Annotated in this window: 35 protein-coding genes and 1 tRNA gene; 22 read left to right on the top strand and 14 right to left on the bottom strand. The window is 68.9% G+C overall.

All coding sequences use genetic code 11. The features are described from left to right. The first annotated feature begins 26 nt into the window (after positions 1 to 26). The 3 genes from E1269_RS26270 to E1269_RS26260 all read left to right on the top strand — a co-directional run bounded on the left by E1269_RS26270 (position 27) and on the right by E1269_RS26260 (position 3,135). A complete protein-coding gene (locus tag E1269_RS26270; protein ID WP_131900171.1) occupies positions 27 to 1,283 on the top strand; it encodes an extracellular solute-binding protein in 1,257 nt (418 codons plus the stop codon). Between the two features lie 86 nt (positions 1,284 to 1,369). Continuing rightward, on the top strand, positions 1,370 to 2,242 hold the full coding sequence (locus E1269_RS26265) for a carbohydrate ABC transporter permease (RefSeq protein ID WP_420810674.1): 873 nt from the start codon (positions 1,370 to 1,372) through the stop codon (positions 2,240 to 2,242). A gap of 80 nt (positions 2,243 to 2,322) precedes the next feature. Then, entirely contained in the window at positions 2,323 to 3,135 is an 813-nt protein-coding gene (locus E1269_RS26260) for a carbohydrate ABC transporter permease (RefSeq protein ID WP_203434091.1), read from the top strand. A 491-nt stretch (positions 3,136 to 3,626) separates the two neighbouring features. Here E1269_RS26260 and E1269_RS26255 read toward each other — a convergent pair whose 3' ends face one another. The 4 genes from E1269_RS26255 to E1269_RS26240 all read right to left on the bottom strand — a co-directional run bounded on the left by E1269_RS26255 (position 3,627) and on the right by E1269_RS26240 (position 11,392). Beyond that, entirely contained in the window at positions 3,627 to 4,520 is an 894-nt protein-coding gene (locus E1269_RS26255; protein ID WP_131900165.1) for a sugar phosphate isomerase/epimerase family protein, read from the bottom strand. Beyond that, a complete protein-coding gene (locus tag E1269_RS26250) occupies positions 4,517 to 6,733 on the bottom strand; it encodes a sulfatase-like hydrolase/transferase (protein WP_203434090.1) in 2,217 nt (738 codons plus the stop codon). The genes E1269_RS26255 and E1269_RS26250 overlap by 4 nt, the downstream gene beginning before the upstream one ends. Further along, a complete protein-coding gene (locus E1269_RS26245; RefSeq protein ID WP_131900161.1) occupies positions 6,730 to 8,178 on the bottom strand; it encodes an arylsulfatase in 1,449 nt (482 codons plus the stop codon). Before E1269_RS26245 ends, E1269_RS26250 begins: the two co-directional genes overlap by 4 nt. Positions 8,179 to 8,284: 106 nt before the next feature. Further along, positions 8,285 to 11,392 carry a ThuA domain-containing protein gene (locus tag E1269_RS26240; RefSeq protein ID WP_131900159.1) on the bottom strand — a complete coding sequence of 1,036 codons (3,108 nt, stop codon included), beginning with the start codon at positions 11,390 to 11,392 and terminating at the stop codon, positions 8,285 to 8,287. 438 nt (positions 11,393 to 11,830) lie between these two features. Between E1269_RS26240 and E1269_RS26235 the strand changes: the two genes are divergently transcribed. The 13 genes from E1269_RS26235 to E1269_RS26175 all read left to right on the top strand — a co-directional run bounded on the left by E1269_RS26235 (position 11,831) and on the right by E1269_RS26175 (position 26,652). Further along, on the top strand, positions 11,831 to 13,129 hold the full coding sequence (locus E1269_RS26235) for an ROK family transcriptional regulator (protein WP_131900157.1): 1,299 nt from the start codon (positions 11,831 to 11,833) through the stop codon (positions 13,127 to 13,129). Next, on the top strand, positions 13,122 to 14,099 hold the full coding sequence (locus E1269_RS26230; RefSeq protein ID WP_131900155.1) for a glycoside hydrolase family protein: 978 nt from the start codon (positions 13,122 to 13,124) through the stop codon (positions 14,097 to 14,099). Before E1269_RS26235 ends, E1269_RS26230 begins: the two co-directional genes overlap by 8 nt. Beyond that, on the top strand, positions 14,096 to 14,953 hold the full coding sequence (locus tag E1269_RS26225; RefSeq protein WP_131900153.1) for an ABC transporter permease: 858 nt from the start codon (positions 14,096 to 14,098) through the stop codon (positions 14,951 to 14,953). The genes E1269_RS26230 and E1269_RS26225 overlap by 4 nt, the downstream gene beginning before the upstream one ends. Further along, positions 14,943 to 15,773 (top strand): ABC transporter permease, encoded by an 831-nt coding sequence (locus E1269_RS26220; RefSeq protein WP_131900151.1) that lies wholly within the window; start codon positions 14,943 to 14,945, stop codon positions 15,771 to 15,773. Before E1269_RS26225 ends, E1269_RS26220 begins: the two co-directional genes overlap by 11 nt. 6 nt (positions 15,774 to 15,779) lie before the next feature. Beyond that, positions 15,780 to 16,634, top strand: a complete 855-nt coding sequence (locus E1269_RS26215; protein ID WP_131900149.1) for an ABC transporter ATP-binding protein — start codon at positions 15,780 to 15,782, stop codon at positions 16,632 to 16,634. 16 nt (positions 16,635 to 16,650) lie between these two features. Further along, on the top strand, positions 16,651 to 17,694 hold the full coding sequence (locus E1269_RS26210) for an ABC transporter substrate-binding protein (RefSeq protein ID WP_131900148.1): 1,044 nt from the start codon (positions 16,651 to 16,653) through the stop codon (positions 17,692 to 17,694). A gap of 5 nt (positions 17,695 to 17,699) precedes the next feature. Continuing rightward, positions 17,700 to 18,566, top strand: a complete 867-nt coding sequence (locus tag E1269_RS26205) for a sugar phosphate isomerase/epimerase family protein (RefSeq protein ID WP_131900146.1) — start codon at positions 17,700 to 17,702, stop codon at positions 18,564 to 18,566. A 2-nt stretch (positions 18,567 to 18,568) separates the two neighbouring features. After that, a complete protein-coding gene (locus tag E1269_RS26200; protein ID WP_162606634.1) occupies positions 18,569 to 19,600 on the top strand; it encodes a Gfo/Idh/MocA family protein in 1,032 nt (343 codons plus the stop codon). 241 nt (positions 19,601 to 19,841) lie between these two features. Next, positions 19,842 to 21,380: a sulfatase-like hydrolase/transferase gene (locus tag E1269_RS26195; protein ID WP_131900142.1), complete on the top strand. Its 1,539-nt coding sequence runs from the start codon at positions 19,842 to 19,844 to the stop codon at positions 21,378 to 21,380. Positions 21,381 to 21,457: 77 nt separating this feature from the next. Continuing rightward, positions 21,458 to 23,305, top strand: a complete 1,848-nt coding sequence (locus E1269_RS26190; RefSeq protein WP_131900140.1) for a glycoside hydrolase family 2 protein — start codon at positions 21,458 to 21,460, stop codon at positions 23,303 to 23,305. A 160-nt stretch (positions 23,306 to 23,465) separates the two neighbouring features. Beyond that, a complete protein-coding gene (locus E1269_RS26185) occupies positions 23,466 to 24,404 on the top strand; it encodes a carbohydrate ABC transporter permease (protein ID WP_131900138.1) in 939 nt (312 codons plus the stop codon). A gap of 11 nt (positions 24,405 to 24,415) precedes the next feature. After that, positions 24,416 to 25,267: a carbohydrate ABC transporter permease gene (locus tag E1269_RS26180; RefSeq protein ID WP_131900136.1), complete on the top strand. Its 852-nt coding sequence runs from the start codon at positions 24,416 to 24,418 to the stop codon at positions 25,265 to 25,267. A 110-nt stretch (positions 25,268 to 25,377) separates the two neighbouring features. After that, entirely contained in the window at positions 25,378 to 26,652 is a 1,275-nt protein-coding gene (locus tag E1269_RS26175) for an ABC transporter substrate-binding protein (RefSeq protein ID WP_162606633.1), read from the top strand. 33 nt (positions 26,653 to 26,685) lie between these two features. Here the strand turns inward: E1269_RS26175 and E1269_RS26170 are convergent, their stop codons facing one another. From E1269_RS26170 to E1269_RS26160, 3 genes are all read right to left on the bottom strand, one after another. Next, on the bottom strand, positions 26,686 to 28,173 hold the full coding sequence (locus E1269_RS26170; RefSeq protein ID WP_131900132.1) for an alpha-L-arabinofuranosidase C-terminal domain-containing protein: 1,488 nt from the start codon (positions 28,171 to 28,173) through the stop codon (positions 26,686 to 26,688). 47 nt (positions 28,174 to 28,220) lie between these two features. Next, entirely contained in the window at positions 28,221 to 30,254 is a 2,034-nt protein-coding gene (locus E1269_RS26165; protein ID WP_131900130.1) for a hypothetical protein, read from the bottom strand. 139 nt (positions 30,255 to 30,393) lie between these two features. Then, a complete protein-coding gene (locus tag E1269_RS26160) occupies positions 30,394 to 31,413 on the bottom strand; it encodes a LacI family DNA-binding transcriptional regulator (RefSeq protein WP_131900173.1) in 1,020 nt (339 codons plus the stop codon). A gap of 175 nt (positions 31,414 to 31,588) precedes the next feature. On the opposite strand from E1269_RS26160, the gene E1269_RS26155 reads away from it, so the two are divergent. After that, positions 31,589 to 32,989, top strand: a complete 1,401-nt coding sequence (locus E1269_RS26155) for a sulfatase family protein (protein WP_131900128.1) — start codon at positions 31,589 to 31,591, stop codon at positions 32,987 to 32,989. A 327-nt stretch (positions 32,990 to 33,316) separates the two neighbouring features. Here the strand turns inward: E1269_RS26155 and E1269_RS26150 are convergent. Beyond that, positions 33,317 to 33,390, bottom strand: a tRNA-Leu gene (locus E1269_RS26150). Positions 33,391 to 33,455: 65 nt separating this feature from the next. Here E1269_RS26150 and E1269_RS26145 point away from each other — a divergent pair. From E1269_RS26145 to E1269_RS26135, 3 genes are all read left to right on the top strand, one after another. Continuing rightward, positions 33,456 to 34,067: an ANTAR domain-containing response regulator gene (locus tag E1269_RS26145; protein WP_239001035.1), complete on the top strand. Its 612-nt coding sequence runs from the start codon at positions 33,456 to 33,458 to the stop codon at positions 34,065 to 34,067. Position 34,068: 1 nt separating this feature from the next. Next, positions 34,069 to 35,235: an ABC transporter substrate-binding protein gene (locus E1269_RS26140; protein ID WP_131900126.1), complete on the top strand. Its 1,167-nt coding sequence runs from the start codon at positions 34,069 to 34,071 to the stop codon at positions 35,233 to 35,235. 156 nt (positions 35,236 to 35,391) lie between these two features. After that, the gene (locus E1269_RS26135) at positions 35,392 to 36,660 is read left to right on the top strand and encodes an ABC transporter substrate-binding protein (protein WP_131900124.1); all 1,269 of its coding nucleotides are present in this window, start codon (positions 35,392 to 35,394) and stop codon (positions 36,658 to 36,660) included. Positions 36,661 to 36,938: 278 nt separating this feature from the next. Here E1269_RS26135 and E1269_RS26130 read toward each other — a convergent pair whose 3' ends face one another. The 6 genes from E1269_RS26130 to E1269_RS26105 all read right to left on the bottom strand — a co-directional run bounded on the left by E1269_RS26130 (position 36,939) and on the right by E1269_RS26105 (position 42,482). After that, positions 36,939 to 37,715, bottom strand: a complete 777-nt coding sequence (locus tag E1269_RS26130) for an ABC transporter ATP-binding protein (protein WP_131900122.1) — start codon at positions 37,713 to 37,715, stop codon at positions 36,939 to 36,941. Further along, positions 37,712 to 38,818 (bottom strand): ABC transporter ATP-binding protein, encoded by a 1,107-nt coding sequence (locus E1269_RS26125; protein WP_131900120.1) that lies wholly within the window; start codon positions 38,816 to 38,818, stop codon positions 37,712 to 37,714. Before E1269_RS26125 ends, E1269_RS26130 begins: the two co-directional genes overlap by 4 nt. Further along, positions 38,808 to 39,797, bottom strand: a complete 990-nt coding sequence (locus tag E1269_RS26120; RefSeq protein WP_131900118.1) for a branched-chain amino acid ABC transporter permease — start codon at positions 39,795 to 39,797, stop codon at positions 38,808 to 38,810. Before E1269_RS26120 ends, E1269_RS26125 begins: the two co-directional genes overlap by 11 nt. A gap of 19 nt (positions 39,798 to 39,816) precedes the next feature. Beyond that, on the bottom strand, positions 39,817 to 41,238 hold the full coding sequence (locus E1269_RS26115; RefSeq protein WP_203434089.1) for a branched-chain amino acid ABC transporter permease: 1,422 nt from the start codon (positions 41,236 to 41,238) through the stop codon (positions 39,817 to 39,819). A gap of 130 nt (positions 41,239 to 41,368) precedes the next feature. Then, positions 41,369 to 42,118 (bottom strand): DUF554 domain-containing protein, encoded by a 750-nt coding sequence (locus E1269_RS26110; RefSeq protein WP_131900114.1) that lies wholly within the window; start codon positions 42,116 to 42,118, stop codon positions 41,369 to 41,371. A gap of 7 nt (positions 42,119 to 42,125) precedes the next feature. Continuing rightward, positions 42,126 to 42,482: a hotdog fold thioesterase gene (locus E1269_RS26105; RefSeq protein ID WP_420810673.1), complete on the bottom strand. Its 357-nt coding sequence runs from the start codon at positions 42,480 to 42,482 to the stop codon at positions 42,126 to 42,128. Positions 42,483 to 42,655: 173 nt separating this feature from the next. Between E1269_RS26105 and polA the strand changes: the two genes are divergently transcribed. Next, positions 42,656 to 45,343, top strand: a complete 2,688-nt coding sequence (gene polA, locus E1269_RS26100; RefSeq protein ID WP_131900110.1) for a DNA polymerase I — start codon at positions 42,656 to 42,658, stop codon at positions 45,341 to 45,343. Between the two features lie 236 nt (positions 45,344 to 45,579). After that, positions 45,580 to 46,563 (top strand): lytic transglycosylase domain-containing protein, encoded by a 984-nt coding sequence (locus E1269_RS26095; RefSeq protein WP_203434088.1) that lies wholly within the window; start codon positions 45,580 to 45,582, stop codon positions 46,561 to 46,563. Positions 46,564 to 46,565 lie beyond the last annotated feature (2 nt).

Genomic DNA, 46,565 nt, shown 5'->3' with positions numbered 1-46,565 from the left:
AGAGGTGTATAAGAGACAGCCTTCTGATGATGGGCTGGGGATCGGACGTCGAAAAGCAAGGGGTCCAGGCGGCCGTCGAGTCTTTCAACGAGGGCCGTGACGCCACCGTCACCTACCAGTTCGTGCCGAACGACGGCTACGACACGAAGATGAACACGCTGGTCGCAGCCAACAACCTGCCGGACCTGAGCTATCAGGCGGAGGGTACGGCGATGCGGCTCGGGGCTCAGGGCAAGGTGGCCAATGTCTTGGACTACGTGGACACGTACTCACAGCTCGCCGATCTACTTCCCACGGTCGTGCATCAGTGGGACGAGGGCAGTGGCCTGACGCAGCTCGCGGTCGAGATGATGCTGCTCTGGTACAACGTCGATGCCATCGACGACGCTGGTGTTCCGCGGCCGCCAGCCACCGCTGCCGATGCCTGGAGCTGGGACGAGTTCGTCCAGTACGCGGACCGCCTCACCGTCGACGCCAACGGCCGGCATCCGTCCGAGTCGGGGTTCGACACCAGGGCAGTCGAGCAGTGGGGCACCCTGGCACCCACCGGCTGGCCCGGATTCTTCCCGTTGCTGAAGTCCAACGGCGCCGACATCGTCGATGAGAATGGCACCGGCTACGTCCTCGACAGTCCGGAGGCCGTGGAGGTCATCACGAGGATTCACGATCTCATCTATGTGCATCGAGTCGCGCCCACACCAGCACAGTTCGAGACGATCGCTTCGACCTTCACCGCAGGCCTGCTCGAGAACCGCCGGGTGGCGATGGTGCTGGACGGTCAGTGGAACCTGCTCGATCTCGGTCAGATGGACTTCGCATACAGCTTGGGCGTGCTGCCGAAATTCGGCGAACCCAAGACCGTGAATCTGTGCAATGCCGTGATCGTGGCAGCCGACAGCGAGGACGTCGACTCGACGATGGAGTTGCTGATTCACCTCGGCGACCCAGCCAGGAATGATCTCTACGCCAAAGGGCTTTGGATGCCGTTGCAGAGCACGTACTACACCGACCCCGAGGCGATAGCGTCGTGGACGGACAATCCCGTGCATCCGCCCGAGTACAAGACCGCGGCACTGGACTACCTGGTCGAGAACGGCGAGCCGGAGCCGGCTTACCGGATCAAGAACTGGGATCGCATCGGTAACCTTTTCACCGCCGACCTCGACGGACTCTTCGCCTCCAGTGACGGTGGTGGCGACCGGGTGAGGCAGGTGCTGGAGGGCATCCGGCCGAAGGTGGAACCGCTGCTCGAAGGCGTGTACCCCGACACGCTCGAGTCGTGAGCATGAGCGTCACGACACAGCCGTCGACGGCTCTCGGCCACGGCCCGGCCGGCCCTGACCGCCGTCTGCGGAGTGGTCAGGCGCGGATGGAGCAGCGCTGGGGCCTCGGTATGGCGCTGCCGGCGATCACGGGTTTTGTCCTGTTCATCGTCGGCCCGATGATCGCTTCGTTCGTGATCGGGCTGACGGACTGGACGATCGGGGAGTCGCCCACCTTCGTCGGCATCGACAACTTCACGACCATGCTGGGGGACGACCCGCTGTTCTGGCAGTCGGTCGGATCGACGCTCTACTACGCGATCCTCGCCGTGCCGTTGACGCTCGTGGTCGGATTCGGCGTGGCGCTGCTGCTGAACCAGACAGTGCGCGCCCGCGGCTTCTTCCGCACCCTGTTCTACCTGCCGGTCCTGGTGCCCAGTGTCGCCTCGGCGATTCTGTGGACGTGGATCTACAACCCTGATCTCGGGCTCCTGAACTCACTGCTCGAGAGCGCAAACCTCCCGACGTCCCAGTGGATCTACGGGACGGCCACTGTCATCCCGTCCCTTGCGATCATGAGCGCCTGGGGATTCGGGAACATGGCGGTGATCTTCCTCGCCGGCCTGCAGGGAGTGCCGCACCATCTCTACGAGGCCGTGGAGTGCGACGGTGGCGGCGCCTGGCACAAGCTGCGCTACGTCACGCTTCCGATGATGACTCCCACGATCCTCTACAACCTCGTCATGGGCATGATCGCCGCCCTGCAGATCTTCAACGAGGCCTATCTGATGACCGAGGGCGGACCGGGCAACCGGTCGCTGTTCTGGGTGTACTACATCTACCGCACCGCCTTCGGTGAGAGCCGGCTCGGATACGCGTGCGCGCTGTCCTGGGGCCTTTTCGTCGTCGTGGCGACCATCACCGTCCTGATCTTCCGCTCGGCCCGCAAGTGGGTCTTCTACTTGGGAAGTGACTCCTGATGGTCACCGCCGGGACAAGGCTTCCTATCGATGTGCGTACGGCGGGGAAGCGGCCCGGCGTAGCCCGAATCAGTCATGGCGTGATCGTCGCCTTGCTGGTCATCGGCGGGCTGGTGTGCCTGGCGCCGTTCTTCTGGCTGCTCCGTAGCTCGTTCATGGACGAGGCGCAGATCTTCGCGACGCCGCCGATGTGGATACCGGATCCGTTCACCATCGAGAACTACGTCGACGGCCTGCGCAGCCAACCGTTCTTCGGCTACTTCCTGAACACCATGACGCTCGAACTGATCGTCGTCCCGGGCATCCTCTTCACCTGCTCCCTGGCGGCGTTCGCGTTCGGGCGCCTGCGGTGGCGCGGACGGGACGTCGTGTTCGGTGTGCTGATGAGCGGGTTGATGCTCCCATATGCGGCCACTTTGGTGCCTACGTTCATCGGATGGGAGCGACTCGGACTGATTGACACCTACGTCCCGCTCACCCTGCCTGCCTGGTTCGCTGGTGCGGGTGGCGGAATGGCGAGCGTGTTCCTGCTGCGACAGTTCTTCCGCACGATCCCGCGTGACCTCGACGAGGCCGCCTACCTCGACGGAGCCAGTCCCATGCGGGTCTACCTCCAGATCATCGTGCCGCTGAGCAAGCCGGCGCTGCTCGTCGTCGGGGTGTTCACCTTCTTCGCCGTCTGGAACGACTTCCTGAACCCGCTGGTCTATATCAGCGACGGTGCGAAGTTCACCCTCGCGCTCGGCCTCGCGGCTTTCAAGGGAACGTTCAGCTCCGAATGGGGGTACCTGATGGCTGCCTCGACAGTCGTGACGCTGCCGGTGACCGTTCTCTTCTTCGTCGCCCAGCGTCAGCTGCTCGCTGGCATCGCGCTTACCGGACTGAAGGACTGAGAGGACACGGGGCGAGGTGACCGCGTGACGACGCGTCCGTTCCAGCCCGTCAAGCTGATCCACGTCGGCCTGGCCGAGGTAGTCGCGGCTGTCGATGTCGACCCGGAGCGGTTTCGCATCGCGCGATCCGCGCTCGGACTCGGTGCCGACCGCTGCCACACGACCGTGCGGGCCGCCCTGGCGGCGCACGACAGCGACGCCGTCGTCGTGGCGGTCCCGCCGGAGTTGGCATCTGCGGATCGTTCGAGTGTCCGGATCGATGACTTCGACCGTGCCGGGGCGCTCGGTGAGGAAGCCCCGGCCGTCACGGCCACGTCTGCTCCATCGGCTGGCTCACGTTGGTGTCCATCGGGATCTTCTGAAGCTTCTCCCACTGGTCCTGCGGGTTTCGACCGGCGAATCGATGGAGGCGGCCGGTGCCGCAGGCGTCGTCGTGGGTGCGGCCGCCAGCGCGGCGATCAACGTGAGCCGTTTCATCGCAGGCCTCCTTCTCAGAAGGTGAGCTGGCGCAGGTAGGAGTAGCTGGCCGAGACGCTCGCCCACGGGTCCGGCGGGTTGTCGAGGTCGACGATGGACATCCGCACTCGCTGCCGGCTGGCGAAGTCGTAGATGGCGGCCCAGTCGATGGTGCCGGCGCCGATGGCCGCTTCCGAGCCGTCGGCCGCAACGTCCTTGAGGTGGAACGTCCCGACCCGGTACGGGTGCGCGGTCATGAAGTCGATCACGTCCACTCCGGCACGCACCGCCCACCCGATGTCGAGCTGCAGGTCGAACAGGTGCGGATCGGTCTCGGCCAGCAGCAGCTCCAACGGCACGACGCCGTCGATGGGCTGGAATTCCCGCAGGTGGTTGTGGTGACCGAACCGGATGCCCGCCTCGCGGGCGATCGCGCCGGCGGCGTTGAAGTCCCGCGCGATCTGCCGGTACCCGTCGAGGGTGTTCTGCGAGGCGGGGATCGAGTTGCAGCGCAGGTAGCGCACGCCCAGGGCGAGCGACTCCTCGACCGCGGCCTCGAAGGTGTTACGGACGATCTGCAGCGACACCATCCGCGAGACGACCTTCAGCTTGAGGCTGTCGAAAAGTTCTCGCAGCTGCGCGGGCGTGCGGCCGAACAGGGACGGGCCCAGCTCGATGTTGCGGTAGCCGAGGTCGGCAACCCTGGCCCAGGTGCCCTCAAAGTCCTGGTCCAGCAGCGTGCGGATCATGTACCACTGCTGGCCGAGGGCGGGGTTGGGCACGCGCTGACCCATCGCGGTGTCCGGCACGTCCGGGACGTCCGCGAGCACGGGCCGGGCGAGAGCAGGCACGGCGAGCGCTGGAACCGCGAGCGCGGTCGCCGTAGCGCCGGTCAGGAAGCCGCGGCGGCTCAGTCTGCGTGTGGTCATGCCGGTTCTCCTTCGACGTAGATCGGTCGGCGCACTCTGGTGCTCATGTCGTGGCCGGCGGTGCTGTAGGTGGTAACGCCGTGGATGAAGTGTTCGCCGGGCTCGGTGCCGGGCGGCGCGGTGAGGTCGAAGCCCGCCTCGACGGTGTGCCCGGCCGGCAGCGCGGCGTAGCCGGCGGGCGTAGCCGGCGTCGCCACCCAACCGTCCGGCGCCGCGAGGGACAGCTGGATGTTCACCCGCGCTTGCTCGCCGCTGTTGTGCAGGCGCACGGTCACTCGACCTGGCTCACCGGCGACCAGCCAGGTGGCGGGGAGCTGGAGCGACAGCCCGTCGGCGTAGGGCCACTCACCGGCGAGCACGGCGGCGGTGTACCCGACCGCCTGCCGGACCTGGAGGTTGGCGTCGCCGCCGGCCTGCCGTAGCGCAGGCAATGTGGCCAGCGCTAGCGAGCCGATCTCGTCCAGCGCGTTCGCCGCCTGCAGGCGGATCCGCTCGTGGTCGTGGTGCAGCAGTGCCTCGGTGAGCACGGCCAGCCCGCGCTCCCGTTCCCGCAGCCAGCACAGCGCCTGCGCGGCGACGATGCGCACCGACCAGGACGGGTCGTTCAGCCGCGACAGGAGCGTGCCGGTAGCCGCCTTTGCGCCCCCGCGCAGCATGACGCAACCCAGCGCGGCCCAATAGCGCACGCACTCGTTGTCGTGGAGGAGCCAGCGGATCAGCTGCGCGGTGCCGGCGACCCGCCGTTCGGCCGCCACCGCGGCCACGCGCATGACCTCGGCCAGCGGGTAGGCGCCCGGTGAACGGCTGGCGTCGAAGCCCTCCAGCGGGGATCCCTCTGGGATGAACCCGTTGTCGTTGACCGCCACCAGATGCGCGTCCAGCGCGGCACGCAGGTCGTTCCGGACGGTGCGGCGTGCGGGGTCGGCGGCGAGGTTGGTCACCTCGTGCGGGTCCGCCCACAGGTCGTAGAGCTCTTCGACCGGCTTATCGCGCCAGTAGGCGGACTGGACGTCGTCGCACCGCCCCTCGTGGAACAGCCGTTCCCATTCCGCCATGCCGAGCTGCTGCCAGGCGTACTCGTTGTGCTGGCCGTAGGGCACGTGTGGCAGGTAGTTGCGGGTGTAGCGGTAACGCGCGTCGCGGACGGTACGGCTCATGTCATAGCGCTCGTCCATCCGATTGCGGAAGCCGAACGTGTAGCGCTTGGGTGGCTCGCGTCCGTCGCCGGCGAATACGCGGCCGGACATGTAGTCGGGCACCGGCAGGCCGGCGAGGCTGAGCATGGTGGGTGCGAGGTCGAGCTGGTCGACGATCTCGTCGGTGACGGTGCCCGGCCCGGCCGGCGCTAGGTGGGCCCACCTGGCGGGAAACCGGACGACGAGCGGGATCCGCAACCCGCTGTCTAGGCAGGAGCGCTTGCTGCGCGGCAGGACCCCGCCGTGGTCGCCGTAGTAGACGACGATCGTGTCGCCGGCCAGGCCGTCGGCCTCCAGCTCCGCCAGCCGCTGGGCGACCTGCTGGTCCAGGCTCGTCATCAGGTCGTAGTGCAGCGACCGGTCGGCACGCAGCTGGGACGCGTCCGGGTGGTACGGGGGAAGGCGGACCTCGTCTGGCCCTGGGCCCGTGGGCAGCGGCTCCCGGGCGCCGGGGAACAGCTGGCTCTCGTGCGTGACGTTGTAGTTGAAGACAGCGAAGAACGGCGCCGCGGCGGGCCGGTTGCGCCAATGTGCCTGCCCGCTGGAGGCGTCCCAGGCGTCGGCGATGCTGATCGGCGCGTTGTAGTCGGTCTTGGCGTTGTTCGTGCAGTGGTAGCCGGCCTCCCGCAGGTAGGCGGGGAAGCCGCGCAGCCAGTTTGGGATGTGCCCCGACGCGCGCATCTGATGCGCCGGTCCGCAGGTGGTGGCCTCCAGGCCGGTGACGATGCCGAACCTGGTGGGTGCACAGACCGGGGCGGTCGCGAAGGCGTTCTCGTAGCGGATGCCCTCGGCGGCCAGCCGGTCCAGCGTGGGCGTGGCGGACTGCGGGTCACCGTACGCGCCCAGGTACGGTGAGTTGTCCTCGCTGACCAGCCAGAGGAAGTTCGGACGGTCGACCTGCGCGGCGCCGGCCGACGACGGGTCGTGCAACCCCAGCGCCAGCGCCCCCGTGCCGGCCGCACTCCGGGACAGGAACTGGCGCCGGTTCATCGCGCGCGCCCGGCGCCGTGCGCTCACGGCTCCACCCAAGCGTGGTGCATGAGCGACACCAGCGAGACCACGACCTGCGGATGCTCGACGGCGACGTCGTCCTGCTCGCCGGGGTCTCGGCCCAGGTTGTACAGCTCGACCTCCCACTCCTCGTCCGGCACCGACCGATCGGTGCCGGGAGCGAACCGGACGGCCTTCCACTGCCCGCGGCGCAGGGCCTCGCATACCTGTCGGCCCCGGCCCTGGTCGGTCGCGTTGGACAGCGGCGACTGGAACCGCTCGAGCCGGTACCAATACAGGTATGCGCGCTGCCCCGGCGCGGGGTCGGTGCCGGGCAGGAGCACCGGCCCCATCGAGTCGCCGTCCAGGTCCGACGGCACAGGTGCGCCGGCGATCTCGGCGAGCGTCGGCAGGACGTCCCAGGTGGTCCAGGCGTCGTGGATTACGGTGCCGGGCCGGCCCTTCAGCAGGCCGGGGCCCCACACGAGCATGGGCACCCGGATGCCGCCCTCGTACAGGTTGCGCTTGATGCCCCGCAGCGGGCCGGTGGCGTCGAAGAACAGCGGGTCCAGCCGTGGGTTCCCCTCCTGATGGGGACCGTTGTCGCTGGTGACGAACACCAGCGTGTCCTGGGCCAGGCTCAGCCGCTCCAGCAGGTCGACGATGCGGCCCACGTCGGCGTCCATCCTGGTGATCTGCGCGGCGTGGGCCTTCTCCGCGTCACGCCACGGCAGGTCCGCGTACTCGCCCAGGTCCGGCACGTCCTGCGGGAAGTGCGGCACGTTGGTCGACAAAACGAGCAGGAACGGCTCGTCGCGGTGCCGCTCGACGAAGTCCAGCGCCCGCGCGGCGAACAGGTCCGGCGCGAACGCGCCACGCGCCCCGTCCGCGTTCTCCGGAACGCTCACCGTGCGGTCGTTCTCCCACAGGTAGTCGGGGTAGTAGGTGTGGGCGTGGTTGTGGGTGATGTAGCCGAAGAACTCCTCGAAGCCCTTCGGCCCCGGGTGGCTGTGATGCCCCGCCTCCTCCGGGCCGAAGCCCCACTTGCCGAACAGCCCGGTGCGGTAGCCGGCCGCCCGCACGACGTTGCCGAACGTGGGCTCGTCCGGTGTCAGCATCCCGGCGCTGGCCGGCCCCTCCAGCGGGTTGGTCCGGACGCTGCACCGCCCGGTGTGCCGGCCGGTGAGCAGCGTGCACCGCGACGGGGCGCACACCGCCGCCCCCGCGTAGAACTGGCTGAACAGCATTCCCTCGGTGGCCAGCCGGTCCAGGTTCGGCGTCCGGATGAGCTCCTGGCCGTACGAGCCCAGCTCGCCGTAGCCGAGGTCGTCGGCGAGGACGAACACGATGTTCGGCGGCCGCCCGTGTGCCTGCGCCGCGGCGGGCGTGATCGATCCGGCCGTCGCGGTGGCCGCCACAGCGGCGGAGGAGGCCAGGAAGCGGCGCCGGTTCATGGTGGTCGGATCAGGCATCGGTGTCACCGGCTCTCATGAGCATCCAGCAGGTCAGGCCCCGGCACTGCCGCGCCGCGGCCGAGGCCGGGTGGGCCGACCCCGGCAGCAGCCCACCCGGCGGGCGTCAGCTTGATCGGTTGGTCGACACGCCGGGGCCGATGAAGTCGATGGCGTCGACGTTGAACGTGTTGGCCTGGTTCGCGGTGAACACGAAGTACAGAGTGTGCGTGCCGGACAGCGCGGTAACCGGGACCGGCGCGGTGCTGGCGTACGAGTTCTGTCCGCCGGTGCCCGTCACCACGGTGGTGGCCAGCAGCGGTCCGTCGGGCGAATCGGCGCGCAGCTGGATGGTGCCGCCGGCGGCGGTGGATCCCACCCGGTAGCCGATCGCGTCGATGCCGCGCAGGTTCATCCGGTCGAAGGCGATCCAGTCGCCGGTGGCGAGGTTGCCGACCCGGTACGCGCCCTCGGCGGCCTCCTGGCGCTGCTCGGCGACGCCGGACTGCGTGTCGTAGTGCTCGGCTTGCCGGTGCTTGGGCTGCAGAACCACCTCGGTGGTCGACGTCAGCGGGTCGACACCGGCTTCGCCGTGGTCGGTGTAGGACGCGGTGATGACGTAGAAGAGGTTGGCGTCGTCTCCGTGCCCTCCCGCGACGGTCGTGATGGTGCCTCGGCAGCCTTCGACCTCCTCCAGCGGGTGGGAGTGCGCGTCGTGCCCCAGTGCTGGCTGCACGGTCACCTCGGCACAGTCGACGGCGCCGTCCTCGCGGTCGGTGACCACCGCCCGGAACGTCACGTCGTCGCCGAAGTCGATGAACCCGCCGTCCTGTGGGATCGCCAGGCGCACGGTCGGCGGGGTGTTGCCCACGCTGATGGTGACGCTGGTACTGACCGAGCGGCCGGTGTCGTCGGTGACGGTCAGCCGGGCGGCGTAGGTGCCGTTGGCGGTGTAGGTGTGTGTGGGGTTCGGCTCCGTGGACGTGCCGCCGTCGCCGAAGTCCCAGGCGTAGGTGAGGGCTTGGCCTTCGTCCGGGTCGGTCGAGCCGGTGGCGTCGAACCGCACCTCCAGCGGCGCCCACCCGCTGGTCGGAGTCGCCCCGGCGACCGCGACCGGGGACCGGAACCCGGGCTTGGCGTAGTCGATGCGGTAGATGCCGTCGTCGGGGTTGTTACGGCCGAACCCGCGCCCCCACTCGGCCACGTACATCGCCCCGTCCGGGCCGAAGACCATGTCCATCGGCGCGTTGAACCGCACGTCCGGCAGGAACGGGTTGATTTTGGTTGGGGTGTCGCGACCGTCGGGCACGAACTCGCGCAGGAAGTGCCGGCTCCACTCGTAGAAGAAAGCCTTGCCGTCGTAGTAGGCGGGGAACTTCCGGCCCGACTCCAGGCCGGGATCGTAGCTGTAGACCGGGCCGGCCATCGGCCCGCCGCCGCCTCTGCCCAGCTCGGGGAACTCGGCCGAGTCGGTGTACGTGTACCACACGGCCGGCGCAATGGTGGGCGGCAGCTCGGCGAGGCCGGTGTTGTTCGGCGAATCGTTGACCGGGGCGGCACAGTCGAACGCCGGGCCGGACGCGCCAGTGGCGAAGTCGTAGTCGCGGTACGCGAAGTTGTCGCCGTGGCAGTAGGGCCAGCCGTAGTAGCCGGGCTCGCCGACCACCTGCCACTCGACGTACCCCTCCGGCCCGCGTTCGGGGTTCGGCTCGCGGGCGTCCGGCCCATAGTCGGCGACGAGCACGTCGCCGGTGTCCGGGTGCACGGTGATGCGGAACGGGTTGCGGAACCCCATCGCGAAGATCTCAGGCCGGGTGCCCGGGGTCCCCGGCGCGAACATGTTGCCGTCGGGGATGGCGTACGTGCCGTCTTCCTCGGGGTGGATGCGCAGGACCTTGCCGCGTAGGTCGTTCGTGTTCGCCGAGGTCCGCTGCGCGTCGAAGGCGATCCGCCCCGGCCGCTCGTCGATGGGGCTGTAGCCGTTGGACTCGAACGGCACGGTGTCGTCGCCGGTGGACAGGTACAGGCTGCCGTCCGGGCCGAACTCGACGGAGCCGCCGACGTGCGCGGGACGTTCGGGGTTGTCGGTGGGGATGCCGAGGAGCACGACTTCTGAGCTCAGGTCCAGCGTGTTGCCGTCGACGTGGAAGCGCGAGAGCCGCCGCTCACCGTCGGGCAGCGTCGAGTAGTACAGGTACACCCAGCCGTTGGTGGCGAAGTCCGGGTCCAGTGCGATGCCTTGCAGGCCGTTCTCGCCGCGCGTGTCGGTGTTGAGCGCCCCGGCGTCCACCGTGGCACCGGTGTCCGGCTGGTAGATCCGCACGCCGCCGGTGCGCTCGACGAAGAAGACCCGGCCGTCGTCGGCCACGTCCAGCTCCATCGGCTGGGTCACCTCGGTGGACAGCGGGACCTTCTGGAAGTTCTCCCACACCGTTCCGCCGCAGTCGGCCTCCTCGACTCCCGCCGCGGTGCGCACCCCGCCCAGGACGTGCTCGACGAAGAACGGCTCGGTGTAGGCGGCGGCGTGATGGCCCAACGCGGTGGCCCAGACCCGGCCGCCCTCGAAGTCGCGGCACCACGAGATCGGATGGTCCGCACCCATCGCGTCCGGACCCGGGTCGTAGGTGGTCTCGTCGACCGTAGCCAGCACGTGTACGTCGCCGCGCGGGTTGGCGTCGAAGTTGTACCACTCCTCGCGGAACTGCCAGCGCTCGGGCAGCCCGGCGGTGGACGGGTGTACGCGGTCGGCCACCTTCATCGTGGCCTGGAGGTTCTGCGCCGAGTGCCGGGTCATGGTGGTGCCGATCAGGTCGTCCCACCACGGGAACCACACGTCGGGCGCGCCCATGTCCAGCGCGTTGTGGATGGCGACGATGCCGCCGCCGCCGCGCACGTACCGTTGCAGGGCGGCCTGCTGCTCGGCGTTCCACAGGTCGTTGCCCGACGTCTGCAGCATGATCAGCACGTCGAACCGGGCCAGGTCGGCGTCGTTGAACAGCGCGGCGTCCTCCGAGTGCACCAGCTCGAAGCCGTGGTCGGCGGCCAGTTGCTCGAACATCGCCACCCCGGCCGGGATGGACGCATGCCGGAAACCGGCAGTCTTGGTGAACAGCAGCGCGCTGAACTCCGGCTGGAGGTTTTCTCGAGAGGTGGCCGTGGAATCGTTGGACTGCGGTACCAGGCTGATGGCGGCCAGCAGGACGGCGAGGGCGAGGGTCACGATGCGGCGTTGCATACGGGCTCCTTCGGCCGTGCGAGGTCGATGGTGCTCCTAGAGGTGGTCGACGCTGGCCGCTGCGGAGGCCATCGGGTCGCTGGAGCTGGGGTGCTGGTACGGCCCGCGCTGCGCGGAGTGAGCCATGCCGTACGGGAAGGCACGCCGCCTCGATCGTGCTCGCGGAGTCCTCGCCATCGCCTGGCCCTTCCACGACGGGACCGCATGACGCCGGCCGATCTCTCTCGGGCTCAGCTGGGCCGGCGAGTGACGATCCGTTCATTATTCAGGTTCGCAAATTATCTGGGTACATAGTGGTCGTCAAGGGCGAACCGGGACTTACCCGCCGGTAGCACCTATCAGTGCAGGTAAGATGGACCAAAAGGCGCGAGTGCGGGCAAGTTGACGGCTCTGAACGAGGCGGTTAGGTTTTTCACCGTGAGCAATGAATTAGGGGGAATGAGCGCCCGGCACGTCCGGGTGCACAACCGGGCAGCCCTGCTCAGGCTGCTGCGTGAGGTCGGGCCGCTGCCCAGGATCGAGCTCGCCGATCGTTCCGGATTGAGCGCGACCACCGTCACCAAGGCGATCGCCGAACTGATCAGCGAAGGCGTGGTGGCCGAGATCCCGCGGGTCCGGCCGGCGTTGAGCCGTGTTGGCCGGCCATCCATCGACGTCGCGCTGGTCGCCGGCGCACGTCACGTCTGCGGCGTCCAGGTCGGCGTGGGAACGGTCCAGCTGGCCATCTGCGACCTGCTCGCCAACGTCGTCGAGGACGCCACCGTCACCTTCGATCCCGCGGCGGACGTACATACGGTCCTCGGTGTCATCGAGACGGCGCTCGGCGACCTCCTCACCGGCAGCGGTGTGCCGCGCGAGTCCATCATCGGCATCGGCATCGGTGCGCCGGGTCCCGTCGACGCCGCACAGCGGCGAAACCTGCTGTCGATCAACCTGGGCTGGCGTGACGTCCCGTTCAGCGACCACATCGAGCGGGCACTCGGCATCCCGACGGTCGTCGACCACAACGTTCGGGCGATGGCGCTGGCCGAGGCGCGGTACGGCCTGGGCCGCGAGGCGGACAGCCTGGCGTTCGTGTACCTGCGCACCGGTGTCGGCGCCGGGCTCGTCCTCGGCCGCCAGCCGTACCGGGGCGGCACCCACGGCGCGACGGAGATCGGTCACCTGCGCATCGGGGCGGGCGACCGCCCGTGCTCGTGCGGCAGCACCGGGTGCCTGGAGACTGTGGCGTCCGAACCGGCGTTGGTCGAGCGGGTGCGGGCCACCGTGAACGCCCAGCCGGCGGGTCTGCTGGCGAGCGAATTGGCGGGCGGCCGCAGCCCACTGGCGGCATTGGTCGCGGCCGGCCAGGCCGGGGACCCGGCGGCCGGCGAGATCATCGAATCCACCGCCGGGCACTTGGCCACCGGCCTGGCGAACCTGATCAACCTGCTCAATCCCGAGCTGATCGTCGTCGGAGGCTTCTTCTGCGACGCCGGTGACCTGCTGCTCGAGCCGCTGCGCCGGGCGTTGCGCCGTCAAGCGTTCCCGGTGCTCCGCGACGCCATCCGGGTCGAGCTGACCACGTTCGGGCCGAAGGTCGGCGTCGTCGGGGCCGCCGCCGTCGCGCTGGACCGGGTCTTCTACCGCCCGCCGGTCGACGCCGGTGGTCAGGTGCCGGCGCCACACCGTCTGGCCGGCGCGTCGTGGCAAACGGCGCTACGTACACCAACCATGTCGAGGAGCATCGATGAGTGAGGCCGCCGGGCATCGGGTCCTCTCGCCCTTTCCGCCGTTCGGTCCCGAGCGGGGCGTCGTCGTGCGGCCGCCCGAGATCGCGGAGAGCGGCTACTGGAGCGGCTGCCCAGGGATCCTTCGGGACGGGGACCGGTTCCTGCTGACCTACCGGCAACGCCGGCCGCGGGGTACCGAGCGTGAACGCGGCTGGCGCTGCGCAATCGCCGAGAGCGACGACGGAGTCACCTTCCGCGACATCTGGGCGGTGGAGAAGGAGGAGCTGTCGACGGCGTCGATGGAACGGTGCTCACTGCTCCCGATGGGCGACGGCTACCTGCTGTACCTGAGCTACGTCGACCCCGACGACAACCGTTGGCGCATCGACGTCATGGACGCCGACACGCCAGCGGGCTTCTCGGTGTCGAAGGCCGAGCCCGTGCTGACGGCGGCCACGACCGGAACCGAGGGGGTCAAGGACCCGTACGCGTGGCGGATCGGGCCGGCCGTCTACCTGTTCGCCAGCTATGCCGAGGCCCAGACGCTCACACAGGAGCAGCGCGCCCGCGCCCACGCCACGTCCGACATCTACAACACGGGCGTGACGACCCACCCGACCGGCCTGGCCACCAGCACCGACGGCCGGGCCTTCGACTGGCACGGCCAGGTCCTCGGCGTGGGCACGGAGTGGGACCGCTACCAGGCCCGGTTGAACACGATCCTTCCGCTGGGCGGCGCCTACCTCGGCTTCTACGACGGGTCGGCCGGTGCGGACGAGAACTACGAGGAGCGCACCGGCCTCGCGCTCTCGTTCGACCTGGAGCACTGGCGCCGGCTCACCCCCCACCGCCCGTGGGTCACGACGTCGCAGGGCAGCGGGTCGGTGCGCTACCTCGACGCCGTCACCGTCGATGATGAGTGGTGGCTGTACTACGAGATGACCCGGGCCGACGGCGCGCACGAGCTGCGGATGTCGCGGGTTCCCAGGTCATGACGAAGACGGCGAGCCACCGCTCCGCTGCGCCGCCGGAGCGCGGCGGGCAGGCGCCGGACGAGCCGAGGCGGGCCGGCCGTGCTCGGCGGCGCGTCGTGGCCACCGCGTCGGTGCTGGTCCTCGCCGCGGCCTGGTACCTCGCCACCGAGGTGTTCGCGATGGTCACGCCCCTGGTGCTGCCGTCGCCGGTCGACGTCGTCACCGCGGGTGTTTCGGTCGCCACCGAGCCGTACAGCGGATCGACGCTTGCCGGGCACGTGTGGGCGAGCCTGCAGACGGTGCTCGGCGGCTGGCTGCTGGCCATCGTGATCGGCGTGCCGCTGGGCTCGGCGATGGGATCGTCGAAGATCGTCGACACGCTTGCCGGGCCGGTCTTCAACGTGCTGCGGCCGATCCCGCCGATAGCCTGGATCCCGCTGGCCATCGTCTGGTTCGGCATCGGCCAAGGTGCCCGGTTCTTCGTCGTGTTCCTGGCCGCCGCGATCCCGTGCGTGATCAATGCCCGCGAGGGCGTCCGGCAGGTCGACCCGGTGCTGCTGCGGGCCGCCCGGACGCTGGGCGCGGGCACGTTGACGACGGTGCGCCGGGTGGCGTTGCCGTCCGCCGCGCCGCTCACCTTCACCGGCATCCGGCTCTCCCTCGGCAACGCGTGGATGACCCTGGTAGGGGCCGAACTGGTGGCCGCCAGCGCCGGGCTGGGGTTCTTGCTGCTGGACGCCCGGCGGTCACTCCAGCCCGACCTGCTGTTCGCCGCGATGCTGGTCATCGGCCTGCTCGGGGCGCTTTTCGGCGCGGGCATGCGGTGGCTGGAACCGCGCCTGGTGCCGTGGGAGGCGGGGCATCGTGACCGTTGAGCTGACCCGTTCCCGCTCGGCCACGACCATCGCCCGGCCACTGCGCACCGCGGGGTCGGTGCTCGCCTCGCTGACCATCCTGGTCGTGCTGTGGTGGCTGGTGACCGACGGCATCGGGCTGGTCGGCGCCGACATGTTCGCCTCCCCGGGTTCCGTGGCCGACCGGCTGGCCGAGTTGGTCACCACCCCGTTCGCCGGCGAGACCCTGACCGGCCACGTGTCCGCGTCGCTGCAGCGCTGGGTCCTGGGCCTGGCCGCGGCGGTGTTGCTGGGCGTCCCGCTGGGCATGCTGATGGCCGAGCAGGCCGACGTCGACGCGGCGGTGACCCCGGTCTTCGAGGCGCTGCGGTTCATCCCGCCGCTGGCCTGGGTGCCGCTGGCGATCCTCTGGCTCGGGGCCTCGGTCACCGCGCAAGCCCTGGTGGTGTTCGTGGCGGCGTTCCCTCCGTGCCTGCTCAACGCCCACCGCGCGGTCCGCGGCATCGACCCGGTGTTGCGCCGCGCGGCGCGGACGCTCGGGGCCGGCCGCTGGCGCGAGGTCGTCTGGGTCGCGGTGCCGACCGGGCTGCCGACGGTGCTGGCCGGGGTGGCGATCGCGATGACGAACGGGTGGATGGCGCTCATCGGGGCCGAGCTGGTCGGTGCGAGGTCCGGCTTGGGTTTCATGATCCTCCGTGGCCAGTCCAACGCCGCGCCGGACATCATCGTGGCCGCGATGGTCGTGATCGGGATCATCGGTGCGGCCATGACCGCGCTGATGGGCCTGGCCACCCGGCGGGTCCTGCGCTGGCAGCACACCGACACACACCGGGAGACGTGATCGACGATGGCGAGAAGCCGGGCGCTCACCGACGAGACCGCCGACGCCACTGCGGCGGGCACGCCCAAGCTGGAGCTGGTGAGAATCACCAAGCGTTTCCACCGCCGCGGCGCTGTGGTCACGGCACTGGACGACGTGACGCTGGCGGTTCCTGCCGGTCAGTTCTGCACCGTCCTCGGACCGTCCGGCTGCGGGAAGAGCACCCTGCTGCATATCGCCGCCGGCCTCGAGCGCCCCACCGCCGGTGAGGCCCGCATCGACGGCCGGCCCGCCGGCGGGCCCGGCCCGCATCGGTGCATGGTCTTTCAGAGCTTCGCGCTGTTCCCGTCCATGACGGTGGTCCGCAACGTCGAATTCGGCCTGCGGGTGGCGAAGGTATCCGGAACGAAGCGGCGCGACGTCGCGATGGCCCAGCTCGAACGGGTCGGGCTGGCCGGCTTCGCCGACGCGTACCCGCACGAGCTGTCCGGCGGCATGCAGCAGCGGGTCGCGATCGCCCGAGCCCTGGTCCTCGAACCGGACCTGCTCCTGATGGACGAACCGTTCGGCGCGCTGGACGCGCAGACCCGGGTCACCATGCAAGAGGAGGTCGCCCAGCTGGTCGCCCGGTCGGGGGTGACGACGGTGTTCGTCACCCACAGCGTCGAGGAGGCCATCTACCTCGGCGACCGCATCGTGGTGATGTCCGCCCGGCCCGGGCGGGTGAAGGAGTCGATCGACGTCGCGCAGCACAGCGCCTGGCGCGACCAGCCGGCGCACGACGTGATGAACGAGCCGGAGTTCGCCCGGCTTCGCCAGCACATCTGGACCTCGGTGCGCGAGGAGATCTCCGCCGCTTCGGCCGAGCAGCGCATCAGCTGACGAAAGGACTCGCGTGATGAACACGATTTCTGCTGGCCGCCGGGCACGATTCGTGCTGGCCGGGGCGCTCGCCGTCCCGCTGGCCGCGACCGCGTGCGGCGGCGAGGACGCCGGCACCACCAGCGACGGCACCGCCGAGATCCGGCTCGCCACCGTGCCGAACCTGGTCGGGTGGTCCGTCTGGGGCGCGCAGGACCTGGGGTTCTTCGAGGAGAACGACCTCGAGGTGACCTCCTTGGAGGTCTTCGACAGCGGCCCGCCGATCGTCGAGACAGGCCTGGCGGGGGAGTGGGACGTCGCGTTCCTCGGCTCGCCGCCGGCCATCGTCGCCGGCGAGAAGTGGGACCTGAAGATCGCCGGGGTGCAGAACGAGGAGGCCGGGAACATCATCCTCTACGTACGCGAGGGTGAGGTCGACCTCGACGACCCGGCGCCGGACCTCACCGGCAAACAGGCCCTGGTGGTCGGCAGCTCGCTCGGCGAGCAGGTCTACCAGGCGTGTTTGGAGAGCCTCGGCATGCAGCCGGACGACATGGAGCTCGTCCCGCTCGAGCCGCCGCAGATCGCCAACTCCTTCACCGCCGGCGACGGCACCGTCGCGCAGGTGTGGAGCGAGCTCGTCGAGCGGATGGACGCCGAAGGGTTCGAGCGTCTCTGCACCGGAACGGACGCCGGCACCGAGGTCTACACGGTGTTCGTGGTGCATCCGGACTTCGCCGCCGAGCAGCCGGAGGCGGCAGCGCGGGCCATCGAGGCGATCTTCGACGCCAACGAACTGCTCAAGAACGATCTCGACGGCGCGATGGAGTCCCTGCTGGCCTTCTACGCCGAGAACGGTGTCGACCTGACCGAGGAGGACATCCGGGCCGAGTCCGAGCGGCACGACTGGTACAGCCTGGAAGAGTCCACGGAGCTGCTGTCCAGCGGCCATGCCGCCGACGTACTGGGCGCGACCGCCGAGTTCTTCGTGACGAAGGGCCAGTACGACGAGGTGCCGGAGTTCGACTTCCTGGCGCCGGACATCGCCGAGGCCGCGGTCGACTACCGCGGCGAGGGGTGACCCTGGTGAATCCGCTCGCGCTGCACGCGATGGTGTTCCTGCGCGGTGGCGGCCCGGCGGCCTGGGAGCGCGTGGTGTCGGCGACCGCAACTGCCGGCTTCGACCTGCTGGAGGTGCCGCTGCGCGACCCGTCCGCCGTCGACGCGCCCGGGCTGAGGACGCTGCTGGACGACGCCGGCCTGGGCGCGGTCGGCCTGCTCGCGATGCCGTTCGACGCCGACGTCTCCAGCCCGGACGAGGCCGTGGCGGCCCGCGGCGCGCGGCTGCTGGACGACGCGCTGGCGGTGGCGACATCGTTGGGCTCGCCCTACCTGGGCGGCGTGCTCTACGGCGCGGCCGGCCGGCACGACGGCCCGGCTACCACGGATGACCGGCGGCGCAGCGTGGCCGCGCTGCGCCGGTTGGCCGGCCGGGCCGCGGCCGCCGACGTCACGATCGGCCTGGAAGTGGTCAACCGGTACGAGAGCAACCTAATCAACACCGCCTCGCAAGCCCTCGACCTGATCGACGAGATCGGTGCCGACAACGTCGGCGTCCACCTCGACACGTTCCACATGAACATCGAGGAGGCCGATGTCGCAGCAGCTATCAGGGCCTGCGGCGACCGGCTGGTGTACGTGCACGCCAGCGAGAGCAACCGCGGGCACCTGGGCCGGGGAAGCGTCGACTTCGACGCCGTCTTCGGCACGCTCGCCGACGTCGGCTACGGCGGGCCGGTCGGCTTCGAGAGCTTCACGGCCGCCGCCGCGCCCGATGCGCTCCGTCGATCGATGGCCTTGTGGCGGGACGTGTGGTCCGATCCGGACGACCTGGCAGCACATGCGCGGGCGTTCATTTCCGGCGCGATCGAGCGGGCGACGGCGAGAGGATGACGATGGAACGAGTACGCATCGGCCTGCTGGGCGCCGGTTTCGTCAGCGACTTCTACTTGCGGGCGCTGCGGTACGTCCGCGACCACGAGGTGGTGGCGATCTCGTCCCGCAGCCGCGACCGTGCCGAGGCGGTGGCCCGCCGGTGGGGCATTCCGGTTGCGACCACCAGCATCGCCGACGTCGTCACCCGCGACGACGTCGACCTGGTGGTGGTCGGGCTGCCGCACCATCTCCACGTCGAGGCGGTGACGGCGGCGGCGCAGGCCGGCAAGGCGGTGCTGTGCACCAAACCGCTCGGCCGCAACGCCGACGAGGCCCGCGAGTGCCTGCAGGCCGCCGAACGGGCCGGGGTGTGGCACGGCTATGCCGAGACCGAGCTGTTCGTGCCGGCGGTCCGGCAGGCCAAGCAGCTCGTCGATGATGGCGCCGTCGGCGACGTCTACTGGGTGCGGGCCCGCGAGGCGCACAGCGCCCCGCACGCGCACGCCCGCGACAAGGAGCTGATGGGCGGCGGCCCGCTGCGCGGGCTGGGCATCCACGGTGTGGCGATCGGGCGCTGGTTCCTCGGCGGCGGCGTGCCTACCGAGGTCCTCGCCTGGGGCGACCGCCTCGCCCGCGACGACGTCGACTGCGAGGACAGCGCCATCGCGATGATCCGCTTCGCCGACCGCCGGGTCGCCCAGGTGGAGGTCGGCTGGGGCCACCTGGCCGGCCTCGACGTCCGCACCGAGATCCACGGCTCGAACGGCTACATCGCCACCGACCACACCGGCCAGACCGGGATCCGCGCCTTCGCGGGCGAGTCGGCCGGCTATGTCGTGGAGAAGGCCGGCTCCGACCGCGGCTGGGTCAACCCCGTGCCGCAGGAGGAGTGGAGCTACGGCTACCACGCGGAGCTGGACCACTTCGTCCATGCCTTCCTCGCCGGCGAGCGCCCCGTCCAGACCTTCCGCGACGGCATGATCGACAACGCCGTCGTCGACGCCGCCTACCGGTCGATGGCCAGCGGCGGCTGGGAGGCGGTCACGGTCTGAGGGCCGGGCTGGACGACCACAGGTCTCACTGACCAGTCGCGCGGTGGCCGCCTTCAGGGAATGCCACCGTCCGCGAAGCCGCGCGCCCTTGGTGACGCTATGGCCAATTGTTGGCCGCAGCGTCACCCCTTGCGGGTTCACACCACCCGGGCTCTGGACGGCGCCGACCTCGGGACCGGCGGCGCCGTGCCCCGCTGATCAAGGCGACCTACTGGGAGAACCTTGGACGGTTGCGGCGCCCATGCTGTCCCACTATGGTTCTTACAACGTTATGTATAACGATGTACGTCTGGGCTCAGGGGACTCCATGCGGCCGAATGTGCTGATCTTGATGAGCGACGAGCAGAGCTGGGGGACCCTGAGCTGCACGGGCAACGCGGCAGCGAGGACTCCCAGGCTGGACGCGCTGGCCGAGATCGGCACCATCTTCGATGGGTGCTACACCCCGTTCCCGCTGTGCTGCCCCTCTCGAACCAGCCTGTGGACCGGGTTGATGCCGCGGCACCATCACGTGCTCGGCAACTGGAGAGCCATCGCACCGGAACTTCGTTCCCGAAGCATCGCCTCGGCATTCCGCGACGCCGGCTATCACACGATGTACACCGGCAAATGGCATGTGCCCGGAACCACGCCGCAGCTGATGGGCTTCGACGACACGGCCGCCATCCCCGCCGTTCTCGACGGGCGGGATCGCGGGCGGTACATCGAGGATTACCGGAGGTATGTCACCGAGCTCGGATACGAGTTGGTGCCCGGGCACATCGAGAATCTCTCGGCGGCCGACCTGCGCGAGTTGGGGGCCCCGGACTCACCGCATCGAGGTCGCGCCGAGATCCGGCTCGAGCACTACCTGGAGACCTGGCAGACCGATCAGTTCCTCCACACCCTCGACCGCCGGCCAGCCGATCGTCCCTGGTTCGCGGTCTGTTCGTTCAACGCTCCGCATTTCCCGATGGTGGTGCCGGCACCATATGACTCCATCATCGATCGTGGCCTGGTCCGGCTACCTGACAGCTTCGCGACAGGGCCAGGCACGAGGCCGCGCGAGGTGCGCGAGTCGCCGTTCGCCACCGAGTACGCCGACCTGGATCAAGCCGGCTGGGTCGATCTCGTCGGCCACTACCTGGGCTTCTGCGCTCTGGTCGATGCGCAGGTCGGCCGGATCCTCGACCATCTCGAGCGGACCGGCACGCTGGATGACACGACCGTGGTCTTCACCTCCGACCACGGCGACATGATGGGTGCTCATCGGTTGATGGAGAAGGGGCACCTACTCCACTACGAGGAGGCACTGCGTGTTCCGCTCATAATCCGGCATCCCGATGCGGGCCAGGCGCGGATCTCGCACCTGATCTCGATGGTCGACATCGCAGCCACGCTGGCCGAACTCGCCGATGTCAGCTGGCGAGGGCCCGACGACGGCATATCCTTTGCGGAAATGATCGGCGCATCCGATGCCACGCCGACACGGGACCATGTGACCGCGGAGTCCGTGCTGTATCGGATGCGGGCCGACGCGAACGGCGAGCATCTCGACCCGCGCACCTGGCGCGCGGAGACCGACGCCATCAACCTGTCGGTACGCACTCCGACCGCGCGCTACATCTTTCGCTCCCGTGACGAGGACGAGCTCTACGACCACGTCACGGATCCCGGCGAGCAGCACAATCTGGCCGCCGATCCAGCATGTGCGGACACCCGGAGGTACCTGCGGAAGCTGATCGCTACGGAGATCGACGACGTCTTTCCCGCCATCGCCAGAACGCTCACGACCGGCTGAGACCGATTCATGATCGCTTCGCGCGTGTGCCCACGCGACTACTGGACCCGTCGGCCGGTGCGGATTGAGAGGACCACATGATCGACTCGTCTTCGTACCCTCGGCCCCGGCTCGTCCGCGATCGATGGTACGACCTCTGCGGCACGTGGCGGTTCGCCTACGACGACCGCGATCACGGCATCGGTCAGCAGTGGTTCACCGTTCCGCCCGGTGTCTTCGACCGCACCATCGAGGTGCCCTATCCGCCGGAGTCCAAGCTCTCGGGTGTCAACGACCGATCCTTTCACCCTGTCATCTGGTATCACCGTGCCTTCGACCTGCCGGAGCTCGGCGACGACGAGCGGCTGCTCCTGCACTTCGGCGCCGTCGACCACCGAGCCACGGTGTGGCTGAACGAGCACCACCTGACCGACCACGAAGGCGGCCACACGCCCTTCACCGTCGACATCAGCGACGCGCTCGACCCGCGGCGCGACCAGCAATCGCTCGTCGTCAGGGCGGAGGATCAACCCGACGATGCTGGGATTCCGCGTGGCAAGCAAACCTGGGACCCCGAGCCGTCGGGCATCTTCTACGAGCGAACCAGCGGCATCTGGCAACCGGTCTGGCTGGAGCCGGTACCGCGGGTCTCGATCGACAAGCTGGACCTGATCCCCGATATGACCGCGCGGGTCCTGCGCGTCGAGCTGTCCGTCCGGGGGACGGTCGACACAACTGGCACCCTAGACGTCACGCTCGAGTTGGGCGACCGGCTGCTGGCAGCTCAGTCGATGCGCCTGGTGGGCTCGCGGGCGCAGTTCTCGGTCAGCATCCCCGGCCTCGAGGACAACGACAAGGCTCTGCACTGGTCGCCGGAATCTCCTACCCTGATGACCGCTGACCTCTCCCTGCGAGTGGCCGATACCGTCGATCGCGTCCGCAGCTATGTCGGGTTCCGGGAGGTGGGCGTCCGCGACGGTGCCTTCCTGCTGAACGGCCGTCCCTACTACCTGCGCATGGTGCTCGCGCAGGGATACTGGCCGGAGTCCCACCTCGCAGCGCCGAGCGGCGACGCGCTCCGGCGGGAAGTCGAGCTGATCAAGGAGCTGGGCTTCAACGGCGTTCGCGTACACCAGAAGGTCGAGGATCCGCGGTTCCTCTACTGGTGCGACCGGTTCGGCCTGCTGGTCTGGGGTGAGATGGCCAACGCGCACGAGTTCTCCGCGAGAAGCGCCGACCAGGTCATCACGGAATGGGCCGACGTCGTCCGCCGCGATCGCAGCCATCCGTGCATCGTGACCTGGGTCCCGATCAACGAGAGCTGGGGCGTGCCGAGCATCGCCTCCTCCGCCAGACAGCAGCACCATGCACGTGCCCTCTACCACCTCACCAAGACCCTGGATCCAACGCGACCAGTGATCTCCAACGACGGTTGGGAGCACCCGGTGAGCGACATCTGGAGCATCCACGACTACGCCACGGCCGGCGCTGACCTCCGGCGACGATACGGTGATCCCGAGGCCCTCGCGGGGGTTCTGGCTGGAACCGGGCCGGCCGGACGGAAGGTTGTGCTGGGCGATCAGGAACGGGCGGGCCACCCCGTCGTCATCAGCGAGTTCGGTGGTCTGGCCTACCTACCTGCCATTGGCGAGAAGTGGTTCGGATACCGCGTGGTGGGTTCGGAGGACGAGTTCCGAGCCGCCTTCGAGGAACTGGTTGCCGCGCTGATCGGTAGCCCCGAGATCGCCGGCTTCTGCTACACGCAGCTGACCGACACTGCACAGGAGCGCAACGGCCTGCTCACCGAGGACCGTACTCCCAAGCTTCCGTTGCCGGTGCTGCATGAGATCATCACCCGCCCGAGCAGCGCCGTACCCAGCGAGTCCATCGACCATCAGCGCCGCCGAGCCCTGTTGGCAGCGCTGGGCACACCGGACGCGCCATGATGCCCACCCTGGCCGCCGGACGCCGGATCTCGGCTCGGGACCAGGGCGCCGCGACCAGACTTTACAACGATGTGTATTACGATGTACGGTGCCGAGATGGCTCGCAGGAATGCGCCTCATCGTTGTGGCGCGTGAGGCTGGGTCGATCGAAGGCCGCACCATGACGGCCGCCGCGCAGGAGCGGACGCAGGACACCACTGGCCGAGTCGGCGTGAAACGTCGCCGGTACCGGGACAACGTGTGGGGCTACGTGCTCCTTCTGCCCTGGCTACTCGGCTTCGTCCTGCTCACGGTCGGACCCATGCTGGCGTCGCTGGTGTTGTCCTTCACCGACTTCGACCTGCTGTCGGCGCCGAACTGGGTCGGCCTCGAGAACTACGTGCGGATGCTGACCGACGACGACAGGTTCACCAAGTCGCTGCAGGTCACCACGACCTACGTTCTGCTCGGCGTTCCGCTGGAGCTCGCCTTCGCGCTCCTCGTCGCCATCGTGCTCAACCGTGGACTGCGGGGCCTGGACTTCTACCGGTCGGCGTTCTACTTGCCGTCCCTACTCGGCGGCAGTGTGGCCATAGCAGTGCTGTGGCGCCAGGTCTTCGGGCGCGACGGCCTGGTCAACGATGTTCTCTCGGTGTTCGGCATCGAGGGACCGAGCTGGATCTCGGACCCGAGCTACTCGCTGTTCACCCTGGTCGTCCTGAACGTCTGGCAGTTCGGGGCACCGATGGTGATCTTCCTGGCCGGCTTGAGAGGCATCCCGGACGAGCTCTACGAGGCGGCCGCGGTCGACGGGGCCGGAGTCCTCCGCCGCTTCTGGAGCATCACGATTCCGCTGCTCACGCCCATCATCTTCTTCAACCTCGTGCTACGACTCATCAACTCGTTCCAGGCATTCACCCCCGCCTTCATCATCAGCGGAGGCACCGGCGGACCAACCGATTCGACGCTCTTCTACACCCTGTACCTGTACCAGGAAGGCTTCGCGTACTTCCGCATGGGGTATGCCTCCGCGCTCGCATGGATCCTGCTGCTGATCATCGCGGCGGTCACCGCGGTCAACTTCGCGCTGAGCAAGTACTGGGTCAACTACGACCGCTAGGGAGGGAGACGATGACATCGAACACGGCTCAGCGCCGTCGACCGCGTCGCATCCTCGCGCACGGGGCGCTCGTCGTCGGCACGGTCGTCATGAGCTATCCCCTGCTGTGGTTGCTCGCGAGCTCTTTCAAGGAAGACTCGAAGATCTTCAGTTCCACCGGGCTCATCCCGAACCCGGTGGACCTGGCCAACTACGCCGAGGGTTGGACCGGCGCCGGCAAGAGTTTCACGACGTTCTTCACGAACTCGCTCGTCATCGGGATCGTGGCCGTGATCGGTAACGTCATTTTCTGCTCCATCACCGCATACGCATTTGCGCGCCTCGATTTTCGCTTCCGGCGATTCTGGTTCGCGATGATGCTCGGCACGATCATGTTGCCGCACCATGTCACGCTGATCCCGCAATACTCCATGTTCGACTACCTCGGCTGGGTCAACACCTTCCTGCCGCTCTTGGTCCCGAAGGTCATGGCGGTCGATGCGTTCTTCGTCTTCCTGCTCGTACAGTTCATCAGGACGATCCCGCACGAACTCGACGACGCTGCCCGCATCGATGGGTGTGGACCGGTGCGGATATTCCGCCACATCATCTTTCCGCTGCTCACGCCGGCATTGGCCACGACGGCGATATTCACGTTCATCTGGACCTATAACGACTTCTTCAGCCAGCTGATCTACCTCAACGACGTCGACCTGTTCACAGTCCCGCTCGGCCTGCGAATGTTCTTGGACGCGACTGGCGAGTCCGCGTGGGGACCGATGCTCGCAATGAGCGCCGTAGCACTGATTCCGTTGTTCATCGTATTTCTGGTATTTCAACGGCGAATCGTCCAGGGAATCGCCACGACTGGATTACGGGGCTGACAGATGCCGGCCACAGCTGCAGCAAGTCCACTAGAGGCACACGGAGGTGCCACATGAATACGTCGAACCCCATGAGACCAGCCATCTCGCGCCGTACGTTCCTCGGTGCGGTGGCGGCGACGGGCGTCGGCAGCCTGGCCGCGGGCTGCGGAGCGGGAGATGACAACGCGGGCGATTCCAGCAGCGCCGGCGGAGAACTCTCGATCATGTTCTGGGGGGAGGGGAACCAGAACGAGCTCCAGCTCGAGCTGATCGAGCTGTACGAGCAGCAGGCCGACGGCGTCACGTTCTCGGCGGAGTACTCGGGACTCGAAGGCTACTACGACAAGTTGGCCACCAGAGTGGCCGGCGGGAATCCAGCTGACATCTTCGGTATCCACGACGTCTCGCTGGCCGAGTATGCGGCCAGAGGAGCGGTGAGAAACATCGAGGAGTTCCGCGCCGAGCCGCTCGGACTGGACAGTGTCGCGAATGAAAGCGTGGTGGAAGGCTGCCTGATCGGCGGCGAGCTCCACTTCGTCCCACTCGGAGTCTCCACGGAGCCAGGTTTCATCTACGACAAGACCGTCCTGGAGCAGGCTGGCCTCGCCCTTCCGAGCGACGAGTGGACGTTGGCGGAGTACCGTGAACTCGCCCAGGCCGTCGCCCAGAGCGGGGTGCGCACCGCAGGCACGGCCGATCTCGGCGGGGTTCCCCCCGCGCTGGGTGCATGGCTACGCACCCACGAGCTTTCGCTGTTGTCGTCCGGTGGGCTCGGGTTCGACGTCGACGATCTTGCTGAGTGGTTCAACTTCTGGGATGAGCTGCGGCGCGAGGGCTCCGCAGTTCCGATCGAGGTTACGGCTGCGGCGGTGGGGTTCCAGAACGACCCTGTCGTCACCGCGGACGCGGCGCTGACCACGACGGCCAAGGACAAGGGCTGGCTCGCGCTCGACGGCCTGACGGACGACGAGCTCGTCTTGGTGCCGTTCCCGAGGGCGGCCGCAGACGCGCCGGCGGCGACCCAGATCGTGCCAGGGGCCTGGTTCGCAGTGTCCGCCGAGTCCGAGAAGGTCGACGCCGCCATCGACTTCCTCTCGTACCACATCTCGAACATGGACGCGTTGCGGACGATCGGGATCGGTAGGCATGGCGTCCCACTCTTCGAGGAGGCGCGCGAAGAGCTGTATCCGGAGGCCAAGCCGGCTCATCAGAAGATCTACGATCTCCTCGCCACCGTCGAAGCCTCGCAGACCGGTGCCGTCGATGTCGTCTACCCGGTAGGAGCGAATGAGCTGTTCCAGCAGCTCAAGCCCTTGAACGAGCAGATCGGCTTCGGCCAGAGCGGCGTGTCCGACGCGGCGGAGTCGTTCTTCGACACCGCCGAGCGGATTCTCGAAGGCTGATCGATCACCGGACCCGGGCGGCAGCCGCCGCCGTCAGTACTCGAGCGCCACGATGGTGTACGAATGCGGCGGCAGCGACAGCGACAGGTCGCCGTCGACGGTCACGCGTTCGGTCCTGGGCAGGACCGCGTCGGGGGAGTCCGGCGTGTTCTGGGCCAGCGGATCGTCCGCGGCGAGCTGGATGACGGTGGCTGCCGGCTTCGGCGACCTGTCCCGGAGGACGACGTCGGTGACCATCTCATCGTCTCGGGAACGGTTGACGACGGAGATCCAGGCCCTGCGGCCGCGCTCGTCGTGGGTGGCACTGGCATCAAGGTACGGGACGGCGCCGAGATGGCGGTGATCGTGGAGGAGATAGCCGTCGCACTCCACGTGGGCCGGGACGCTGATCGGGCCGCTGTTCTCGCGCTGCATGAGCAGCGGCCAGTAGACGGTCTCCGGCACCACGTGGTCCTGGTCGACGAACAGCGCGCCGACCACGTTGATGGTCTGCGCGAAGTTGGCAAGGCCGACGAGGCGACACTGCCGCTGCATGGCGTTGAGGAAGCCGGCGACGGCCAGGGCGTCCATCAGCCGGAACTGCGGAGCTTCCGGACGCCAAGCAGCGCTCATGCCGCGCAGGTCGGTGTCGGCGCAGTTCCACTCGGTGAAGGCCAGGCGCGGCCGCCGCGCGGTGCCCTTCTGCCTGGCCACCAGGTCGACCAGCCCGCCGAGCGCGCGGATGCCGTCCTCCTCGATGAATCCCGCAGCGACGATCCGGTCGTACTCTGCCTCTCCCATGCGCCCGGAAAACCGCCAATAAGTGTGCACGGCCAGATAGTCCACCTGATCCCAAGCCTGATCGAGGACGGCGGCGTTCCACTCGACCGACTCTTCCGGACGCCAACAACCGACGGCGATGAGCTTGAGCCCGTCATCGATTCGCTTGATCGCCTTGGCCCATTCTCTCGCCCGGACCGCGTTCTCGTCGGCGGAGCACTGGCCGATCTCCCACTCGCCCCAGTCCTCGTTCCCGATCTGCCAGTACCGCACGTTCAGCGGATCGGCCCTGCCATGCCGACGCCTCAACTCCGCGTTCGGCGAGGAGCCCGTCCCGTTCACATACTCAACCCAGTCGAGGGCGTTGCGCAGGGAGGCTGTCGCAGTGTTGAAGTTGAGGTGCGGCTCGGCGCCGACGCTGCGACAGAAGTCGACGAACTCGACGGTGCCGAAGTCGTTGGCGACGTCGTACCCGAAGTGCCAGTCGACGGTTCGCGGTCGCGCCTGCGCGGGTCCGATCCCTGCCTCCCACCAGTAGCTCGTCCCAGTACAGCCGCCCGGCCATCGAATGACACTCGGGCGCAGCCGGGCGATGCGGTCACGGACCTGGCGGCGAATGCCATCACTGCCGGCGTCCGGATGCTTCGGATCGTGCAGGCCTCCGTCAGCCACCCACCGTCGCCTCGAGAGGAACTGGCCGTAGATGAGTGGGTCCACCGCTCCGATCGGATGGCCCAGGTCGACCTCGATCCGGGCCTTCATCGCTTCCTCTCTGACCTACCGGCGAAGGGCATCTGTTCGTCAGCCGATCACTGCGGGTCCACGAGCAGGACGGTGACCGAGTGCGGCGCGAACCTGTAGGTGAGGGAGCCGGATCCGCCGTTCGACTCCGATGTGACCGACAACGCGACCGCCTCGGGTTGTTGTGCCGTGTTGAAGGCGGTGAAGGAGCCAGGTGCGACTTCCCGCGCCTGGTAACTGCCGGACCCGGTGAAACCCTGGTAGGTGACCGTGCCCTCGACCGGCTGGGTCGGGTGCCGGTTCACCACGGCGATTACCAGTGCGCCGTCGTTACGGACGGAGGTGCCGACGACGAGCGCCTGGTAGGAACCGTCGGCGCTGGTGATCGTCGGATTCCCGGTCGTGCTGTGCGGCACCACGTCGCCGCCACCGAGCGCCAACGGCCGGATCGCTTGCCGCACGGCGGCCTCGGCGGAGTAGACGAAGTCCGGGGCAGCACCGAACACGCCTCGCAGCGTCGTGTCGGTCAGGGCACCGCCTTCGACGATCTCGACACCCAGGTTGTGGAAGCGGAGCATCTGCGACGCCATGTAGAGGGCGTGGGTCATCGACGCGGTCCACTGTGGGAACTGCGGGTCCGTGGGCGGTGGGCCGCCGATGGCACCGTACTCGCTGAGCGCGATACCGACGTCGGTGCGCGTTGTCCCGTCCCGGATGGCACCATTCAACGCGATGACTGCGTCGCGACTCGCCAGCTCGCCCACCATGTGCTGATCATGCGCCTGGCGGGCGGACTCCCATGCCTGCGTGCCGAAGTCCCGCCCGAAGTTGACGTAGGGGTGGACGGACAGGCAGTCGTAGTCGGACTCATGCCCGAGAGCTTCCATCCTGGCCACGAACTCTGCGGTGCCCCAGGCGGCGCAGACCTCTATGTCTGGGTCCACCGCCTTCATGGCGGCATAGTAGGCGGGATAGCCGGCATGCGGCCCCGAGCCGTACGTCGCTCGGATGTCGCGCCCCTGCGGCGGGATCTGGCCGTTGGTCCCGTCGCCGAACAGGATCGTTCCGGACGCGGGGTCGAACTCGTAGACCTGATCGTCCGGTCCCGCCGTGGCGAGGTCGGCGACTCCGGTCCAGGTCACCCAGGAGTCCGGGTCGCCCGACTGGCCGACCTGGATGGTCTCGCTGTCGGGCACCACGGGCGGGTAGTGCACGGTGAAGGTCTGGTGCGCCGAGCCATCGCTCGCGGCAGCGCTCGACCGATGGTCGCATCTGGTGCCGACCAGCTGATCGACCTGCTGCGTCGTGCCGCCCAGGATGTATTCGTCCATCGCGGCAGCGTCGTCCTCGCTCATCCAGTACCGCTGGTTCGGGCGATCCGGCTCGTTCCCCACCTCCCAGTACGTCACGTCATGAGGATCGGCGTGGCCGTTCTCCGCCCGCACGTCCGCCCACGCTGTGCCGCCGTTGGGGTTCGTGCCGACCGGAGCGTTCATGTACTCGACCCAGTCCGCGGCATCCTCGGGTGTTCCACGGTGAAACGGGACCATGATCTGACTCTCCACCGGGTTCGCCCGCGGCTGCCCCGTGTCGGGATCCAGGCTCGACGCTTCAACGTACTCTTCGTGCTCGTCCGGTCCGTAGTTGCTCTCCAGCGGCGACCTGTTGGCGCGGCGGGAGTCGACCTGGCAGCTGCGATCTTCCAACGGACCGATCGCGCGCTTCCACTCGAACAGGTTGGCCAGGGTACCGCCCGGGTACCGGACGAGCTTGACTCCGGCGCGGTCGGTCCCCTCCACCACGATCGGATCCGGGAACGGTGTGCCGCCGCCGCCTGGCACATGCCACATGCCGTAGCCGTCGAACGAGTACCTGTGATTGGCGCCCATCAGGGTCACGTTGACCGGTTTCGTGGGCTTGCCCGCGTCCACCGCGATCGTGGCCGTGAGCGGAGCCGGGTCCCCGGCGAGCGCTCCCTGCGCACACACCGAGAGCGTGACGACCATGACGCCGAGGGGCGACGTGCGGGCGAGTTTCCGGCCGAGGTTGTTCATGCTCTCCTCCAGGCCAAGGGGTGGCGGCTGAGTCGCAACGAACAGCATGTGCGCACTGGCTACGCATGGCAGCGCACGATCACGACTGTACATCGTGGCACACAACGTTGAAAAGATGCCGGCTGGGTGATGGGTTCTAGGTCGAAGTCGGGGACGCCGGCTCGATCGAGCGGACGACAGGGCGTGGTCAGGCCCGCCGGCCCATGGTGCTCTCCCGTTCGACGAGCTCGAAGCCGGCGTGCAGCTCCTGCGGGGCGGCGTCTGGGGCGACCGACATCCGCTGTACCAGTGCCGCGACGGCGAGTCCCGCCAGCGCCTTCTTGTCCGGCGAGATGGTCGTCAGCGACGGACTGCAGAACCGGCTCTCCTCGATGTCGTCGAAGCCGATCACCGCGACCTCGGACGGTACGGCGACACCACGCTCCTGAAGAGTGCGCAACGCTCCCAGCGCCAGCAGGTCGTTGAAACAAAACACGGCGTCGGGCGGCGGGGCCAGGTCGAGCAGTGTCGCCATCGCGGCGGCGCCATCAGCGCGGTGGAGCTGATTCACGGGCAGCAACAACTGCTTGTCGAGGCGTATCCTGGCCTTACGCAGGGCTCGCTTGTAGCCCTCCAGCCGTAGCGATGCGGTCCGAGCGGTCTTGGATGGCGGAGCTCCGATGACCGCGATCCGTTTCCTCCCCAGTTCCACCAGGTGCTGCGTAGCGCGTTGCGCGGCGGCCACGTTGTCGACGGCGACGTGATCGGCCGCACCTCCGGCCGCCAGGCGCTCACCCAGAAGCACGACCGGCGGATGCCCCGGAATCTCCTCGAGGTCGTCCCACTCCAGCGCCAACGGGCTGAACAGCAGCCCATCGATGAACTGCGGCCGGAAGCCGGAGACGACCTGCTGCTCGCGCTCGCGTCGTCCATCGGTCTGGCTGATCAGCACGGTGAGCCCGTGGTCCTCGGCCGCGCGCACGACGCAGTCGGCCAGCTCGGCGAAGTACGGCTCGTGCAGGCGGGGCAGCGCGAGCGCGATCAGGTTCGTCCGGCCGGTGCGCAAGCTGCGGGCAGAGAGGTTCGGCCGGTATCCGAGCTCGTCCAGGGCCTTCTGCACGCGCTCTCGGGTGGCGTCGGTGACGTACTCCCAGTTGTTGACCACATTGGACACGGTCTTCACCGACACGCCAGCGTGATCCGCGACGTCCTTGAGCCGGACCCTCACCATCGTTCCCTTTCCCCCACGCAGATCCTAGTTGGCCGACACGCTGCCACAAAGCCGTGAGATCGACGTCTCGCCGGGGTCTCGCCGGAGCTTTACTTCGTAATGTACAACGTTATAAGGTCACGACGCGTATCTCCGAGTGCACGGCGACGATCAGCGGAGGGCTGAGGGTCAGATGAGCGCGCGGCAACCGGCGATCCTGTTCATCACGGCGGACGAGTTGCGCAAGGACGCGCTCGGCTGCTACGGCAACACGGCTGTTCCCACGCCGTCCCTGGATCGCCTGGCCGCGTCCGGGACGATCTTCGACAGGGCATACACCGCCAGCCCTTGGTGCTTGCCGAGCCGCTGCTCGATCGTCACGGGCCGCTATCCTCGCAACCACGGTGCCTACAGCAACTTTCGCGACCACGTGCTGTCGCCCGAGATCCCGAACCTCTACACCGTTCTGGGCAGAGACGGCTACACCACGGCGCATATCGGCAAGTGCCATTACGCCCCGGTCCCGTATGGCGACACAGCCCCTGACCGGACCTTGCCGTATCAGGAATTCCGGGACTACTACCTGAGCCTTGGCATGGACCACCTTGCCCTGCAAGACGACAAGCAGGTGTCGGTCTGGTTCTACGACGACTACACGCGTGACCTGGAGGCCGCCGGTCACCTGGAGGCCTATCGTGCCGCGGTATGGGACCGGGGCGCCGACAAGGTCTTCACCTTTCCCGGACCGGCCGAATGGCATCCCGATGCCTGGGTGGGCCGCAAGAGCTGCGAATGGATCGAGTCGTACGACGGCGGCCAGCCACCGTTCTGCTGGGTGTCGTTCAGCGGGCCACACTTCCCGTTCGACCCTCCGGAGGCCTACCTCGCCCGGGTCGACGACCAGCAGTTGGGCGAGCCCCACCTCCGCCCCGAGGAGTGGAGCGAGCCGGGCCGGCTGCACTACCGCAGCTTCCACAGTCGCGGACGTGCCGAAGGAGGCGGCTACCGCGACCGCGACGCGGACTATTGGCACCGTCTTCGACGCAACTACCAAGCCAATGTCGCCTTGATCGACGACCAGATCGGCCTGCTGATCAGCGCCGCGGAGAAACGGTTCGGCGCGAACCTGGTCATCGTGTTCACCTGCGACCACGGCGAGATGCTCGGCAACCACGGATTCTGGGGCAAGGACTGCGGCTTCTACGAGGATGTCCTCAACGTACCGCTACTCCTGCGACGCGCCGACGGCGTCGGCGCCGGCACCCGGAGCGACCGCCTGACCAGCCTGGTCGATGTCTTCCCGACCCTGCTCGCGACCGCCGGTGTCGAGCCAGTCGGGGTCGACGGGCGCCACCTCGACGATTCGGGCCACGCACACGTCGTCGCCGAAGGCGAAGGCTTCCTCACCGTCACCGACGGGCGGCACAAGCTGGTCATGGCACACCGCGACGACACCAGGTACACGGAGATGTACGACGTCGAGGTCGACCCGCACGAGTTCAACAGCGTCGCTGGGCGACCTGAGTACGCCGACGCTCAGCATGAACTCCAAGCCGCGGGCCTGACCAACATGATCAACACGGTTCTGCCTTAAGAGCGGAGCCGGGGAGGCATGGGAGGCGTCGCCACGGCGCACCTGGCCCGCGCACGAGGGCTTCACCGTTCCTCCCGGTGGGAGGAGGCGTGCGCGGAGTACGCCGCGGCAGACACCGAAGAGCCGGTTGCTGTCGAGGATCTGGAAGCGTTGGCCGAGGCGGCCCACCCGGTCGATCCCGAAGCGGTCGGTCTTGCGAACTACGGCCACCCCCGACGGCTTCTCGGACCGACAGATACGTCGCTGGACGAAGCAGTGTTCCAGCACAGCCCGCCTCGGTCGCGGGTCTGAGCCGGGACTTCGACTGGAGCCACAGGTCAAGAGGAGTAGCCCGGGTGGGACTCGAACCCACAGACACCGCATTTTGAGTGCGGCGGCTTTGCCAATTTGCCTACCGGGCCGCGCTCGGCGGCGACAGGTTCATAGCCTACCGGCATCGGAAACATGTGCCGAGTAGGCTTCCCGGGTGACCGAATCGCCAACACCAGACGCGCCTGCCCGACGGGTCCTCGTGGCGGAGGACGAGTCGTTGATCCGCCTCGATCTCATCGAGATGCTCGGCGAGGAAGGGTACGACGTGGTGGGTGAGGCCGCCGACGGCGCCAGTGCCGTCCGGCTGGCCGAGGAGCACCGCCCCGACCTCGTCGTCATGGATGTCAAGATGCCCGTTCTCGACGGTATCTCGGCGGCCGCCCGCATCGTCGAGCAGCGAATCGCGCCGGTGCTCATCCTCACCGCGTTCTCCCAGCGTGACCTCGTCGAGCGCGCCCGCGACGCCGGCGCCATGGCCTACCTCGTCAAGCCGTTCAGCAAGGCCGACCTGGTGCCCGCCATCGAGATGGCGCTGTCCCGGCACGAGGAGATCACCCAGCTGGAGAACGAGGTCCACGACCTCGCCGACCGGCTCGAGACGCGCAAGCTGGTCGACCGCGCGAAGGGCATCCTGCAGACCAAATACGGCCTCAGCGAGCCCGACGCGTTCCGGTGGATCCAGAAGGCCGCCATGGACAAGCGGACGTCCATGCGCGACGTCGCGAAGGTCGTGCTCTCCGAGTCCGAGGGCGAGCCGAAGGGCTGACATGCGGGGGGTCCGTCGTGGCGCGGGGTGGGCCGCGCTGACGGTCTCGGCCACGCTGCTGGCATCCTGCGGCATGGTGAGCGCGCTCGGCGACGACGACGCCGGCGAGCAGAGCGCCACCGTCGCGGTCCTGGTGCCGGCCAGTGGGTGGCAGGAGGCCGACGGCGCCGGCGTGCTGGCCGCGGTCGAGGCAGCGATCGGTGCGACCGCCGACGACATCGGCGGCTGGACGGTCGAGGTGGCGGCCGTCGACGAGAACGGCGCCGAGCTGGGCGACGAGGTCGGTGAGCTGGTCGACGGCGACCTGATCGCGGTGATCGGTGGGCTGAGCACCGAGGCGGTGCGGGCCGTGCAACCGGTGCTCGACGACGAGTCGGTGCTGTTCGTGTCGCCCGCCGATGTCGACCCCGTGCACACCCGCGGCGCCAACCCGAGCGCGCCGCTGCGGCCGTACCGCTCGTACTTCCGCACGGCCGTCGGCGACGAGTCCCCGGCCGCGGCGCTGGGCCGGTACGCCGTCACCGGCCTCGCGGCCAGCGCGGTCGCCGTCGTCGACGGGGGAGACGCGCGGGAGGCGGCGGCGTTCGCCGACGCGGTCGGGGCCGCCGGCGGCGAGGTGGTCGCGCGCGGTACCGTCGCAGACGTCGCCGCGGTCGTGACCGCTGCCGAGGAGGACGGCGCGCGAGCCGTCTTCGTCTCCGGCACCTCGAACGCGGCGACGGAGACGGCGGAGGAGGTCCGCCGGACCGGACTCGACGCCACGCTGCTGGGAGCTGCCGCGTTCGAGGCGGACGACTCCGATTCCGGCGACGACGGCGTCCCCGAGGGCGTCCGCGACGGCGCGGTCACGGCGACGACGGCCGAGCTGGACCCGACGCGAGGCGCGTCGCTCCCGTCGAACGCCGACACCGGTACTGACGCCGGTGCGTACGGCGCAGCCGCCTACGACGCCGCCACCGCGGTCGGCACGGTACTCGACCGGTGTTTGCCGCCGGCCAGCTCGGCGTCCGCGGCCCGGCGCGGCTGCGTCGGCGAGATGGTGCAGCTCGACTTCGCCGGGGTGACCGGCGAGGTGGCGTTCGACGCGTTCGGCGACCGCGACGGGGGCACCGTGGCGTTCAGCGTCCTGCGGGACGGACGATGGCGTCCGGTGGCCGACCAGGAGTGATCCGGGCCGAGACCCCAAGGTCACAGTGTCCTAACAAGATGATCCTGGTTGGCCACGACCACTACGTTTGGGACATAGGACGGCATAAGTTTCGGGAATCATCGCAACCAACCGGCACCTCATCCCGGGTGGCCGGCTCGGCGAAGGAGAAATCACATGAACCGCACATCGCGACTGTGGCGGTCGTTGGCCGTCGCCGGGGTGGCCTCGCTTGTGCTGGCCGCCTGTGGCGGCGACGACGACGAGCCCGCGGACGACGGGACCGCCGGCGGCGAGGCCCCGGCCAGCGACGAGCCGCTGCGGCTCGGTACCCTGCTGCCGCAGACCGGCAACCTGGCCTTCCTCGGGCCGCCGGAGTTCGCCGGTGTCGACCTCGCGATCGAGGAGATCAACGCCGCCGGTGGCGCTCTCGGTCACGACGTCGAGGTGACCCACACCGACTCCAGTGACGCCAGCAACTCCGCCGTCACCCAGCAGTCGACGGACTCGCTGCTCAACGAGGGTGTCGCGGCCATCATCGGTGCCGCGTCGTCCGGTGTGTCGTTCACCGTGCTCGACCGCATCGTCCAGGACGAGACCATCATGTTCTCGCCGGCGAACACCTCGCCCGACTTCACGACCTACGAGGACGACGGCCTCTACTTCCGTACCGCGCCGTCCGACGTGCTGCAGGGCCAGGTGCTCGGCGACGTCATCCTCGGCGACGGGCACGCGAACGTCGCGGTCATGAACCTGGACGACGCGTACGGCAACGGCCTGGCGCAGTATCTGTCCGAGACCATCGAGAGCGGTGGCGGCACCATCGCCGCGAACGTCGTCTACGACCCGCAGGCGTCCAACTACACGTCCGAGGTCAGCCAGATCGCCGCGGCCCAGCCGGACGCCATCGCGCTGATCGGGTTCGAGGAGACGGTCACGATCATCCCCGAGCTCGTGAACCAGAACATCGGCCCGCAGAGCGTGCCGCTGTACTTCGTCGACGGCAACATCTCCAACTGGGGTGACCAGCTGCCGGCGGGCCTGCTCGAGGGCAACAAGGGCACCCAGCCGGGCGCCGAGATCGGTGAGGAGTTCCGCGAGCGGCTGCTCGAGGTCGACCCCGAGCTGGTCGACTTCAACTACAGCGCGGAGTCCTACGACGCCGCCATGCTGCTGGCGCTGGCCGCTCTCCAGGCCGGTTCGGTCGAGAGCCGCGACATCGCCGACAACCTGGTCGACGTGTCCCGCGAGGGCACCGAGTGCACCGGGTGGGAGGAGTGCGCCGCACTGATCGAGGACGGCGAGGACATCGACTACAACGGTGCGTCCGGCCCGATCGAGTTCACCGACGCCGGTGACCCGGAGACGGCCACTATCGGCGTCTACCAGTACGGCCCGGACAACAACACCACGCCGGTCGACTTCGTCGAGCGCACGATGGAGTGACCACCAGCCGGCCGCGGTCGGACTTCGGTCAGATCGTTGGACCCGCGAAGAGCCCCGCCGGGCCCGTCCCGGCGGGGCTCTTTCGTGCCCGCCGGATCCCCGTGGCCACCCCGAAATGATCACGTTCAGCACGAAGTCTCGTGTCACACCATGCTTGCAAGCCTCATGAGGGTCGGGCAGGCCTGGTGATGAGACCGGGAGCCCCGGAGGCCTCCTCCCATTTCCCGATGCGTGACGCGGGCGAGGACGACCGTGACAGGGCTGGTGCTGTGACTGTGTCAGACGCGGGCCAGCGAGCCGAGGTAGAGCTCGATGACCTTGGGGTCGTTGATGAGCTCGCGGCCGGTGCCGGTGTAGGCGTTGCGACCCTGGTCGAGCACGTACCCCCGGTGGCAGATCTGCAGGCAGCGCCGGGCGTTCTGCTCGACCATGACGACGGAGACGCCGGCCCTGTTGATCTCGCGGGTCCGGATGAACACCTCGTCCTGCAGCACAGGGGACAGGCCGGCGGACGGCTCGTCGAGGAGGATGACGCTGGGATCGGCCATCAGGGCCCGCCCCATGGCGACCATCTGCCGCTCACCGCCGGACAGCGAGCCGGCGCGCTGCTTGCGGCGGTCGCCAAGGGCGGGGAACAGGTCGGTGACGAACGCGAACCGTTCGGTGAACCGCTTGGGCGCCTGGTAGAGGCCCATCTCGAGGTTCTCCTCGACTGTCAGGCCGGGGAACACGTTGTTGGTCTGCGGCACGAAGCTGACACCGCGGGAGACCATTTCGTTGGCGGGCAGGTTGGTGATGTCCTCGCCGTGCAGCCGGACTGAGCCCTCGCGGACCCGGACCAGCCCGAACAGCGCCTTCAGCAGGGTGGACTTGCCGGCACCGTTGGGGCCGATGATGCCGACGATCTCGCCCGGCTTGCAGTAGAGGTCACACCCGGTGAGGATGTTGACGCCCTCGACGTACCCGGAAACGATCTCGTCGGCGCGCAGCACCGCACCCTCGGCGCCCGCTACGTGGGCCGAGCGGTCGGCCTGACCGGTGGTGGTTTCCTTCATCGCCCGCCCTTGTCGTCGCCGTTGTTCCGCGCCGCCCCTGCGGCTTCGGCGGTCACGTCGGCGGTTTGCGCGCCGTCGCCCTCCGTCGTCGTGGGTGCCTCGTCCTCCGTCGTCCCAGGCGGTGTCGTGTCGGCCTTCGCCGTCGGTGCCTCGTCGTCCGCCGCGGCCCCTTCCTGTCCCAGCTCCGCCGCGACTTCCTCGGCCAATGCGCCGCCCTCGAGCTGTTCCTCCAGCTCGGCCAGCGACTGGTCGTGGTGGGCGCCGAGGTAGGCGTCGATGACCTTGTGGTCGGACATGACCGCCTCCGGCGGCCCCTCGGCCAGGATCTTGCCCTGGCCCATGACGATGACCCAGTCGGCGATGTCGCGGACCATGTCCATGTCGTGCTCGACGAACAACACCGTCATTCCCTGCTCGCGCAGGTCCTTGACGTGCTCGAGCAGCGACTCGGTGAGCGCGGGGTTGACGCCGGCCATCGGCTCGTCGAGCATCACCAGCTCCGGCTGGACCATGAGCGCACGAGCCATCTCCAGCAGCTTGCGCTGGCCGCCGGAGAGCGACCCCGCGAAGTCGTCGCGCTTGGTGTCGAGCTTGAACCGGCGCAGCAGGTCCTCGGCCCGCTCGGTGATGTCGTCCTCCTGCGAGCGCCACAGAGCCGGGAACATCGCCCGCCAGAAGCTCTCGCCCCGCTGCCCGGTGGCGCCCAGCCGCATGTTCTCGATGACCGTCAGCTTGGACAGCGCCTTGGTCAGTTGGAACGTGCGGACCATGCCGATGCGGGCGACGCGGTAGGGCGGCGTGCCGTGCAGCGACCTGCCGTTGAACGACCAGGAGCCGTTGTTGGCCCGGTCGAACCCGGTGAGCAGGTTGAAGAACGTCGTCTTGCCGGCGCCGTTGGGCCCGATCAGTGCGGTGATCGACCCGCGCTGGATCTCGACGTGGTCGACGTCGACGGCCAGCAGGCCGCCGAACTGCCGCTTGACGTCGTCGGCGACGAGGATCGGATCGGCCTTCTTCGCACCCGGCTCACGTGGCACGTCGGCCAGCGCGGCCAGCGCCCGTTCGCGCCGGACCGACAGGCCTCCCATGGTGTCATCGGGCATCGAGCGCGATCTCCCTCCGGTCGCCGAGGATGCCTTGCGGGCGGAACACGAGCAGCAGCACCAGTACGACTCCCGTCAACATGAATCGTACGGCTCCTGTGTCGTTCTGGTTCATCAGCCAGTCCGGTATGTACTCATTGGTGATGGCCGCCCGCAGCGTCAGGTCGATGAACTGGAACGCGAACCAGACGATCGCCGCGCCCAGGACCGGGCCGAACACCGTCGCCGCCCCACCCAGGATCAGGATCGCGTAGGCGAAGAACGTGAAGTTCGTGGCGTACACGTCCGGCTGCATAGCGCCCTGGAACAGCGAGTAGACGATGCCGGCGAGCGCGCCGATGACACCGCCCATGACCAGCGACTGCATCTTGTACCCGTAGACGTTCTTGCCGAGGCTGCGCACGGCGTCCTCGTCCTCGCGGATGGCCTTGAGGACGCGCCCCCACGGGCTGCGCATGAGCAGCCACACCATCAGGGTGCACAACGCCACGAGGCCCCAGCCCACGGCCATCACCCAGAGGATGCGTTCGCGGAACTCGAAGGGTCCGAACTCCAGCGGCTCGGTGAACGGGTTGAGGTCGTAGAAGGTGTCGCTGAACCCGGTGATCCCGTCGGAGCCGCCGAAGACGTCGCGGCCCCACGCAGACCGGCCGACCAGCCGCACGATCTCGGACGCGGCGATGGTGACGATGGCCAGGTAGTCCGCGCGCAGTCGCAGCGTCGGCACGCCAAGCAGCAGCGCGAGCACGACGGCCGCGCCGATGGCGACGACTATGCCGAGCCAGAACGACATCTCGTAGGTGGTGACGATGACGGCGACACCGTACCCGCCGACCGCGGCGAAGGCGGCCTGGCCGAAGTTGAGCAGTCCGGTGTAGCCGAACTGGATGTTGATCCCGATGGCGGCGAGGGCGAAGACGATCGCCTGGACACCGATCAGCTCGCGGATCGAGAGCTCGAAGATGCTGCCCCAGTCCATGGTCGTAGCTCCTTCCGCCTCAGCCGATCCGCTCTCGCCGGCCCAGGATGCCCTGTGGCCGCACGAGCAGGATCAGGATGAGCACGACCAGAACACCGGCCGTCTTGAGTTCCGAGGGGACCACGTACGCCGACATCTCGATGAAGATGCCGACCACCAGCGCGCCGACCATGGCGCCCCAGGCCGTGCCGAGACCGCCGAGGATGGTGGCGGCGAACACCAGCAACAGGATGCGCATGCCCATGAGGTAGTCGACGCCCTGGATCATGCCGAAGAAGATCCCGGATAGTCCGGCCAGCCCGGTGCCGACGGTCCACACCACGGTGATGACGCGGTCGACGTTGATGCCCGAGGCCGCGGCCAGGGCGGGGTTGTCGGCGACCGCCCGGGTGGCCTTGCCGATCCGGGTGCGGGTGAGCGCGAGGGCCACCGCCGCGAGCAGGGCTACGCAGATGCCCATGATCACCAGGTCGCGGACCGTGATGCTGGCCGGCCCGATCGAGATGGGGCTCTGGAAGGTGTACTCGTCGTACGTCTCCCGGCCGCCGCCGATGATGAACTGCGTCAGGTACCGCAGGAACAGTGATACGCCGATCGAAATGATCATCAGCGCGATCAGCCCGGTGGGTTTCTTGCGCAGCGGTCTCCAGAAGCCGCGGTCCTGCCCCCATCCGAACACGGCGCTGAGCACCGTGGCCAGCAGCGCCGCCACCAGGACCGGCATGCCGGCCTGGTTGAGCAGCAGGGCGGCCACCGCGCCGAAGACGATGAGTTCGCCGTGCGCGAAGTTGGTGAGCCCGGTGGTGCCGAACACCAGCGACAGGCCCAGCCCGGCCAGGCCGAGGATCAGCCCGAACCGCAGGCCGCTGACGAACAGCTGGAGCAGCTGGTTGTTGCCCGACGTGACGGTGACGTCCTCGCCGGCCTCGGACTCCGCGCCGCCGGACTCCGTCCCGGTGACCGACTCGTCCTCGTCGTCGGTGGGCGTGGAGGTCTCGCCCGGTGACGGCTCGCCGTCGCCCTCCGGCGTGCCGACGCGGAACAGCACCACCTTGCGCTGCTGCGGGTTGACCGTCGTCTCGATGGTGTCGCGGACGACTCCCGGCGCGGTGGACGGCAGCGTGGCGGCGTCGAGGACGACGGTGTAATCGCCGGGACCGGGCACCGGGACCTCCCAGGTGCCGTCCGCGGCGGTCTGCGCGGTGCCGATCTCCTCGCCGTCGGCGGAGGTGACCGTGATGGTGACCCCCTGCACCGGCGCGTCCTGGAACTCCAGGGTGCCGTGGATCGTCTCGCCCGTGCCCTGGGCTCCCGCCACCGGTGCTACGAGCAGGACGGTGGCCAGGACAGCGAGAAGCGCTCCCAGATATCTGGCCAGCTTCTGCACGTGTGGTGTACCTCCCGCTCCAGGGCCGCTGACCCGGATGCGTGTGTCGTGCACGCGCCAGATCGACGGTCGACCGTCAGACGTCCGATGCCGGAGCATAACTCTCTTCCTGGACGTCTCCCGCGCCACGGAGGCGCCGTTCTCGGACCGATACCAGTTGGTAACGTTTGTGCGTTGCAGCCGGTCAGGACCGAATTGCCGCGACAATGCTGACGAGAATCGGCGCGACGACGAGGGCCGGCAGCAGGTCGCCGACCGGAAGCGGCTTCATCCGCAACAGCCGCAGCGCGACACCGACGAGCAGCAGCCCGCCCGTTGCCGTGATGGCGGCCACATACGCGTCGCCGAGCAGGCTGCCGGCGATCACGCCGACGACGGTGAGCGCGCCCTGCACCACGGCAACGGCGATCGCGGAGGCCATGACGCCCCAGCCCAGCGAGGCGGCGAACGCGACCGCGGCGAAGCCGTCCATGGTCGCCTTGAGCGCCAGCTGGTCGTAGCCCAAGCCCATGCCGTCCGACAGCGAGCCGAGGATGGTCAGCGGCCCGACGCAGAACAGCAGCGACGTGGTGACGAAGCCCTCGACGAACCGGCGCCGCGCCTCGCCGTCGCCGTCGCCGGAAAGCCGGCGCTGCAGCCCGGACCCGACGCCTTCCAGCCGCGCCTCCACCCGCAGCAGCGACCCGGCGATGCCGCCGATCAGCAGCGCGCCCAGCACGATCAGCACCGTCGCGGAGTCGCCCACCTCCGCGGCGAACCCGGCGTCCAGCACCGCGGCCGCCGACGTCGCCGCGATCAGCAGGGTGACCAGCCCGAGCGCATCGGTGACGACGTCGCGAGTGCGCGGCGGCAGCCGGTGCCCGACGAGCAGCCCGACGCCCGAGCCCGCGATAACCGTGACGACGTTGAGGACCGTTCCGAAGCCTGGGAACATGCGCCGGTCAGCGGTCGCCGGCGATCGGTACCAGGAAGCAGGTGAGGCGCGCGGTGCACACGCGGCGGCCGTCGTCGTCGGCGATGACGATCTCGTAGCTCGCCGAGCTGCGGCCCAAGTGGGCGGGCGTGGCCACCGCGGTGACGTGGCCGGAGCGAACGCCGCGATGGTGGGTGGCGTTGATGTCGACGCCGACGGCGTAGCGATCGGGCTGGCCGTGCAGGTTGGCCGCGACGGAGCCGACGCTCTCGGCGAGTACGCACGAGGCGCCGCCGTGCAGTAGCCCGAACGGCTGGGTGTTGCCCTCGACCGGCATCCGCGCGACCACCCGGTCCGGACCGACCTCGAGGTACTCGATGCCCATCCGGTCGTCCAGGGCGGCCTTCGGCACGGCCGCGAGCTCGGGGCGTCCGCCGTCGTCGGGAGAGCCGTCACGCGCCTGTTCGGTCATGGCTGCTGACGATATCGCGGGGCCCGGCCGCGATGGACCGCGCCGACCCCTGAGACAATGTCGGACCCGGCGACTAGGGTTGCCGCGTGGTCGAAGCTGCTAACCCCTCCCGCCTCTTGCTCCTCGACGGTCACTCGCTGGCCTACCGGGCGTTCTATGCGTTGAAAGACGCGAACCTGGTCACCACCACCGGTCAGCACACCGAGGGCGTGTACGGCTTCACGTCCATGCTCATCAACGTGCTGCGCGACGAGCAGCCCTCGCACGTCGCGGTCGCCTTCGACGTCTCGCGCAAGACGTTCCGCAGCGAGAGGTTTCCGGAGTACAAGGCCAACCGCAGCAAGTCCCCGGAGGAGTTCAGCGGCCAGCTCGACCTGGTCAAGGAGGTGCTGACGGCGCTGCGCATCCCGTATGTGGAGAAGGAGGGGTACGAGGCCGACGACATCATCGCCACGCTGGCCACGCAGGCCGAGCGCGACGGCCTCGACGTCTCCATCTGTACCGGTGACCGCGACGCCTTCCAGCTGGTCAGCGACCACGTCACCGTGCTGTACCCGCGCCGCGGCGTGTCCGACCTGTCGCGCATGACGCCCGAGGCCGTGCAGGAGAAGTACGGTCTGACCCCGGCTCAGTACCCCGACTTCGCGGCGCTGCGCGGCGACCCGTCGGACAACCTCCCCAACATCCCGAGCGTGGGGGAGAAGACCGCGGTCAAGTGGGTCGCCGAGTTCGGCACCCTCGACGAGCTGGTGGCCAGGGCCGACGAGGTCAAGGGCAAGGCCGGCGACGCGCTGCGCGCCCACCTCGGCCAGGTCATGACCAACCGGCAGCTCACCGAGCTGGTCCGGGACGTGCCGCTGGAGGTCCACCTCGACCAGCTGGCCCGCCAGACGTGGGACCGCGAGGCGGTGCACCAGCTCTTCGACACCTTGCAGTTCCGGGTGCTGCGCGACCGGTTGTACGAGTACCTGGAGGCCGGCGAGCCCGAGGCCGAGGAGGGCTTCGAGATCGACGCGGTCCACCTGGAGCCCGGCGAGGTCGCCGGGTGGCTGGCCGAGCACCTCGGCGCCGAGCGGGCCGGCGTGTCCGTCCGCGGCACCTGGGGCCGCGGCACCGGCGAGATCACCGAGCTGGCCGTCGCCACCACCGACGGCGCCGGCGGGTGGTTCGAGCCGTCCCGGCTGACGCCGGAGGACGACGCCGCGGTCGCGGCCTGGCTGGCCGACCCCGAGCGCGGCAAGGTCATGCACGACGCCAAGGGCCCCATGCACGCGCTGGCCGCCCGGGGCTGGGAGCTGCGCGGGTTGTCCGCCGACACCGAGCTCACCGCGTTCCTGGCGCTGCCCGGCCAGCGCTCGTACGACCTCGCGGACCTCGTGCTGCGGTTCCTGGGCCGCGAGCTGCGCGCCGAGGCCGCCGGTGCCGAGGTCCAGCTGTCCCTCGACGGCGGCGACGAGGAGCAGCTGGGCACCGACGAGACCGTGCGCGCCCGCGCCGTGCTCGACCTCGCCGCCGCGCTGGAGGCCGAGCTGGACAAGAAGGGCGGTCGCACCCTGCTCGACGAGGTCGAGCTGCCCCTGGTCCAGGTGCTCGCGTCGATGGAGCGTGCCGGCATCGCCGTCGACGTCGACCATCTGCACGAGCTGGAGTCGTCCTTCGGCGGCAACGTCGCGCAGGCCGCCGACGACGCCTACGACGCCATCGGCCGGCGTGACGTCAACCTCGGCTCGCCCAAGCAGCTGCAGGCGGTGCTCTTCGACGACCTCGCGCTACCCAAGACCAAGCGCATCAAGACCGGCTACACCACTGACGCGGAGTCGCTGGCCGAGCTCTACGCGAAGACGGAGCACCCCTTCCTCGAGGCACTGTTGCGTCACCGCGACGCCTCGAAGCTGCGGGTCACCGTCGAGGGACTACTCAACTCCGTCTCCGACGACGGCCGCATTCACACCACGTTCGCGCAGACGATCGCCGCCACCGGCCGGCTGTCGTCGGCCGACCCCAACCTGCAGAACATCCCCATCCGCACCGACGAGGGCCGGCGTATCCGTGCCGCGTTCGTCGTCGGCGATGGCTACGAGACGCTGCTGAGCGCCGACTACAGCCAGATCGAGATGCGCATCATGGCGCACCTGTCCGACGACCAGGAGCTCATCGACGCGTTCGCCTCCGGCATGGACTTCCATTCCGTGACGGCCTCGCGCGTGTTCGACGTCCCGGCCGAGGAGGTGAGCGGCGGCCAGCGGGCCAAGATCAAGGCGATGAACTACGGCCTGGCGTACGGGCTGTCCTCCTACGGGCTGTCGCGTCAGCTCAACATCCCCGTCGCCGAGGCGCAGACCCTCATGGACGAGTACTTCGAGACGTTCGGTGGGGTCCGGGACTACCTCAGTGAGGTGGTCGAGCGGGCGCGCATGGTCGGCTGGACCGAGACCATGCTAGGCCGCCGGCGCTACCTGCCCGACCTCACCAGCGACAACCGCCAGCGGCGCGAGATGGCCGAGCGGATGGCGCTCAACGCACCCATCCAGGGCTCGGCGGCCGACATCATCAAGGTCGCGATGCTCCGGGTCGAGCGGGCGCTCGCGGCCGAGAAGCTGGGGTCGCGCACGCTGCTGCAGGTCCATGACGAACTGGTGCTCGAGGTCGCGCCGGGCGAGCGGGACCAGGTGATCGAGTTGGTGCGGCGCGAGATGGGTGCCGCCTATCCGCTGCGGGTGCCGCTCGACGTCTCCATCGGCCTGGGCCGCACCTGGCAGGACGCCGGTCACTGACCTGCGTGCCGATCCGTCGCGCGGGGCCGGCGGTCACTCCGGCGTCAGCGCCGGGTCGTCCGTGTTAACCACACCGTTGGTCATCTGTTTGCCGCACGGGGTAGACCGATCGGACGATGGCATGCGAGGCTCGTGGGGACGTCGTGAGAACGGAGTCCGCGTTGCGACCTGTGTTCCGAGCCGCTGGCGCTGTCGTGGCCTGTTCGGGGGTCCTGTGCTTGGGTGGCGCGGCGGGCTTGCCAGGTCCGGCGGAGCTCGTCTCGTCCTCTGAGTATCCGGACGACGAGGGATCGGACACGTTCGCCAACCGTGGCGACTCGATCGTCGGTGGCTCCTTCGACGGGCAGGCCTCGGTGACGGTCGTCGTCGACGACCAGTCGACCGCCTCCGGCTTCGTCGTCGGTTCGCCGGCCACCAACCCGCTCGGCTCGCCGACGCTGGCCGGCGGCCTGGGCATCCCGAGCCTGGTACTGCAGGCCTACCAGAGCGCCGCCTCGCGGATGTCGCTGGAGAACCCCGCTTGCGGTATCCGCTGGGAGATCCTGGCCGGCATCGGCAAAATCGAGTCCAACCACGCCAACGGCGGCCAGGTCGCGGCCACGGGCGAGGTCCAGCCGCGCATCATCGGCCCCGCGCTCGACGGCAACGGCTTCGCCAGCATCGGCGACAGCGATGGCGGCCGCTGGGACGGCGACACCGCCTGGGACCGCGCGGTCGGGCCAATGCAATTCATTCCCGGCACGTGGAAGGCGTTCGGCGCCGACGGCAACGGCGACGGCGTCGTCGACCCGCACAACCTCTTCGACGCCACCCTGGCCGCGGCCGGGTACCTGTGCGCCGGCGGCCACGACCTGTCGACCGAGGCAGGGCTGCGGGCGGCCTTGTACCGCTACAACCCCTCGACCGCCTACGTCGACCGGGTGATGTCGTGGATCGAGGCCTACGACTCCGGCACCGGCTTCCCGACGCCGACCCCGGGCCCCGGTCCGGCCGGCGCTCCGCTGCCGCCGCCGTCCACCGACGCGCCCAACCCGTCCGGCTCGCCGACGCCCACGCCGACGACGCCGCCCCCGCGACGCTGCTGCACCTGTACCGGCGGGCGCGGTTCGCCGTGCGCCCCGACATCACCGACGACGACGTCGCCGCGGCCCGCCGGGCGTTGGGCGCCATCCTGGCCACGATCGGCGCGCCCGCACCGGCAGGACCCCGATGACCACTGAAC

Source organism: Jiangella asiatica (assembly GCF_004349065.1).
GTDB lineage: Bacteria > Actinomycetota > Actinomycetes > Jiangellales > Jiangellaceae > Jiangella > Jiangella asiatica.
The sequence above is the reverse complement of the archived record's forward strand: the minus strand, read 5'-3'. Positions and strand labels throughout refer to the sequence as shown.

Coding starts and splice junctions, on each gene's coding strand:
- E1269_RS26180 (WP_131900136.1), top strand. CDS start 24,416: ATGACATCGAACACGGCTCAGCGCCGTCGACCGCGTCGCATCCTCGCG.
- E1269_RS26245 (WP_131900161.1), bottom strand. CDS start 8,178: ATGCCTGATCCGACCACCATGAACCGGCGCCGCTTCCTGGCCTCCTCC.
- E1269_RS26200 (WP_162606634.1), top strand. CDS start 18,569: ATGGAACGAGTACGCATCGGCCTGCTGGGCGCCGGTTTCGTCAGCGAC.
- E1269_RS26225 (WP_131900153.1), top strand. CDS start 14,096: ATGACGAAGACGGCGAGCCACCGCTCCGCTGCGCCGCCGGAGCGCGGC.
- E1269_RS26110 (WP_131900114.1), bottom strand. CDS start 42,118: ATGTTCCCAGGCTTCGGAACGGTCCTCAACGTCGTCACGGTTATCGCG.
- E1269_RS26125 (WP_131900120.1), bottom strand. CDS start 38,818: ATGCCCGATGACACCATGGGAGGCCTGTCGGTCCGGCGCGAACGGGCG.
- E1269_RS26230 (WP_131900155.1), top strand. CDS start 13,122: ATGAGTGAGGCCGCCGGGCATCGGGTCCTCTCGCCCTTTCCGCCGTTC.
- E1269_RS26215 (WP_131900149.1), top strand. CDS start 15,780: ATGGCGAGAAGCCGGGCGCTCACCGACGAGACCGCCGACGCCACTGCG.
- E1269_RS26155 (WP_131900128.1), top strand. CDS start 31,589: ATGAGCGCGCGGCAACCGGCGATCCTGTTCATCACGGCGGACGAGTTG.
- E1269_RS26120 (WP_131900118.1), bottom strand. CDS start 39,797: ATGGACTGGGGCAGCATCTTCGAGCTCTCGATCCGCGAGCTGATCGGT.
- E1269_RS26265 (WP_420810674.1), top strand. CDS start 1,370: ATGGAGCAGCGCTGGGGCCTCGGTATGGCGCTGCCGGCGATCACGGGT.
- E1269_RS26255 (WP_131900165.1), bottom strand. CDS start 4,520: ATGACCACACGCAGACTGAGCCGCCGCGGCTTCCTGACCGGCGCTACG.
- E1269_RS26185 (WP_131900138.1), top strand. CDS start 23,466: ATGACGGCCGCCGCGCAGGAGCGGACGCAGGACACCACTGGCCGAGTC.
- E1269_RS26195 (WP_131900142.1), top strand. CDS start 19,842: ATGCTGTCCCACTATGGTTCTTACAACGTTATGTATAACGATGTACGT.
- E1269_RS26140 (WP_131900126.1), top strand. CDS start 34,069: ATGCGGGGGGTCCGTCGTGGCGCGGGGTGGGCCGCGCTGACGGTCTCG.
- E1269_RS26210 (WP_131900148.1), top strand. CDS start 16,651: ATGAACACGATTTCTGCTGGCCGCCGGGCACGATTCGTGCTGGCCGGG.
- E1269_RS26135 (WP_131900124.1), top strand. CDS start 35,392: ATGAACCGCACATCGCGACTGTGGCGGTCGTTGGCCGTCGCCGGGGTG.
- E1269_RS26130 (WP_131900122.1), bottom strand. CDS start 37,715: ATGAAGGAAACCACCACCGGTCAGGCCGACCGCTCGGCCCACGTAGCG.
- E1269_RS26165 (WP_131900130.1), bottom strand. CDS start 30,254: ATGCTGTTCGTTGCGACTCAGCCGCCACCCCTTGGCCTGGAGGAGAGC.
- E1269_RS26105 (WP_420810673.1), bottom strand. CDS start 42,482: ATGGGCATCGAGTACCTCGAGGTCGGTCCGGACCGGGTGGTCGCGCGG.
- E1269_RS26235 (WP_131900157.1), top strand. CDS start 11,831: ATGAGCGCCCGGCACGTCCGGGTGCACAACCGGGCAGCCCTGCTCAGG.
- E1269_RS26270 (WP_131900171.1), top strand. CDS start 27: ATGATGGGCTGGGGATCGGACGTCGAAAAGCAAGGGGTCCAGGCGGCC.
- E1269_RS26240 (WP_131900159.1), bottom strand. CDS start 11,392: ATGCAACGCCGCATCGTGACCCTCGCCCTCGCCGTCCTGCTGGCCGCC.
- E1269_RS26190 (WP_131900140.1), top strand. CDS start 21,458: ATGATCGACTCGTCTTCGTACCCTCGGCCCCGGCTCGTCCGCGATCGA.
- E1269_RS26170 (WP_131900132.1), bottom strand. CDS start 28,173: ATGAAGGCCCGGATCGAGGTCGACCTGGGCCATCCGATCGGAGCGGTG.